The 56,782-nt window shown below is 61.1% G+C and carries 55 protein-coding genes, 1 tRNA gene and 1 riboswitch (2 of these 57 cut by a window edge); of the genes, 35 read left to right on the forward strand and 21 right to left on the reverse strand.

All coding sequences use genetic code 11. The annotated features are described in order from the left end of the window. Together BUC08_RS05225 and preA are read left to right on the forward strand one after the other, a co-directional pair. Window positions 1-914, forward strand: the 3' portion of a protein-coding gene (locus BUC08_RS05225; RefSeq protein WP_037926661.1) for an NAD(P)-dependent oxidoreductase. 409 nt of this gene lie to the left of the window's left edge; 914 of the gene's 1,323 nt are visible here — the last part of the coding sequence; its start codon lies beyond the left edge, outside the window; it ends in the stop codon at window positions 912-914. A gap of 35 nt (window positions 915-949) precedes the next feature. Next, window positions 950-2,254, forward strand: a complete 1,305-nt coding sequence (gene preA / locus BUC08_RS05230; protein ID WP_037926658.1) for an NAD-dependent dihydropyrimidine dehydrogenase subunit PreA — start codon at window positions 950-952, stop codon at window positions 2,252-2,254. A 349-nt stretch (window positions 2,255-2,603) separates the two neighbouring features. Here the strand turns inward: preA and BUC08_RS05235 are convergent, their stop codons facing one another. Continuing rightward, on the reverse strand, window positions 2,604-3,239 hold the full coding sequence (locus BUC08_RS05235) for a TetR family transcriptional regulator C-terminal domain-containing protein (protein WP_037926655.1): 636 nt from the start codon (window positions 3,237-3,239) through the stop codon (window positions 2,604-2,606). A gap of 152 nt (window positions 3,240-3,391) precedes the next feature. Here BUC08_RS05235 and BUC08_RS05240 point away from each other — a divergent pair, with 152 nt between their 5' ends. From BUC08_RS05240 to BUC08_RS05270, 7 genes are all read left to right on the forward strand, one after another. After that, window positions 3,392-4,642 (forward strand): Zn-dependent hydrolase, encoded by a 1,251-nt coding sequence (locus BUC08_RS05240; protein ID WP_037926653.1) that lies wholly within the window; start codon window positions 3,392-3,394, stop codon window positions 4,640-4,642. A 228-nt stretch (window positions 4,643-4,870) separates the two neighbouring features. After that, window positions 4,871-5,191 carry a hypothetical protein gene (locus BUC08_RS05245; protein ID WP_037926650.1) on the forward strand — a complete coding sequence of 107 codons (321 nt, stop codon included), beginning with the start codon at window positions 4,871-4,873 and terminating at the stop codon, window positions 5,189-5,191. Between the two features lie 80 nt (window positions 5,192-5,271). After that, a complete protein-coding gene (hydA, locus tag BUC08_RS05250) occupies window positions 5,272-6,732 on the forward strand; it encodes a dihydropyrimidinase (protein WP_037926648.1) in 1,461 nt (486 codons plus the stop codon). 3 nt (window positions 6,733-6,735) lie between these two features. Next, entirely contained in the window at window positions 6,736-7,557 is an 822-nt protein-coding gene (locus BUC08_RS05255; RefSeq protein ID WP_234973743.1) for an ABC transporter ATP-binding protein, read from the forward strand. A gap of 24 nt (window positions 7,558-7,581) precedes the next feature. Further along, a complete protein-coding gene (locus BUC08_RS05260) occupies window positions 7,582-8,445 on the forward strand; it encodes an ABC transporter permease (RefSeq protein WP_037926644.1) in 864 nt (287 codons plus the stop codon). 74 nt (window positions 8,446-8,519) lie between these two features. Then, window positions 8,520-9,368, forward strand: coding sequence for an ABC transporter permease (locus BUC08_RS05265; RefSeq protein ID WP_037927026.1), 849 nt, complete (start codon window positions 8,520-8,522; stop codon window positions 9,366-9,368). A gap of 40 nt (window positions 9,369-9,408) precedes the next feature. Next, complete coding sequence (locus BUC08_RS05270) at window positions 9,409-10,389, forward strand: ABC transporter substrate-binding protein (protein WP_037926643.1); 981 nt, start codon at window positions 9,409-9,411, stop codon at window positions 10,387-10,389. 161 nt (window positions 10,390-10,550) lie between these two features. Here the strand turns inward: BUC08_RS05270 and BUC08_RS05275 are convergent, their stop codons facing one another. The 5 genes from BUC08_RS05275 to BUC08_RS05295 form a co-directional block, all read right to left on the reverse strand. Then, complete coding sequence (locus BUC08_RS05275) at window positions 10,551-11,396, reverse strand: acyl-homoserine-lactone synthase (protein ID WP_037926640.1); 846 nt, start codon at window positions 11,394-11,396, stop codon at window positions 10,551-10,553. 84 nt (window positions 11,397-11,480) lie between these two features. Then, complete coding sequence (locus tag BUC08_RS05280; protein WP_037926637.1) at window positions 11,481-12,182, reverse strand: autoinducer binding domain-containing protein; 702 nt, start codon at window positions 12,180-12,182, stop codon at window positions 11,481-11,483. A 228-nt stretch (window positions 12,183-12,410) separates the two neighbouring features. Then, on the reverse strand, window positions 12,411-12,971 hold the full coding sequence (locus BUC08_RS05285; RefSeq protein WP_037927022.1) for a L,D-transpeptidase: 561 nt from the start codon (window positions 12,969-12,971) through the stop codon (window positions 12,411-12,413). Between the two features lie 130 nt (window positions 12,972-13,101). After that, window positions 13,102-14,757: an energy-dependent translational throttle protein EttA gene (ettA, locus tag BUC08_RS05290; protein ID WP_037926634.1), complete on the reverse strand. Its 1,656-nt coding sequence runs from the start codon at window positions 14,755-14,757 to the stop codon at window positions 13,102-13,104. Window positions 14,758-14,847: 90 nt separating this feature from the next. After that, complete coding sequence (locus tag BUC08_RS05295) at window positions 14,848-15,663, reverse strand: hypothetical protein (protein WP_037926631.1); 816 nt, start codon at window positions 15,661-15,663, stop codon at window positions 14,848-14,850. 93 nt (window positions 15,664-15,756) lie between these two features. Here BUC08_RS05295 and BUC08_RS05300 point away from each other — a divergent pair, with 93 nt between their 5' ends. Together BUC08_RS05300 and BUC08_RS05305 are read left to right on the forward strand one after the other, a co-directional pair. Beyond that, window positions 15,757-16,227: an MOSC domain-containing protein gene (locus BUC08_RS05300; RefSeq protein WP_037926628.1), complete on the forward strand. Its 471-nt coding sequence runs from the start codon at window positions 15,757-15,759 to the stop codon at window positions 16,225-16,227. A gap of 27 nt (window positions 16,228-16,254) precedes the next feature. Further along, window positions 16,255-16,860, forward strand: a complete 606-nt coding sequence (locus tag BUC08_RS05305; protein WP_037926625.1) for a nicotinate-nucleotide adenylyltransferase — start codon at window positions 16,255-16,257, stop codon at window positions 16,858-16,860. Here BUC08_RS05305 and BUC08_RS05310 read toward each other — a convergent pair. Further along, entirely contained in the window at window positions 16,849-17,676 is an 828-nt protein-coding gene (locus BUC08_RS05310; RefSeq protein WP_037926622.1) for a DMT family transporter, read from the reverse strand. The genes BUC08_RS05305 and BUC08_RS05310 overlap by 12 nt on opposite strands. A 113-nt stretch (window positions 17,677-17,789) precedes the next feature. Here BUC08_RS05310 and dacB point away from each other — a divergent pair, with 113 nt between their 5' ends. After that, window positions 17,790-19,280, forward strand: a complete 1,491-nt coding sequence (gene dacB, locus BUC08_RS05315; protein WP_037927019.1) for a D-alanyl-D-alanine carboxypeptidase/D-alanyl-D-alanine endopeptidase — start codon at window positions 17,790-17,792, stop codon at window positions 19,278-19,280. Window position 19,281: 1 nt separating this feature from the next. On the opposite strand, the gene BUC08_RS05320 is transcribed toward dacB, so the two are convergent. Further along, the gene (locus tag BUC08_RS05320; RefSeq protein ID WP_037926618.1) at window positions 19,282-19,683 is read right to left on the reverse strand and encodes a tellurite resistance TerB family protein; all 402 of its coding nucleotides are present in this window, start codon (window positions 19,681-19,683) and stop codon (window positions 19,282-19,284) included. A gap of 141 nt (window positions 19,684-19,824) precedes the next feature. Between BUC08_RS05320 and BUC08_RS05325 the strand changes: the two genes are divergently transcribed. The 3 genes from BUC08_RS05325 (at window position 19,825) to BUC08_RS05335 (ending at window position 24,358) form a co-directional block, all read left to right on the forward strand. Further along, window positions 19,825-21,408 (forward strand): lysine--tRNA ligase, encoded by a 1,584-nt coding sequence (locus BUC08_RS05325; RefSeq protein WP_037926615.1) that lies wholly within the window; start codon window positions 19,825-19,827, stop codon window positions 21,406-21,408. Between the two features lie 96 nt (window positions 21,409-21,504). After that, entirely contained in the window at window positions 21,505-21,918 is a 414-nt protein-coding gene (locus BUC08_RS05330) for a DUF4864 domain-containing protein (protein WP_037926612.1), read from the forward strand. A gap of 154 nt (window positions 21,919-22,072) precedes the next feature. Beyond that, window positions 22,073-24,358, forward strand: coding sequence for a glycosyl hydrolase family 28-related protein (locus tag BUC08_RS05335; RefSeq protein WP_037926610.1), 2,286 nt, complete (start codon window positions 22,073-22,075; stop codon window positions 24,356-24,358). Between the two features lie 66 nt (window positions 24,359-24,424). Here the strand turns inward: BUC08_RS05335 and BUC08_RS05340 are convergent, their stop codons facing one another. Together BUC08_RS05340 and BUC08_RS05345 are read right to left on the reverse strand one after the other, a co-directional pair. After that, window positions 24,425-25,090 (reverse strand): hypothetical protein, encoded by a 666-nt coding sequence (locus BUC08_RS05340; RefSeq protein WP_037926608.1) that lies wholly within the window; start codon window positions 25,088-25,090, stop codon window positions 24,425-24,427. A gap of 163 nt (window positions 25,091-25,253) precedes the next feature. Then, a complete protein-coding gene (locus BUC08_RS05345; RefSeq protein ID WP_037926606.1) occupies window positions 25,254-25,439 on the reverse strand; it encodes a PLD nuclease N-terminal domain-containing protein in 186 nt (61 codons plus the stop codon). Window positions 25,440-25,602: 163 nt separating this feature from the next. On the opposite strand from BUC08_RS05345, the gene BUC08_RS05350 reads away from it, so the two are divergent. Further along, window positions 25,603-25,893: a hypothetical protein gene (locus tag BUC08_RS05350; protein ID WP_037926605.1), complete on the forward strand. Its 291-nt coding sequence runs from the start codon at window positions 25,603-25,605 to the stop codon at window positions 25,891-25,893. 151 nt (window positions 25,894-26,044) lie between these two features. Continuing rightward, entirely contained in the window at window positions 26,045-26,596 is a 552-nt protein-coding gene (locus BUC08_RS05355; protein WP_037926603.1) for a hemerythrin domain-containing protein, read from the forward strand. A 9-nt stretch (window positions 26,597-26,605) separates the two neighbouring features. On the opposite strand, the gene uvrB is transcribed toward BUC08_RS05355, so the two are convergent. Next, a complete protein-coding gene (uvrB, locus tag BUC08_RS05360) occupies window positions 26,606-28,807 on the reverse strand; it encodes an excinuclease ABC subunit UvrB (protein WP_037926601.1) in 2,202 nt (733 codons plus the stop codon). Between the two features lie 191 nt (window positions 28,808-28,998). On the opposite strand from uvrB, the gene BUC08_RS05365 reads away from it, so the two are divergent. The 5 genes from BUC08_RS05365 (at window position 28,999) to BUC08_RS05385 (ending at window position 33,432) form a co-directional block, all read left to right on the forward strand. Then, window positions 28,999-30,867, forward strand: a complete 1,869-nt coding sequence (locus BUC08_RS05365) for a S1C family serine protease (RefSeq protein ID WP_051694377.1) — start codon at window positions 28,999-29,001, stop codon at window positions 30,865-30,867. 79 nt (window positions 30,868-30,946) lie between these two features. After that, window positions 30,947-31,258: an ETC complex I subunit gene (locus tag BUC08_RS05370; protein WP_037926598.1), complete on the forward strand. Its 312-nt coding sequence runs from the start codon at window positions 30,947-30,949 to the stop codon at window positions 31,256-31,258. 99 nt (window positions 31,259-31,357) lie between these two features. Then, a complete protein-coding gene (locus BUC08_RS25170; protein ID WP_073194160.1) occupies window positions 31,358-31,540 on the forward strand; it encodes a DUF6880 family protein in 183 nt (60 codons plus the stop codon). Window positions 31,541-31,826: 286 nt separating this feature from the next. Continuing rightward, window positions 31,827-32,327, forward strand: coding sequence for a hypothetical protein (locus BUC08_RS24560; RefSeq protein ID WP_159436677.1), 501 nt, complete (start codon window positions 31,827-31,829; stop codon window positions 32,325-32,327). A 10-nt stretch (window positions 32,328-32,337) separates the two neighbouring features. Beyond that, on the forward strand, window positions 32,338-33,432 hold the full coding sequence (locus BUC08_RS05385) for a cache domain-containing protein (protein ID WP_037926594.1): 1,095 nt from the start codon (window positions 32,338-32,340) through the stop codon (window positions 33,430-33,432). Between the two features lie 37 nt (window positions 33,433-33,469). Here BUC08_RS05385 and BUC08_RS05390 read toward each other — a convergent pair whose 3' ends face one another. The 5 genes from BUC08_RS05390 to BUC08_RS05410 form a co-directional block, all read right to left on the reverse strand. Further along, window positions 33,470-35,449: a glycosyltransferase gene (locus BUC08_RS05390; protein ID WP_037926591.1), complete on the reverse strand. Its 1,980-nt coding sequence runs from the start codon at window positions 35,447-35,449 to the stop codon at window positions 33,470-33,472. A 4-nt stretch (window positions 35,450-35,453) separates the two neighbouring features. Further along, window positions 35,454-36,620: an HlyD family secretion protein gene (locus tag BUC08_RS05395; protein ID WP_037926588.1), complete on the reverse strand. Its 1,167-nt coding sequence runs from the start codon at window positions 36,618-36,620 to the stop codon at window positions 35,454-35,456. Window positions 36,621-36,725: 105 nt separating this feature from the next. Next, window positions 36,726-37,763 (reverse strand): glycosyl hydrolase family 8, encoded by a 1,038-nt coding sequence (locus BUC08_RS05400; RefSeq protein WP_037926585.1) that lies wholly within the window; start codon window positions 37,761-37,763, stop codon window positions 36,726-36,728. A 257-nt stretch (window positions 37,764-38,020) separates the two neighbouring features. Next, window positions 38,021-38,635, reverse strand: a complete 615-nt coding sequence (locus BUC08_RS05405) for a TetR/AcrR family transcriptional regulator (RefSeq protein WP_051694373.1) — start codon at window positions 38,633-38,635, stop codon at window positions 38,021-38,023. Window positions 38,636-38,671: 36 nt separating this feature from the next. Further along, window positions 38,672-39,502 carry a metallophosphoesterase family protein gene (locus BUC08_RS05410; RefSeq protein ID WP_051694371.1) on the reverse strand — a complete coding sequence of 277 codons (831 nt, stop codon included), beginning with the start codon at window positions 39,500-39,502 and terminating at the stop codon, window positions 38,672-38,674. A gap of 183 nt (window positions 39,503-39,685) precedes the next feature. Here BUC08_RS05410 and BUC08_RS05415 point away from each other — a divergent pair, with 183 nt between their 5' ends. From BUC08_RS05415 to BUC08_RS05430, 4 genes are read left to right on the forward strand one after another with little or no spacing between them, the layout of a single operon-like run. Continuing rightward, window positions 39,686-40,960: an ABC transporter substrate-binding protein gene (locus BUC08_RS05415; RefSeq protein WP_037926582.1), complete on the forward strand. Its 1,275-nt coding sequence runs from the start codon at window positions 39,686-39,688 to the stop codon at window positions 40,958-40,960. Beyond that, window positions 40,957-41,916, forward strand: coding sequence for a carbohydrate ABC transporter permease (locus BUC08_RS05420; RefSeq protein ID WP_037926579.1), 960 nt, complete (start codon window positions 40,957-40,959; stop codon window positions 41,914-41,916). The genes BUC08_RS05415 and BUC08_RS05420 overlap by 4 nt, the downstream gene beginning before the upstream one ends. 6 nt (window positions 41,917-41,922) lie before the next feature. Then, window positions 41,923-42,741, forward strand: a complete 819-nt coding sequence (locus tag BUC08_RS05425; protein WP_037926576.1) for a carbohydrate ABC transporter permease — start codon at window positions 41,923-41,925, stop codon at window positions 42,739-42,741. A gap of 3 nt (window positions 42,742-42,744) precedes the next feature. Beyond that, window positions 42,745-43,839, forward strand: a complete 1,095-nt coding sequence (locus BUC08_RS05430) for an ABC transporter ATP-binding protein (RefSeq protein WP_037926573.1) — start codon at window positions 42,745-42,747, stop codon at window positions 43,837-43,839. Window positions 43,840-44,087: 248 nt separating this feature from the next. On the opposite strand, the gene nrdF is transcribed toward BUC08_RS05430, so the two are convergent. The 4 genes from nrdF to nrdH are packed head-to-tail and all read right to left on the reverse strand — an operon-like array spanning window position 44,088 to window position 47,818. Then, window positions 44,088-45,059, reverse strand: a complete 972-nt coding sequence (gene nrdF / locus BUC08_RS05435) for a class 1b ribonucleoside-diphosphate reductase subunit beta (RefSeq protein WP_037926570.1) — start codon at window positions 45,057-45,059, stop codon at window positions 44,088-44,090. An 11-nt stretch (window positions 45,060-45,070) separates the two neighbouring features. Further along, complete coding sequence (gene nrdE / locus BUC08_RS05440; RefSeq protein ID WP_037926566.1) at window positions 45,071-47,194, reverse strand: class 1b ribonucleoside-diphosphate reductase subunit alpha; 2,124 nt, start codon at window positions 47,192-47,194, stop codon at window positions 45,071-45,073. Next, window positions 47,179-47,592: a class Ib ribonucleoside-diphosphate reductase assembly flavoprotein NrdI gene (nrdI, locus tag BUC08_RS05445; protein WP_037927003.1), complete on the reverse strand. Its 414-nt coding sequence runs from the start codon at window positions 47,590-47,592 to the stop codon at window positions 47,179-47,181. The genes nrdE and nrdI overlap by 16 nt, the downstream gene beginning before the upstream one ends. A 4-nt stretch (window positions 47,593-47,596) precedes the next feature. Continuing rightward, a complete protein-coding gene (nrdH, locus tag BUC08_RS05450) occupies window positions 47,597-47,818 on the reverse strand; it encodes a glutaredoxin-like protein NrdH (protein ID WP_028955060.1) in 222 nt (73 codons plus the stop codon). A gap of 94 nt (window positions 47,819-47,912) precedes the next feature. After that, a riboswitch (cobalamin riboswitch) is annotated at window positions 47,913-48,112 on the reverse strand. A gap of 427 nt (window positions 48,113-48,539) precedes the next feature. Here nrdH and BUC08_RS05455 point away from each other — a divergent pair. Then, window positions 48,540-49,457 carry an MYG1 family protein gene (locus BUC08_RS05455; RefSeq protein WP_037926564.1) on the forward strand — a complete coding sequence of 306 codons (918 nt, stop codon included), beginning with the start codon at window positions 48,540-48,542 and terminating at the stop codon, window positions 49,455-49,457. Between the two features lie 31 nt (window positions 49,458-49,488). Beyond that, entirely contained in the window at window positions 49,489-49,950 is a 462-nt protein-coding gene (locus BUC08_RS05460) for a GNAT family N-acetyltransferase (protein WP_037926561.1), read from the forward strand. 2 nt (window positions 49,951-49,952) lie between these two features. Here BUC08_RS05460 and BUC08_RS05465 read toward each other — a convergent pair whose 3' ends face one another. Then, entirely contained in the window at window positions 49,953-50,477 is a 525-nt protein-coding gene (locus BUC08_RS05465; protein ID WP_051694368.1) for a superoxide dismutase family protein, read from the reverse strand. Between the two features lie 164 nt (window positions 50,478-50,641). On the opposite strand from BUC08_RS05465, the gene BUC08_RS05470 reads away from it, so the two are divergent. The 7 genes from BUC08_RS05470 to BUC08_RS05500 form a co-directional block, all read left to right on the forward strand. Beyond that, window positions 50,642-50,719 (forward strand) — tRNA-Arg (locus BUC08_RS05470). A gap of 222 nt (window positions 50,720-50,941) precedes the next feature. Next, window positions 50,942-52,570, forward strand: coding sequence for an ABC transporter substrate-binding protein (locus tag BUC08_RS05475; protein WP_037926558.1), 1,629 nt, complete (start codon window positions 50,942-50,944; stop codon window positions 52,568-52,570). A gap of 62 nt (window positions 52,571-52,632) precedes the next feature. Beyond that, window positions 52,633-53,625 (forward strand): ABC transporter ATP-binding protein, encoded by a 993-nt coding sequence (locus BUC08_RS05480; protein WP_037926555.1) that lies wholly within the window; start codon window positions 52,633-52,635, stop codon window positions 53,623-53,625. Next, on the forward strand, window positions 53,622-54,605 hold the full coding sequence (locus BUC08_RS05485) for an ABC transporter ATP-binding protein (protein ID WP_037926552.1): 984 nt from the start codon (window positions 53,622-53,624) through the stop codon (window positions 54,603-54,605). The genes BUC08_RS05480 and BUC08_RS05485 overlap by 4 nt, the downstream gene beginning before the upstream one ends. Window positions 54,606-54,636: 31 nt before the next feature. Next, a complete protein-coding gene (locus tag BUC08_RS05490; protein ID WP_037926549.1) occupies window positions 54,637-55,566 on the forward strand; it encodes an ABC transporter permease in 930 nt (309 codons plus the stop codon). 11 nt (window positions 55,567-55,577) lie between these two features. After that, entirely contained in the window at window positions 55,578-56,444 is an 867-nt protein-coding gene (locus tag BUC08_RS05495; RefSeq protein ID WP_037926546.1) for an ABC transporter permease, read from the forward strand. A 15-nt stretch (window positions 56,445-56,459) separates the two neighbouring features. Beyond that, window positions 56,460-56,782, forward strand: partial view of a glycerophosphodiester phosphodiesterase family protein gene (locus tag BUC08_RS05500; protein ID WP_037926543.1) — the 5' end (the start) only. The gene runs 436 nt beyond the window's last position; only the first 323 of its 759 coding nucleotides appear in the window; its start codon is at window positions 56,460-56,462; its stop codon lies beyond the right edge, outside the window.

Here is a 56,782-nt window from a genome sequence, read left to right on the forward strand (position 1 = left end):
GCGCCGAGGCGACGGGCAAGACCGTGGCGGTCGTGGGGGCTGGCCCTGCGGGTCTGTCCTGTGCGCACCGTCTGGCGATGCTAGGCCACGATGTTGTGGTCTATGACGCGCGGCCCAAGCCGGGCGGGCTGAACGAATTTGGCATTGCCGCCTACAAGACCCCGAACGGCTTTGCGCAGGACGAAGTCGACTGGTTGCTGAAAATCGGGGGCATCCGCATCGAAACGGGCAAGGCGCTGGGCGACGGGCTGACGCTGGCCGCATTAAAGGCGGAATTTGACGCGGTGTTTCTGGGCATCGGCTTGGGCGGTGTGAACGCATTGGGCGCGGACGGTGAGGGCAAGGATGGCGTCACGGATGCCGTCGATTTCATTTCCGAGCTGCGCCAGTCCATCGACCTGACCACGCTGCCGATTGGCCGCGACGTGGTGGTGATCGGGGGCGGCATGACCGCGATTGACGCCGCTGTGCAGGCCAAGCTGCTGGGCGCGCTGAACGTCACGCTGGTCTATCGCCGTGGCCGCGACCGGATGAACGCCAGCCCGTTCGAACAGGACCTGGCCGCCAGCAAGGGCGTGCGGATCGTCACCCATGCTGTGCCCGTGGCCGTGCATGGCAACGGCGCGGTCCGCGAGATCGAGTTTGAATATGTCGATGGCGCGATGAAAGGCACCGGGGAAATGCTGCGTCTGCCCGCCGATCAGGTGTTCAAGGCCATCGGCCAGACCCTGCAAGGCGACGGGCTGCCGGAACTGGACGGGCGCAAGATCGCGGTCACTGGCGCGGGCCGCACCAGCGTCAAGGGCGTCTGGGCCGGGGGTGATTGTGCCTCGGGCGGGGACGATCTGACGGTGACGGCTGTTGCCGAAGGCCGCGACGCGGCGATGGACATTCATTCGGCTTTGATGGGCTGACGGCGGGCTGCGGCCCCCTATGAGGAGAACTTACAATGGCAAATCTGCAAAGCGAATTCGTCGGCATCAAATCCCCCAACCCCTTCTGGTTGGCTTCGGCCCCGCCAACGGACAAGGAATACAACGTCCGCCGCGCCTTTGATGCGGGCTGGGGTGGTGTGGTGTGGAAGACATTGGGCATGGAAGGTCCGCCTGTCGTCAACGTCAACGGCCCGCGCTACGGCGCGATCTGGGGCGCGGACCGCCGACTGCTGGGGCTGAACAACATCGAGCTGATCACCGACCGCCCGCTGGAGGTGAACCTGCGCGAGATGAAGGCGGTCAAACGCGACTATCCCGACCGGGCGCTGATCGCGTCGATCATGGTGCCTTGCGAGGAAGAGGCGTGGAAGGCGATCCTTCCCCATGTCGAGGAAACCGGCGCGGACGGGATCGAGTTGAACTTTGGCTGCCCGCACGGCATGGCCGAACGCGGCATGGGCAGCGCCGTGGGGCAGGTGCCGGAATACATCGAAATGGTCACCCGCTGGTGCAAGATGTACACGCGGATGCCGGTGATCGTGAAGCTGACGCCGAACATCACCAACGTGCTGTACCCCGCCGAAGCGGCCAAGCGGGGCGGGGCCGACGCGGTGTCGCTGATCAACACGATCAACTCGATCACATCCGTGGATCTGGACAATTTCGCACCCGAGCCGATGATCGATGGCAAAGGCACGCATGGCGGCTATTGCGGACCTGCGGTGAAACCCATCGCGCTGAACATGGTGGCCGAGATCGCCCGCAACCCCGCCACCGCCGACCTGCCGATCAGCGGCATCGGCGGCGTCACCACTTGGCGGGATGCGGCCGAGTTCCTGGCGCTGGGTGCCGGCAACGTGCAGGTCTGCACGGCCGTGATGACCTATGGGTTCAAGATCGTGCAGGAAATGATTTCGGGCCTGTCCGAATACATGGACAGCAAGGACATGACCTCGGTGGACCAGCTGGTGCGCAAGGCGGTGCCGAATGTGACCGACTGGAACCAGCTGAACCTGAACTATGTCGCCAAGGCCAGGATTGATCAGGACGCCTGTATTTCCTGTGGCCGCTGTTTTGCCGCTTGCGAGGACACCTCGCATCAGGCGATTGCCATGTCCGAGGACCGAACATTCACGGTGATCGACGAGGAATGCGTGGCTTGCAACCTGTGCGTCAACGTCTGTCCGGTCGAGGATTGCATCAGCATGGTCCCGATGGAGCCAGGCACCACCGATCCGCGCACGGGCAAGGTGGTTGATCCGGCTTATGCCAACTGGACGACACACCCCAACAACCCGTCGGCGACGGCAGCGGAGTAAGCGATACAGTTGCTGTTATAGGTCAGGCGAGATTGACGTTTGCGTCAAAAGCTGTCCCGGAAAGGAAAACCGGACCTATCCGCAGATGGCGGCGAAGGTCCGGTTTGAGGCCCCTCAGACTGTCCCTCGCGCGGGACAAGGCCGCAGGCCGCCGCGCATCATGCCTTAGGCATGTCTTCGACATGACGGGCCGCCCCACGGCACGGCGATTTGGTTTCTGTTGCGCGGGACAGTTCGGTCGGATGTGCTTGGCTGCCATAAAGTGCCAGACACTAAGGTCGGATCGCCGTACCTCGGCCCGTCGATGCGCGGCTTTGCGTTCTGTTTCGAACGGCGGCTTCGTCAACCCTTACGCCGGGGTGGTGTTCGGCCCCGGTGTCAGCAGATTGCGAAACATCGTTTGCAAGAACTGCGCCGCGGCGTCGGTGGGTTCCTGTCCTTCCAGCAATACATCGATTTGTGCCTGAAAGTCCGCATAGTGCTGTGTGGTGGCCCAGATCGAGAAAATCAGGTGGCGCGGGTCGACCTGTGCCAGTTTGCCCGCGTCCATCCACGCCTGAATCACTGCACAGCGCGCATCGAACAGCGGCTTGAGGTCGGCGCGCAAATGCGGGTCCATGCGCGGCGCACCTTGCAGGATTTCATTGGCAAACAAGCGGCTTTCACGGGGCAGGTCGCGCGACATTTCCAGCTTGCGTTGCACATAGGTCAGGATCTCGGTCAACGGGTCGCCTTCGGGGTCCAGCCCGGCCAGCGGGTCCAGCCATGTTTCCATCAACTGGCTGAGCACGGTGACGTGAATTTCCTCTTTTCCATCAAAGTAATAAAGGATGTTCGGCTTGCTCAGCCCCGCCTGTTCCGCGATCTGGTCCAGCGTGGCACCGCGAAAGCCGTGGGCCGAAAAAACGTCGAGCGCGGCATCCAGAATCTTGCGCCGGTTACGCTGTTGGATGCGGCTGGGTTTCTTCTGGGTTTGTTCGGCCAAAATACCCGCCCTTCGGTTGCTTCAATTTCGGGCAAATGCGCAAACCCTGCGCAAAGCCCCTCAGTCAGTTCTTGACTCAAAAGGGGCAGAGCGCAATCGTGTATTTACCAAATGGTCAAAAACAAGCGCCGCAGAGCGCGAGGGGGAGAGTTATGGCAGCACCTGGGGAAAACCTGCGGATCGACGGACAACGGTTGTGGGACAGCCTGATGGACATGGCCAAGATCGGCCCCGGCGTGGCGGGCGGCAACAACCGCCAGACGCTGACCGATGCGGATGCCGAGGGGCGCGCGTTGTTCCAGTCGTGGTGCGAGGCCGCGGGCTGCACGATGGGGCTGGACCAGATGGGCAACATGTTTGCGCAGCGTGCGGGCACGGACCCTGACGCGCTGCCGGTCTATGTCGGCTCGCACCTGGACACACAGCCCACGGGCGGCAAATACGACGGTGTTCTGGGCGTGTTGGGCGGTTTGGAAATCCTGCGCACGCTGAACGATCTGGACGTGAAGACCAAGCACCCCATCGTGGTCACCAACTTTACCAACGAAGAGGGCACACGCTTTGCCCCCGCGATGCTGTCGTCGGGTGTCTTTGCGGGCATTCACACGCAGGACTGGGCCTATGCCAAGACCGACGCCGAGGGCAAAACCTTTGGCGACGAACTGGCACGGATCGGTTGGCGGGGGGACGAAGAAGTGGGCGCGCGCCAGATGCACGCGTTCTTCGAGCTGCACATCGAACAGGGCCCGATCCTGGAAGCCGAAGGCAAGGACATTGGCGTGGTCACCCACGGTCAGGGGCTGTCGTGGACGCAGATCACGGTGACGGGCAAGGATGCGCACACCGGATCGACGCCGATGCCGATGCGCAAGAATGCGGGTCTGGGGATGGCGCGGATTTTGGAAAAGGTGGACGAGATTGCATGGAGCCATGCGCCGCATGCGGTGGGTGCTGCGGGCCATATCGATGTCTATCCGAACTCGCGCAACGTGATCCCCGGGCAGGTGGTCTTTACCGTCGATTTCCGGTCGCCGGACCTGTCGGTGATCGAGGATATGGAAGCGCGGCTGAAAGTCGAGGCGCAGAAGATCTGCGACGACATGGGGCTGGAGGTCGAATTCGAAAAGGTGGGCGGGTTTGATCCCGTGGCCTTTGACGAGGGCTGTGTGACGGCGGTGCGCAATGCGGCCGAGCGGCTGGGCTATTCGCATATGGACCTGATTTCCGGTGCGGGGCACGATGCCTGCTGGGTCAACCGTGTGGCACCCACGGCGATGGTGATGTGTCCCTGTGTCGACGGGCTGAGCCACAACGAGGCCGAGGAAATAACCAAGGAATGGGCCGCCGCAGGGGCGGATGTGCTGTTGCACGCGGTGGTCGAGACGGCGGAGATTGTCGGGTGAGGATATACTCTTCTGAAACGGATCAAGAAGCCTATGCGGTGCGGGACCAAAAGCATGATACAGAACAATTTGATTGCTATCTGCAAGATCGACCTTCGAATGAGAAAAAGTATGCTCATTCGTTCGACGACATTAGGGATGCCGCTAGATTCTTATTAGATCATCCTGGTTCCGGTATAAGAATGAAGCCAGGCTCTGCGATTGTAAGCGAAAATTTGGTGATCGCACTTGATCGACCCTGACCTGAGCATTGCGGACCGGATCGGGCTGCTGATTCGGGCCGAGGTGGCAGAAGCGCCGGTGCAGACGGCCAAGGACCGCGCCTACCTGGCGGCCTTTCGCGCGGCGCTGGTACGGCCCTTTGCGACCACGGTGAACTTTTCCGGCGGGCTGACGCAAACCTGCTGGACCGTGACGCGCACCGATGGAGATTACCGCGTGATCTACATGCCGCGTGCAGGGTATTTCGCGCTGTGTGTGGAGAGCGATTTCGGGCCGCTGGACATTGGCGTGCATGGGCCGGCGATGGGGTGCTTTGCCAGCGTGTGACGCGGGGCGCTGCCCCGGACCCCGGGATATTCAAGGCCAAAAGAAACAGGCCAGACAAACGAGACGACAGGAGATACGAGATGAGCAAGGTGATCAAGGGCGGCATGGTCTGCACGGCGGACCGGACATGGAAAGCGGATGTTCTGATCGAGGGCGAAAAGATCGTGCGCATTGGCGAGGATCTGGTGGGCGACGAATACATTGATGCGGAAGGGGCCTATGTGATCCCCGGCGGGATCGACCCGCACACGCATCTGGAAATGCCGTTCATGGGCACCACCGCCGCCGAGACATTCGAGACCGGCACATGGGCCGCCGCCGTGGGCGGGACCACGATGATCGTGGATTTCTGCCTGCCGGGCGAAGATGGCAGCATCAAGAACGCGATCAACGAATGGCACCGCAAGAGCGCGCCGCAGATCTGTTCGGACATCGGCTATCACATGGCGATCACCGGCTGGAACGAGAATGTATTCAACGAGATGAAAGACGCCGTGGATATGGGCGTGAACTCGTTCAAGCATTTCATGGCCTACAAGGGCGCGTTGATGATCGAGGACGACGAGATGTTCGCGTCGTTCAAACGCTGTGCCGAGCTGGGTGCGCTGCCGATGGTCCATGCCGAGAATGGCGATCTGGTGGCGGAGTTGCAGCAGAAATATTTCGATCAGGGGATCACCGGCCCCGAGGGTCACGCCTATTCCCGTCCGCCCGAGCTGGAGGGCGAGGCCGCAAATCGGGCGATCACCATTGCCGACACGGCAGGCGTGCCGCTGTACATCGTGCACGTGTCCTGCGAGCAGACCCACGAGGCAATCCGCCGTGCGCGGCAAAAGGGGATGCGGGTTTACGGCGAGCCGTTGATCCAGTTCCTGACGCTGGACGAGGGCGAGTATTTCAACAAGGACTGGGATCACGCTGCGCGCCGCGTGATGTCGCCGCCGTTTCGCAACAAGCAGCATCAGGACAGCCTGTGGGCTGGCTTGCAGGCCGGATCGTTGCAGGTGGTGGCCACCGACCACGCCGCGTTCTCGACCGAGCAGAAGCGCGCGGGGCGCAATGATTTCCGCATCATCCCCAACGGGTCGAACGGGCTGGAGGAACGTCTGGCGGTGCTGTGGACCGAAGGGGTTGAAACGGGCCGCCTGACGCCGAACGAATTTGTCGCCGCGACCTCGACCAATGTGGCGAAGATCCTGAACATCTACCCGCAGAAGGGTGCGATTGTTGAGGGTGCGGATGCCGACATTGTGGTGTGGGACCCGAAGATCACCAAGACGATCAGCCCTGCCAACCACCATTCCATTCTGGATTACAACGTGTTCGAAGGCTTCGAGGTGACGGCCCAAAGCCGCTATACCCTGAGCCGGGGCGAGGTGATCTGGGCCTGGGGGCAGAACAGTCAGCCGCAGCCCGGACGGGGCAAGTTCGTCCCGCGCCCTGCCTTTGCCGCGCCCAACGTGGCGCTGTCGAAATGGAAAGAGCTGACCAGCCCGAAGATGATCAAGCGCGATCCGATGAACATTCCGGCGGGGATCTAATTTGTGGAAGTGAATAACCTGAAAGACGCGGGCACTCCTGCTGCAAATGGCGGGGCCGTTATCTCGGCCAAGGATCTCGACCTGACGTTTCAGACAAACGACGGCCCCGTGCAAGCGCTGAAATCCGTGTCGCTGGACATCGAAAAGGGTGATTTCGTCAGCTTTATCGGCCCCTCGGGCTGCGGCAAGACGACGTTCCTGCGCTGTATGGCCGATCTTGAGCAGCCCACGGGCGGCAGCATCACCGTCAACGGGGTGAGTGCAGCCGAAGCGCGGGCGGCGCGGGCCTATGGCTATGTGTTTCAGGCGGCGGGCCTGTATCCGTGGCGCACCATCGGGGGCAACATCAGCCTGCCGCTGGAGATCATGGGCTATTCCAAATCCGACCAGCGTGACCGTGTGGCGCGGGTGCTGGAGCTGGTGGAGCTGGCCGGGTTCGAGAAGAAGTTCCCCTGGCAACTGTCGGGCGGGATGCAGCAGCGGGCGTCGATTGCCCGTGCGCTGGCCTTTGACGCGGATATTCTGCTGATGGACGAACCCTTTGGCGCGCTGGACGAGATTGTGCGCGACCACCTGAACGAGCAGTTGTTGAAGCTGTGGGCGCGGACGGAAAAGACGATTGCCTTTGTTACCCATTCGATCCCCGAGGCGGTGTATCTGAGCACCAAGATCGTGGTGATGAGCCCGCGGCCGGGGCGGATCACCGATGTAATCGACAGCCCGCTGCCCAAGGAGCGCCCCTTGGACATCCGCGAGACGCCGGAGTTTCTGGAAGTTGCGCATCGGGTGCGCGAAGGTTTGCGGGCGGGGCATAACGATGTTTAAGGCTGTGACAGCGGGGCTGAGCCTATGACGCGTTCGATCCCCGTCCTCACGGTCGTCGCCGCCATTCTGGCGCTGTGGTATGTGGCTGCCGTTCCGATGAACGCGCAATGGGCCTATGACCGCGCCGCGCGGGCCGACGTGGAACTGACGTTCAGCGATCTGGTCGCCGATACCTGGAGCCAGGAAAAACCCAGGCTGCCCGCACCGCATCAGGTGGCGGTCGAGGTCTGGCAGACCACGGTCGATAAGAAGATCACCTCGAAACGCTCGTTGATCTATCATTCGTGGATCACGCTGAGTGCCACGCTGGTGGGTTTTGCGCTGGGCACGACGCTGGGCATTCTGCTGGCGGTGGGCATTGTTTATAACCGTGTGATGGACATGAGCGTGATGCCCTGGGTTATCGCGTCACAGACCATACCGATTCTGGCGCTGGCGCCGATGATCATCGTGGTGCTGAACGCGGTGGGTGTGTCTGGCCTGCTGCCCAAGGCGGTGATCAGCATGTACCTGTCGTTTTTCCCCGTCGCCGTCGGCATGGTCAAAGGGCTGCGCAGCCCCGAGGTAATGCAGCTGGACCAGATGCACACATGGCACGCCAGCGCGTCACAGACGTTCTGGAAGCTGCGCCTGCCTGCGTCGATGCCCTATCTGTTCACCTCGCTGAAGGTGGCGATGGCGGCATCCTTGGTGGGGGCCATCGTGGGCGAACTGCCGACGGGCGCGATAGCCGGACTGGGCGCGCGTTTGCTGGCGGGCAGCTATTACGGCCAGACCATCCAGATCTGGAGCGCGCTGATCATGGCGGCGGCACTGGCGGCGGTCATTGTGTCGCTGATCGGGCTGATCCAGCGCATCGTGCTGAAACGCATGGGGATGGCGACATGAGCGCGGTTGTTCAGAAACGCCCCGCGTGGCTGGGCTGGGCGCTGCTGGCGTTGGTCTTTGTGCTGGCGGCTGTGGTGGACTGGCGGCTGGTGCCGGTTCTGGCGATCTGGGTCGCAGGCTGGATGCTGAACGCGCTGATTGCGCGGCACGGCGCATGGCGCTGGGGCGGCTATGTCATCCCGATCCTCTTTGGCGTCACGCTGCTGGCGATGTGGGAAACCGGCGAGCGGTTGTTCGAAATCTCGGACGTGCTGCTGCCGGCGCCATCCGAGATTGCCGCGCGGTTCTGGCTGTCGCGGGACATCCTGTGGGTGGATTTTGTGCAAACGGTGATCAAGGGCGCGCTGTCCGGTTTCGTCATGGGTTGCGGGGCGGCGTTCCTGTTGGCGGTGGTCATCGACCGGTTTCCGTTCCTGCAAAAGGGGCTGCTGCCGGTGGGCAACTTTGTCGCTGCATTGCCCATTGTGGGCATGGCGCCCATTCTGGTGATGTGGTTCGGGTTCGACTGGCAGTCCAAGGCCGCCGTGGTCGTGGTCATGGTGTTCTTTCCGATGCTGGTGAACACCGTGCAGGGGCTGCAATCGACCGATAATATGCAGCGTGACCTGATGCGCACCTATGCGGCGTCCTATTGGCAGACCTTGCTGAAACTGCGCCTGCCTGCGGCGATGCCGTTCATTTTCAACGGGCTCAAGATCGCCTCGACGCTGGCGCTGATCGGGGCGATTGTGGCCGAATTCTTCGGCTCGCCCATTCACGGCATGGGCTTTCGCATCTCGACATCGGTGGGGCAACTGGCGCTGGATCTGGTCTGGGCCGAAATCGTTGTGGCGGCCATCGTCGGTTCTGCCTTTTATGGCGGCATCGCTCTGCTGGAACGGCTCGTGACATTCTGGCACCCTTCACAGAGGGGCCGGACATGAGAATAATAAACCAAGAAGAAGACCAACAAGGAGTATCAAAATGAAAACGTTTACTTACGCGGTCACAACCGCTGCACTGGGCCTGATGGGCACCGGTGCGATGGCGGCGGACGATGTGACGCTGCAACTGAAATGGGTCACGCAGGCCCAGTTCGCAGGCTACTACGTGGCGCTGGACAAAGGGTTCTACGAAGAAGAAGACCTGAACGTGACGATCAAGCCGGGCGGCCCGGACATCGCCCCGGTGCAGGTTCTGCTGGGGGGTGGTGCCGACGTGATGGTCGACTGGCTGCCGTCCGCGCTGGCCGCACGGGAAAAGGGCGCGCCGATCGTGAACATCGCGCAGCCTTTTGCCAAATCGGGCCTGATGCTGACCTGTTTGAAAGAGCACGGGATCACCTCGCCCGCCGACTTCCCCGGTCACACGCTGGGCACATGGTTCTTTGGCAACGAGATCCCGTTGCTGAGCTGGATGGGCAAGCTGGGCTATTCCACCGATGGCTCTGACGGTGGGGTGACCATCCAGAAGATCAACTTTAACGTCGATCCGCTGCTGCAAAAGCAGGTCGAATGCGCCACCACCATGACCTACAACGAATACTGGCAGGTCATTGATGCGGGCCTGACACCCGAGGATCTGGTGGTTTTCAAATACGAGGACGAGGGCATTTCGACGCTTGAGGATGGTCTTTACACCACCGAAGAGAAACTGGCCGATCCCGAGATGAAGGATAAGCTGGTCCGTTTCGTGCGCGCGTCGATGAAGGGGTGGAAATACGCTGAAGAGAACCCCGATGAGGCCGCCGAGATCGTTCTGGAGAACGACCAGACCGGTGCCCAGACCGAAAAGCACCAGAAGCGGATGATGGGCGAGATTGCCAAGCTGACCGAGGGCAGCAACGGCGCGCTGGACGAGGCGGCTTTTGACCGCAGTGCCGCGATCACCATGGAAGGCGGCATGATCACCAAGGCGCCCGAAGGTGCATGGACGCACGAGATCACTGACGAAGCGCTGAAATAAACCGCTTTGCGGGATGGATCATAAAAGGGCCAGCGCGATGCGCTGGCCCTTTTTCCGTCTGGTGGAACGAGCGGGAAAGTACCGCGCAACCCGTAGGGGACGGGTCGTGCAGGGCTATGAGGGCCTCATCAAATCGAGGGGGAAATGGGCCCTCTCATCCGTCATCCGTGAGTGCCAGACGAATTTCGTGCGTCGATCATGTTCGCGTCTTCCAGCATCCGCGCCAGATCCTTGGCCGCATCCAGATCCTCGAGGGTGGCGGCATCGGCGATCTGGTCGTCGCAGTATTCCTGCAAAAGCTGCCGCATCCGGGCGTCGTCGGTAACCTTTGCGATATTGGGCGCGGCGACGGTCGGCCTGTGGTCGTCGGACAGCTCATAGGCGCGCTGGTCGGATACGAACATGTCGCCCTCGATCCCGGCAAAGGCCCTGATCTTGGCGATGCGCTCGTCCGAACAATCCAGCAGGGCGGCCATGGCCGATACCTTGCCCATCGGCTTGGTCGATCCGACATAGCCATAGGGGGCGCAGTCCGACCGTTTCAGCACACGGTTCATCACCGGATCAATCACGGTCACGATGTCAGAAATGCCTGAATTCTTGGCATATTCAAGTGATGCTGCCATCAGCTCGCAAGTCGCATAGCTCACCGAATTGCGCGAATTGCCGCGATCCAGAATGTCGGTATCGACACAGAACCGCGTCGATTCCCACAAGGTGGCGCTGCGCAATGGCGGTTCGCCGTCCAGAATGTCGTGGAACACGTCGGACAGCATGTGCGGCCCCGTTGTTTGCAACGCGCGCACACAGGACACCACGTGTCCCTCGTCGTTCAGGCCAATAACATAGGCCGGGTCAAGGGCGTCGAACTGGTCGATTTCCTTGCCGTTTACAATATCTACCTCCCACCCCAGTCGCTGTCCGAAAACACGTGCGCGCAAGGCGAACATTTCGTCGAGAAGGCGGCTGTAGCGCTGCCGGTTAAGGCCGTCGATTACAATGATCATGTTATTCTCCGCTACTAGATCGCTGAGAATACCATCAAGGTTTTGGGAAATAGCGGCTATACGGGAAATCCCGTAGGACGCAGGTTACTCGGGGTGAATGAGACCCAGGCCAATTGCGCGGCCCACGGCTTGGGGCGTGGTCAGCGCACCCAGTTTCGAGCGGCCTGACCGCAAATGCACTTCGACCGTGCGGTTCGAGATCGACAGGATGTCTGCCACGTCCTGCTGGCTTTTGCCCGCTGCAATCCATTGCAGGATTTCAACTTCGCGTGCGGACAGGCTGGGATGGTGCAGTTTTCGGGTCAGGGCGTGAGAGTGTATGACGTTGTCATGCAGGTGAACGGCCGCTGTTTGCAGCTCGCCGAGGATCTTGGCCTTGAGCAGGTCCCACTCTCGGTCGGAACAGTTGCGGGTGACGCTGAACAGGCCGACATCGCCATAAGGTCCGCGCACCGGCACGGTCAGCCCCTGTTCCGAGATGCCGTGATCGCGGGCGGCGCGGAAAATATCCCTGAACGTGCGTTCGCCGCGCAGGCGTTGCCAGTCGACGGGGGCAATGCTGCGGCTGGCAAGAAGCAGGGCGGGATCGCGGTACTGAAAACCTTCCTTGACGTAGCGGGTCTGCCATTCGTCTGGATAGTTTACGAACCCGTGCACCGTCTGGGCAATCGGGTCCATGCCGGCGTAGGCCGCAAAATCCAGTTCATGTGTCTCACAAACTGAATCCAGAAAGGATCTCAGGTTGTTCCCTGGAAACGGCAGGTTGCTGAGATCGATGACGGACAAATAGCACCCCTTTTGGGACAGCACTGAGTATATTTTACGCAAGAGTTCACGTACAAGTTTCCTTCCGCGCGCACGATAACGCAACTGGAATTATTAATATTGGCGGATCGGCTGAGAAAGTCCGGTCCAAGCCTCTGGCTGGAAACTTTGGTTTGCGCGTCGTGCCACGGTGCAACGTCGTGTCGTTCGGGGGGCTGCCAGAGGATGCCCGGCAGCGCCGTCAGCCGTTTACAGGACGGTCACGACCGTACCGATGGGCACACGTCCATAAAGGTCGATCACGTGTTCGTTCAGCATCCGGATGCAGCCGTTGCTGACCGATTTGCCGATGCTGTCCGGTTCGGTTGTGCCGTGGATGCGGAAATAGGTATCTTTGCCGTTCTGGAACAAATACAGCGCCCGCGCGCCCAGCGGGTTCGAGGGGCCGCCGGGTTGGACATAGTCGTTGTCCTTGAACTTGCCATAGGTTGTCGGGCTGCGCTCGATCATCTCGTCGGTGGGGCGCCAGGTGGGCCATTCCTTTTTGACGTCGATGGTGGCGGTGCCGGTAAACTCAAGGCCTGCGCGTCCTACGCCGACGCCATAGCGGATGGCGGTGCGCGGTTCGGTCACCCAGTACAGGTAATAGCTGCGCGGCAGGATCAGAAGCTGACCAGGCAGGAATTCTTTCTTGATGTTGACGATCTGAGGGGTCGGATCGAACACGACCTGCTGGGCCACAGCCGGTGCCGCAAGTTGGGCCGCAACGGGGGCGGCAAGGGCAGAGGCAATGAAGGTACGGCGGTGCATGGCAGGCTCCTGAAATTTCACATAGAGAATTGTACCACTTTTGTCGGTTTTGGTACGGATTTCAAGAGGTCGCAAGGCGGCCGCGCCTTGAGTGATGTCGGGGTGCACCACGATGCACCCCGACATTGGCTTAACGCATGAACTTCTTGTGCTTCAGACGCTTGGGTTCCAGCGCGTCGGCACCCAAGCGGCGTTTCTTGTCTTCTTCGTAGTCTTCGAAGTTGCCCTCGAACCATTCCACGTGCGCTTCGCCCTCAAAGGCCAGGATGTGCGTACAGATCCGGTCAAGGAAGAAACGGTCGTGCGAGATGACCACGGCGCAGCCGCCGAAATCCACCAGCGCGTCTTCGAGCGCGCGCAGGGTTTCCACGTCCAGGTCGTTGGTCGGTTCGTCGAGCAGGAGGACGTTGCCGCCCTCTTTCAGCAGGCGCGCCATGTGGACGCGGTTGCGTTCACCGCCCGACAGAAGGCCGACCTTTTTCTGTTGGTCGCCGCCCTTGAAGTTGAACGACGAGCAATAGGCGCGGCTGTTCACTTCGGCGTTGCCCAGCGAAATCAGTTCGGCCCCGCCCGAGATCGCCTGCCAGACGTTGTCGTCGGCATTCAGGTCGTCGCGGGACTGGTCAACATAGGACAGTTGGACCGTGTCGCCGAATTCAATCGTGCCCTCGTCGGGTTTTTCCTGACCTGTCAGCATCTTGAACAGCGTGGATTTACCCGCGCCGTTGGGACCGATCACGCCGACGATGCCGCCCGGGGGCAGGGAAAAGTCCAGCCCGTCGATCAGCTGCTTGTCACCCATGTGTTTTTTCAGACCGCTGACGTCGATCACCTTGTTGCCCAGACGGGGGCCGTTGGGGATGACGATCTGGGCATAGGCCAGTTTTTCGCGCTCGGTTGTTTCCAGCAGGTCGTTGTAGGAATTGATCCGTGCCTTGGATTTGGCCTGACGCGCCTTGGCGCCCTGCCGCATCCATTGCAATTCGCGCTCCAGCGTCTTTTGCTTGGATTTGTCTTCGCGCGATTCCTGCTCAAGCCGTTTGGCTTTCTGTTCCAGCCATGCGGAATAGTTGCCCTCGTAGGGAATGCCGCGGCCACGGTCCAGTTCCAGAATCCAGCTGGTGATGTCGTCCAAGAAATACCGGTCGTGGGTGACGATCAGGATCGTGCCCTTGTAGTTGACCAGGTGCTGTTGCAGCCAGGCGATGGTTTCCGCGTCCAGGTGGTTGGTCGGTTCGTCCAGCAGCAGCATGTCGGGCGCTTCGAGCAGCAGTTTGCACAGGGCCACGCGGCGGGCTTCACCGCCCGACAGGTCCTGAATGCGTGCGTCGTCGGGGGGGCAGCGCAGTGCCTCCATCGATACGTCGATCTGGCTGTCGAGGTCCCACAGGTTCTCGGCGTCGATCTGGTCCTGGAGCGCGGCCATCTCGTCGGCGGTTTCGTCCGAGTAGTTCATCGCCAGTTCGTTGTAGCGGTCCAGTTTCGCCTTTTTGCCGGCGACGCCCAGCATGACGTTTTCACGCACGCTGAGGTTTTCGTCCAGCTTGGGTTCCTGTGGCAGGTAACCCACGCGCGCGCCCTCGGCGGCCCAGGCTTCGCCGGTGAAATCCTTGTCCATGCCTGCCATGATCTTCAGCAGGGTGGATTTACCCGCGCCGTTGACCCCGACAACGCCGATCTTGACGCCCGGAAGAAAGTTCAGGTGGATGTTCTCGAATGTCTTCTTGCCGCCCGGATAGGTCTTGGAGACCCCGGACATGTGGTAAACGTACTGATAGGCCGCCATGGGACCCTCCTTGCCGATGCGTGGAATTGTCTGGTGTCTTAGGCTGCGGCGCGCGACTTGGCAAACAGGTTTGATGTATGGGTGCGCAATCTAGTTGGTCTGCGGGGCCAGCCAGATTTCCAGCAGGTTGGGCTGAGCGATCAGCCCCGCCTGTGAAAAGTCGTTCACCAGGATTTCAGCGCCGTCCAGCCGCGCGGACAGATCGCGGGCCAGCCAGCGTGCGTTTTCCGCGTAGTCGGCGCTGTAGTATCTGATCTGGGTTCTGGAGGGGCCGCGCGTCACCTCTTCGCCGCCCTGACTGCCGCCCGCGATATCCCAGCCGTTGTCGGCAAGGTCGCGGGCAATCTCGCGCGATGTGGTGCGGGTGATGGGCGGGGTGAATTGCAAATGGATCACCGGCGGGGCGGGGGCGGGACCAGCGACGATGACGGGCGCGTCCGTGATCGGCGTGCCGCTGATCTCGCTGGTGTTCCCTGCGGGTTGGGCAGGCAGGTCGGGTGCGTCCGAGGACACGGCAAAGCTGTTGCCTTGCTGGCCGTTCTCGAAACGTGCCTCGCAGATCCGTGGCGGTTCTTCCAGGATGGTGCGCCAGCAGGGCGGCGACGGGGTGCGCCCGGTGATTTGGATCACGCTGTCGAAGGCGCAGAACAGGATCACCCCGAAGACCACGACAAACATCCACCCCAGCACTGTTTTCATCAGCGGGTTGGAGACGACAAAGGTCAGTATTGCCGCGATCACTCCAAAGCCGAGGATGTAGAGCGCCAGCGTGATCACGTTCTGCCCGCCGCCCATCCAGCTGACCGCGATGGCCGCCGCTGCGAGCACGCCAAGGCCGGTCATGATCAGGATTGTGCCGCCGCGATTGAGCTTGAGAAGGGATTGCAGGAATTCTATCGGGGTCACGGAAAAGTCCTTGGGTCAAATATGTTGCCGGAAGGTAAAGCACTTTATACGGGAGGCGTTAGTGGTTTTTACACATGACGGCAGGGTGCTGAAATGCAGGTGATGGCCGATTTGCTGGCGCGTCATGCGCAGATGGGGCGTGTTGACTGGATCGGTCTGCGACCCGCGCGGCGGGCAGAGGTGCAGGCCGTGCCACAGGTGCAGGTCGGGTTGTCTGGGTTGGACGGCGACCGCGCACGGGCAGGCAAGCGGGCGGTGACGCTGATACAGGCCGAGCATCTGCCGGTGATCGCGGGGGTGCTGGGCGTGGATGTGGTGACGCCGGATGCCTTGCGGCGCAACCTGTTGATTTCAGGCATCAATCTGGGTGCACTCAAGGGGCGCGAAATTGCCGTGGGCGCGGCAGTGCTGCGGCTGACGGTGATCTGTGCGCCGTGCAGCCGGATGGAGGAAACCTTTGGGTTCGGGGGATATAATGCGGTGCGTGGGCATGGCGGTTGGTGTGCCGAAGTGGTCACGCCCGGTCTGGTGACGCGCGGGGACGTTGTAGGTGTGGTTGATTGACCCCGCACAGTCGGGCAACAAGCGATGATGAACAGCGCACGCCCCTTTGTCAGGCCCGGCCAGACCATTGGCCTGTTGGGCGGATCCTTTGATCCGGCCCACGCGGGGCATGTGCATATCACCCGTGAGGCGCTGAAGCGGTTTGATCTGGACTGTGTCTGGTGGCTGGTCAGCCCGGGCAATCCGCTCAAGTCACACGGGCCTGCGCCGCTGGAGAAGCGCATGGCGCAGGCGCGGCGGGTCATGCAGCACCCGCGTGTCACGGTGACCGACATCGAGGCGCGGCTGGGGACGCGATATACGGCGCAGACGCTGAAGGCGTTGAAGGCGCAGTATCGGGGGGTGCGGTTTGTCTGGCTGATGGGAGCGGACAACCTGGCGCAGTTTCATCTCTGGCAGGACTGGCAATGGATCATGGCCAATGTGCCGGTCGGTGTGCTGGCCCGTCCGGGTGACCGGATTTCGGCGCGGATGAGCCCGGCGGCGCGGTTGTTTGCGCCTTACCGGATTGCCGGGCGGCATTCGCATCTTTTAGGCTGGTCCGATCCGCCTGCGTGGTGCTTTGTCAACGTGCCGATGGTGGCGCAATCGTCCAGTGCGATCCGTGCGGCGGGAGGCTGGTCAGCCACGTAGGCGGGCCGAGGCCAGACCCGCGCCCACGATCAGCGCCAGACCAAGCCACGTCAGCGCATCGGGCAGGGCCCCGAAGATGGCCCATCCCAGGGCGACCGCTGCGATGAGCTGGAAATAGACGAGCGGGGCCAGTTGCGTGGCGGGCGCGATCCGGTTGGCATAGAGCAACAACAGGTTGCCCAGCAGGGAGCCTGCCGCGCTGAGCACGGTCAGCCCCGCCACGGCGGTTGTTGCAGGCGGCAGGTTGGCCAGCCCGAAAGGCAATAGGGCAAGGGCGGCGATCCCGAACTGGGTAAAGGCCAGCGCGACCGGCGATCCGGCGCCCGCCAGCCAGCGTGTCGCAGTCAGGAACAGTCCGTAAAAGCTGCCTGCGGCCACGGCCCACAGCAACCCCGCACCGCCGCCAAAGCCGGGGCGGACCACGACCAGAACCCCCGCAAATCCGCAGGCGATCAACACCGCGCGCAGTCCTGTTATCGGCTCGCGCAGGACCAGCGCGCCCAGGGTGAAGCTGATCAGCGGGCCGATGAAGAATGCTGCGAACACATTCGCTATGTCCTCTGTGCGCAGGGCCATCTGGATGCAGGTGATGCCCATCGCCAGAATCAATCCCCGCAGCCAGATCCGCCAGTTGCGCAGCAGCGCAAAGGTGCCGTGTGGCACAAAGGGTGCAATCATCGCGGTGGCCAGAAAAAACCGGGAGGATGCGACCCACAAGGGGGATACGCCATGGGCCGAGGTCAGCAGTTTGCCAGCGCTGTCTCCCAATGGGATCAACGACATGGCGACAAACATGATCAGGGCGGCGCGTTCCATCCGCGGGCTGCTAGCACGCAGGGCGCGCATATGGAATGCACCACGTTTCTGTGACCGAAAACGAACTAATTGCGGCTTGTCCATTTCTTTGCGGCAAGGTTATTCTGCGCCCCATGTCATACCCTGTTTCCAGACGTTTCTTTTTGTCCGCCACGGCGGCCACCCTTGCCTCCGGTGCATTTGCCGATGCGCCCGACGGGTCGCTGCGTCCGCGTTTGCGCGGCGAGGGCATTGCCAAGAAGGCCGTCGCAGGCCCCGAGGTCATCGTGGCCAACGCCAAGCTGGGCGGGCAGGTGTGCTATTCGGTGGCGGATGCCAAGACCGGCCTGCGGCTTGAGGGGATGAACCCGCAAACCGGAACGCCGCCGGCCAGCACGGCCAAGGCAATTACGGCGCTATATGCGCTGAAGGTGCTGGGCAGTGCGCACCGGTTCGAAACGCAAGTGGTGGTAACCGGTGCCGTCACGGATGGCATCGTGTCGGGTGATCTGGTGCTGTCGGGGGGCGGTGATCCCAGTCTGGACACCAATGCGCTGGCCACGCTGGCGGCCAACGTCAAGGCGGCGGGCATCCGCGAAGTGCACGGGGGGCTGGTGATCTATGATGGCGGGTTCCCGCATGTCCGTACCATCGATCCCGACCAGCCTGCGCATCTGGGGTACAGCCCTGCCGTTTCGGGGATCGCGCTGAACTACAACCGGGTCCATTTCGAGTGGAAGCGCGAGGGCGCCAATTATGCGGTGACCATGGACGCACGGTCGGACAAATACCGTCCCGACGTGGTCATGGCGCAGATGCGTGTCGAGGACCGCACGGCCCCCGTTTACACCTATGCCGAAAGCGGCGGGCGCGACGACTGGACCGTGGCGCGGGGTGCGCTGGGCACGGGCGGCGCACGCTGGTTGCCGGTGCGCAATCCTGCGCTGTATGCGGGCGACGTGTTCCGCACCATGCTGCGGTCGCAAGGCATTGACGTCCCTGCGGCCAAGGTGACGATGGCCCGTCCATCGGGTCAGGTGGTGGCGCGGCAGTTCAGCGACGAGCTGCATGTTCTGCTGAAGGATATGTTGAAGTATTCCACAAACCTGACGGCTGAAATGGTGGGGCTGGCGGCCACGGTCAAACGCGGTGGCACGCCGCAGACGTTGAAAGAGTCGGCCAGCGCCATGAACGATTGGGTGCGTGCAGATCTGGGCGCGCAGGGCATCGAGCTTGTGGACCACTCGGGTCTGAGCGAGGACAGCCGGGTGACGGCGGACGGGATGGTCGGTGCGCTGGTCAAGGTTTACGGCGACAACGAGCTGCGTCCGCTGTTGAAGGAAATCCCGCTGCGCGATGCCAAGGGGCGGCCGATCAAATCCGGTCCGATCACGGTGCACGCCAAGACCGGCACGCTGAACTTTGTCTCGGGTCTTGCGGGGTACATGACGGCACATGATGGCACGGTCATGGCCTTTTCGATCTTTGCAGCCGACGAAGACCGCCGCGCCAAGCTGACGCGGGCACAACGCGAAAGCCCCGAAGGCGCGCGTTGGTACAACGGACGCGCCAAGAACATGCAGCAGGAACTGATCGAACGCTGGGCTGCGCAGTACGGAAGCTGAGTTACAGCGTGAGGTGCCGCGCCCGTGCGCCCCGTTCGATGGCGGCGGCGTGCAAGCGGTCAAGGTTCAGCTCATAGCGGATTTCTTCAAGCAGGCGCAGTTCGCCATCGCTGAGGTGCCCGTTTGAGGCCGCCACATCGCAGGCCAGCGCATAGGCGGTTTCGAACAGACGTTCGGGCAGTGCCTCGCGCACCAAGCCAAAGAGCGCGTCCAGCCCGTCCTCTTCGTCGAACAGGTCGAGCACGACTTGGCTGACGGTCGACAGACGGTCAACGTCATAGTCTGCAAAGACGGGCAGATTGTTGATGGCTGAGTTGATCTTGATCAGTTCGGCGGTGTCCATTTTCGAATCCGATGCGGACACGGCGATCATCACGGCGACCAACGCGTCCTGTTCGGTCATTGAATGCTGGGTGTCTTGGGGCACGGGCACCGTCCTTTGGTCTGCGTGTTGCAGGTGCAGAATATTGACGCGCTTGCCTTTGCACAATAGGTAGCGGCGGGATTGCGCGGTTATGCGCGACCGATGTTAAGGATATATGACATGGCGAAAATGACGGAAGCTGGCATGACCAGCAAAGCGTGGCCTTTCGAAGAAGCACGCCGCATCCTCAAACGCTATGAAAAGGCGCCGCCTGAAAAGGGTTATGTGCTGTTTGAAACCGGCTATGGCCCCAGCGGCCTGCCGCATATCGGCACCTTTGGCGAGGTGGCGCGGACCACGATGATCCGCCGTGCCTTTCAGGAAATCAGCGACATCCCGACACGGTTGATCTGTTTCTCGGACGATCTGGACGGGATGCGCAAGGTGCCGGGCAACGTGCCGAACCCTGACGCATTGCAGGAGCATCTGCAAAAGCCGCTGACCTCGGTGCCGGACCCTTTCGAGAAATTCGAAAGCTTTGGCCACCACAACAACGCGATGCTGCGCCGGTTCCTTGATACCTTCGGGTTTGAATACGAGTTCATCTCGGCCACAGAATTCTATGCCTCGGGCAAGTTCGACGAGGTGCTGTTGCGCGCCGCCGAGAAGTACGACGAGATCATGGCGGTGATGCTGAAAAGCCTGCGCGAAGAGCGTCAGCAGACCTATTCGATCTTTCTGCCGATCCATCCCGAAACGGGCCGTGTTCTGTATGTGCCGATGAAAAAGGTGGATGCAGCCGAGGGCACGATCACCTTTGACGACCCCGAAACCGGCACCGAGATGACGCTGCCGCTGACCGGTGGCAATGTGAAGTTGCAGTGGAAGCCCGATTTTGGCGCACGCTGGGCCGCACTTGAGGTCGATTTCGAGATGTACGGCAAGGACCACAGCACCAACACGCCGATTTATGACAGCATCTGCCGCATCCTGGGATGGAAAGCGCCCGAGCATTTCACTTACGAGCTGTTTCTGGATGAGAACGGTCAGAAGATTTCCAAATCTTCCGGCAATGGCGTCAGCATCGACGAATGGCTGACCTATGCCAGCGCGGAAAGCCTGTCCTATTTCATGTACCAAAAGCCGAAGACGGCCAAGCGGATGCATTTCGATGTGATCCCCAAGGCGGTGGACGAATACCACCAGCAACTGCGGGCCTATGTGGATCAGGACGACAAGGCGCGGCTGAACAATCCGGTGTGGCACATCCACGGCGGTGACGTGCCCGAGTCCAAGATGCTGGTGCCGTTCTCGATGTTGCTGAACCTTGCGTCGGTGTCGCAGGCCGAGGACAAGGACCGGCTGTGGGGCTTTATCCAGCGGTACGCGCCCGATGCGACACCGCAAAGCAACCCGGACATGGATCAGGCGGCAGGCTTTGCCGTGCGCTATTTCAACGACTTCGTGAAGCCCAAGCGCACCTTCCGTCTGCCCACCGACCTTGAGCGCGAGGCGCTGGAGGCTTTGCGGGACGAGTTGAAGGCCTATGATGGCGCGCTGGACGATGAGGCGTTGCAATCCATCGTCTATTCCGTCGGGCGCGACCGGTTCGATCCGCTGCGCGCGTGGTTCACGGCACTGTACGAAGTGTTGCTGGGCGCAAGTCAGGGGCCGCGGTTCGGCGGGTTTATCGCGCTGTATGGTGTCGATGAAACCATCGCGTTGATCGACCGGGCCCTGGCGGGCGAGTTGGTCAAAGGCTGAGCATTGCAGGGATGCGGGCTGGGGCAACCCTGTCCGCATTTTGTTGTTTTAGAAATCTACGCTAGTTTACTCCGTGTGTTCATAACGAGGTAAGCCATGTTCAGATTTATCCTGCCTGCCCTGATTGCCCTGACACTGTCCCTGACCGTGCCTGTGTCCGTCCAGGCCCAAGAGACCGCGATCACCGACACGATCGGTCGACAGATCGAAGCCTTTCAGGCTGATGATTTCGATCAGGCATTCGGTTTTGCCAGCCCGTCGCTGCAAAGCATGTTCCGCACGCCAGAGAATTTCCGACAGATGGTCACCCAAGGCTATCCGATGGTCTGGCGCCCCGCGCAGGTCGAGTATCTGGACCAGCGGACCGAGGACGGGACGGTTGGGCAAAAGGTCATGATCACCGACCAGAAGGGCGGTGTGCATGTGCTGGACTACCGGATGCTGCAAACCGAAGAGGGTTGGAAAATCAACGGTGTGACCCTGTTGGACAGCAGCGCGGTCGCTGTCTGAGACGGACCCACCGTGACGGTGCTGTGAGGCGCTGTTAACCCGGTGTTGATACACCCTGCCGCCGGAACGGGTGGCATAGCCCCTGTCAGGTCAACACCGGCGCAGGCACGGGGTCATTCGGACCTTTTGCCGCGCTGCGGGAAAGGGTGAGTTTATGAACAAGGCAATTACCGATGGCGTGCTGTTAATGCCGCCGCCGTTCGCGAATGGTTTGGATGTCTATTCCAGCGGCGACGGCACACCGGGGTCGGACACCTATGCCAATGCGGCCAATGCGGCCTTTGTCCCTGCCGATCAGGACTTTGCCGGCTGCCTTGAGGTTCAGAAGAACGCATCCACGACCAAGGTGCGGTACATGGGTGAAACGCCCCTGCTGCCGGGGTGCTATTTGCGGGTGACGGTGCGGGTGAAGGCCGTCAGCGGCAACCTACCCTCGGTTCGGGTGGCGGGCTATGCGGCGGCTGCGGGGGGCGGCAACGTGTCGGGCGTGGATCAGACCAGCGACAGTGTGGCGCTGACCGCTTATGGCGAGGTGGTCGAGGTCAGCGCGATCATCGGCACAGGCGACCGCAACGGCGTTGATCTGGTCTGGGGGAGAGAGGCCATCTATGGCCACTTCGGGCTGGACCTGACGGGGCCGAACGGTGGCGTGGTGCGTATTGATGACATCGTGATCGAGGACGTCACTTCGGTCTTTCTGCGCGATATGCTGGCGCAGGTGGATGTGCGCGACTATGGCGCGATTGGCGATGGGACGACCGACGACAGCGCCGCATTTGATGCCGCCAATGCCGCTGCCAACGGGCGCGTGGTGCTGGTGCCTGCGGGCACCTATCGGCTGAACAGCGATGTGACCTTTGACACCCATGTGAAGTTCGAGGGCAAGGTCACAATGCCGGTGGATGCGGTCCTGTTGCTGCGCCGTGATTTCCATTTGCCAGCCTACATCGACGCATTCGAGAACGAGGAAGAGGCATTCAAGAAAGCGTTCCAGGCGCTGCTGAACAATGCCGATCATGAATCGCTGGACATGGGCGGGCGCAAGGTGGCGGTGACGGCCCCCATCGACATGGTTGCGACCGTGCCCAGCAAGACCAGCTATGCCACCCGCCGGATCATCCGCAACGGGCAGTTCGAGGCATCGGGCACCGCTGCCTGGGCGACCGAAACCACCACGTCGCAGGCCACTTATGACCCCGGCAATGCAACCCGGTTGGACAATGTGGTGAACGTGGCCAACATCCCGGTTGGCAGTCTGGTTCAGGGCAACGGCGTGGGGCGCGAGGTGTATGTCCGCTCCAAGAACGTGGCACAACAGCGGATTACCCTGTCGGCGCCGCTGTTTGATGCGGATGGCACGCAGAACTTTACCTTCAAGCGGTTCAAATACCTGCTGGATTTCAGCGGCTTTTCCAACCTGGCCAAATTCGGTCTGGATGGCATCGAGTTCCAGTGCAACAACGTCTGCTCGGGCATTCTGCTGGCGGAATCCGGGCTGACGTTCACGGTGCAGGACTGTTTCATCTCGCGGCCCAAGGATCGCGGGATCACCTCGCACGGCGGCGGTTGTCAGGGCATGATCATCGACCGTTGCCAGTTCCTGTCATCCGAGGATGGGGCGGACGTGTCTGACCGCGTTTCCATCGGGTTCAACACCAACGCCAACGACGTGAAGATCCGCAACAACCGGGCCACCAAGTTCCGCCACTGGGCGGTGATCGGCGGCGGGTCGTCGATCATTATCGGCAACCATTTCTTTCAGGGCGACACGGTCAACGGTGGTGTCCGCAGCGCGGGCATCGTGATGGCCAAGCCGCACAGCTCGGGGGTGATTTCGGGCAATTACATCGACAACTGCTTTATCGAATGGACCAACGAACACGATCCGGCACCTGACTTCAGCTCGGAGTTTTCGTTCAGTGCCCTGTCGATCACCGGCAACACATTCCTGTCGGGCAGCGTGGCGCCGTGGTTCAGCTATATCGTGGTCAAGCCGCATGGCGCGGGGCATTTCCTGTCGGGCGTGTCGATTACGGGCAACAAATTCCGGTCGATCAGCGGGAACATTGATCGGGTGGAACGGGTCGACACATCCTTTGCCGACCTGGATCGGGGACGGTTCAAGGATGTTGAGTTTCATGGCAATTCGTTCCACGGGATCAACACGCCGGTGTCGAACCCGCTGCGGGTCCGTCATGGCGAGACGACAACAGCGCAAACATGGGTGATCGACACCAATGGAGAGCTGCCGTTTGAAGGGTGGGCCACGCAGGTGGTTGCCGTCACGGCCCATGGCCGGTTGCGCAATGACAACAACGTCACAAAGTTCGATTTCCCCTATACCGACCCCGAAGAAGGCCCGAACCGCGATCAGGTCCATCTGGGGTGGGACCAGCCGATGAAAGGGACGGTGAACCTGATTGTGCGTATGGACAATTAGACCCGCCGCCCGTTTCATGGTCCAAGGCCCGCGCCCCCTCCGGTGCGGGTCTTGTGCCGTTTGGAGTCAGAAGCTGTGCCACAGCCCCAGCTTGATGCCATAGCCGGTGCGGTGGCTTTGGGTGGCTTCGACCCCGACCAGATAGCTGAATTTGCCGCGTTTCGGGGTGTAGACATAGGATGAGGACAGGGTGGCGGCGCTGTAGCCCGTGTTTGTACCCGTCCAGAACATCTGGACCATTGCCTTGCTGCGGTTGTTGAATTTCAGGCCCGCGATCGTGTCCACCTTGGCCGTGCGCAGAGCGGTGCCAAAGTTCCATTGCAGCGCGGTGTCAACGCCCAGCCACCCGTCGTATCGCCCCAGCTTGATCCCGCGTCCGTAGCTAAGTCCCAGCCGTGCCAATGGTGTCACCGCGATCCCGTCGAAATCCGCGCCCAAGCCGATCTGATAGGCCCAGACGGACCGGTCATTGCCAAAGGGCAGGGCGCGGCGGGCAAAGACGCGACCGCTGCCAATCTGGCCCCATCCGGTTGCGATCATATCAACGTCCAGCCCGATGGTGGTTTTGGTCGTCAGGCCATATTCGAAATAAATGCTGTTCTTCGTGACCAGCTGATCAGTCAGCGTCGTCGTGGTTGCGGAGAACCCGGCGCCCTTGTCGCGCAGCCAGGCACCGGCTGTGGCGGACGTGGCTGCAAGACTGCTGCATAATATGGCGACCCACAGACGCACGGCATCCCCTTTGACTGTGGCAACAGACTGCGGGGCGTGTGGTTAACAATTGGTTACGACGTGATGGCGGGTCTCCATGGCAAAAGCCGGACACCCCTTTCGGGCTGCCCGGCTTTTATCGGCTGTCGGCTTAACGCTGTGGTCTTAGCTTAACGCTGTGGTCTTAGATGTTGACCGAGCTGCCGCGCGGTCCTGCGATGAGCCAGGCGATGAAGCCCAGAACCGGCAGAAGGACGATAACGATGGTCCAGATCAGTTTTGCACCGGTCGAGGCCGACGAAGTCAAAACCTGATAGATCGCGTAGATATCGGCGATCAGAACCAGCAGTCCGACTAATGAATATCCCATGACGTATTCCTTCATTGCTTAACATAATTTCTGGTCAACCAACCGCAGACCCAGCGCAAAGGTTCCGTCAGAGCCTCAAACTAATTCTTGGAACAAACCGCGACAAAGGCGTGTTGTCTGGGTGCAAACACAGAAAATTGAAGATGAATTGAAGGAGACCATAATGAAAACCGGAGCCACAATCGCCATTGCCGTCGTCGCTGTTGCCGCCATTGCTGCAGGTATTTACATGATCGACGTGGATCAGACCGAAGAGGCGCGGCTTCCCGACGTTGAGCTGAACGTCGAAGGTGGCAACCTGCCGAAATTCGACGCCGAGGTCGGCTCGGTTGAAGTGACCGAAGAAGACGCCACCGTGAAAGTGCCCGATGTGGACGTGTCGATGGAAGAGACCACCGTCACAGTTCCCGGCATTTCGGTGACGCCGCCGGAAGAAGAAACAGCGTCGAACTAAGTCACGCATTTCAGCCGCGTGTTCACGCGTGCAACGGGGGCCTCTTGCAGCCATGCAAGGGGCCTTTTGCATTCGCTGGCTTGCATTTGTGCAGGGCAGGGGTGCACCGGCGCACGTTGAGAGACAACACGCGCTGTGTTAGGCAAACGCCATGATAAAGCCTGCACATCCTCTGGCGCTGGACCAGCGCGACGGCCTGCCCGACAGCCTGCGCGTGCTGGCCGATGCCTATCCGCGTGGCACGTGGGAAAAGCACGACAATTTCAACCAGATGATCCAGTTCTGGATGCAGCGGCACATGATGTTCCGGCAGTTGATGGAGCTGTTGAACAAGGACGCCGAACACCTGATGGACCGCAAGATCGGGTTTAAGGATTACGCCCCGCGCCTGTCGCATTATGCGGGGTCGCTGCTGAACGAATTGCACGGTCACCACCACATCGAAGACGCCCATTATTTTCCGCAACTGATCCAACTGGACGGGCGTATCGAAAAGGCGTTCGACCTGCTGGAAAGCGATCACCTGGCCATGGACGGGCTGCTGCACGGCATGGCCAATGGCGCCAACGCGGTGCTGCAAGGCGGAGAGATCGGCACGTTCCGTGATACGCTGACAGAGTTCGGCACGCTACTGGAACGGCACCTGACCGACGAGGAAGACATCGTCGTGCCGGTGGTGCTGGAGACGGGGTTTCAGGGGTAGGGCGCGCCCCTACCGCTTCCCCCCGTACCGCGATTTGCCGCCGCGCATGCCGCCACGTCCGCCGGTGCTGCGACCCGATGCTTTTTGTGCGTCGCCCACGGCCTTTTCCACCGCGTATTGCCGCGCCATCGGATCGTCGGCCACCACAAGATCCACCGCTTCCAGGCGTTTGACTTCGTCGCGCAGGCGGGCGGCCTCTTCGAATTCCAGGTTTTCGGCGGCCTTGCGCATGTCGGTGCGCAGGCCGTCCAGAACCGCCTGAAGGTTGCCGCCGGCCAGCGATTTGTCGATCTTGGCGGTGACGCGGGATTGGTCGGTGTCGCCCTTGTAAAGACCGGCCAGGATATCCTCGACGTTCTTTTTGACCGTCGCGGGGGTGATCCCGTGTTCCTTGTTATAGGCCAACTGCTTGTTGCGGCGGCGTTCGGTTTCGCCCATAGCGCGTTCCATGCTGCCGGTGATACGGTCGGCGTACATGATCACGCGCCCGTCGGCGTTGCGCGCGGCGCGTCCGATGGTCTGGATCAGCGAGGTTTCCGAGCGCAAAAAGCCCTCTTTGTCCGCGTCCAGAATGGCGACCAGCCCGCATTCGGGGATGTCCAGGCCCTCGCGCAGCAGGTTGATCCCGATCAGCACGTCAAAGGCGCCCAGCCTTAAATCTCGCAGGATTTCAATGCGTTCGATGGTATCGATGTCGCTGTGCATATAGCGCACGCGAATGCCCTGTTCGTGCATGTATTCGGTCAGGTCTTCGGCCATGCGCTTGGTCAGCGTGGTGCACAGGGTGCGCATACCGTTGGCAGCCACTTTGCGCACCTCGTCCAGAAGGTCATCGACCTGCATGTCCACGGGGCGGATTTCGATCACCGGATCGACAAGGCCGGTGGGGCGGATCACCTGTTCAGTGAAGACGCCGCCGGTTTGCTCGATTTCCCATGCGGCGGGGGTGGCGCTGACGAAGACCGATTGCGGGCGCATGGCGTCCCATTCCTCGAACTTCAGCGGGCGGTTGTCCATGCAGGACGGCAACCGGAACCCGTGTTCGGCCAGCGTGAACTTGCGCCGGTAGTCGCCTTTGTACATGCCGCCGATCTGCGGCACGCTGACGTGGCTTTCGTCGGCAAAGACGATGGCATTGTCGGGGATGAACTCGAACAGGGTGGGGGGCGGCTCGCCCGGCGCGCGGCCTGTCAGATAGCGCGAGTAGTTTTCGATCCCGTTGCACACACCGGTCGCTTCCAGCATTTCCAGATCAAAGTTGGTGCGCTGTTCCAGCCGTTGCGCCTCCAGCAACTTGCCGTCGCCGACCAGTTGGTCCAGCCGCATCCGCAGCTCTTTCTTGATGCCGATGATGGCCTGCGACATCGTCGGTTTCGGCGTCACGTAGTGGCTGTTGGCGTAGACGCGGATCTGGTCCATCGTCGCGGTTTTCTCGCCGGTCAGCGGGTCGAATTCCGTGATGCTTTCCAGTTCCTCGCCAAAGAAAGACAGCCGCCATGCGCGGTCATCAAGGTGGGCGGGAAAGATTTCCAGCGCATCGCCGCGCACGCGGAAGGCCCCGCGAAAGAACGCCTGATCGTTGCGTTTGTATTGCTGGGCCACCAGGTCGGCGATCACCTGACGCTGGTCGTACATCTGTCCGACCTTCAGATCCTGTGTCATCGCACCATAGGTTTCGACCGAGCCGATGCCGTAGATGCACGACACCGAGGCCACGATAATCACATCGTCACGCTCCAACAGCGCCCGCGTGGCCGAGTGGCGCATGCGGTCGATCTGTTCGTTGATCTGGCTTTCCTTCTCGATATAGGTGTCCGACCGCGCCACATAGGCTTCGGGCTGGTAGTAGTCGTAGTAGCTGACGAAATATTCGACCGCGTTGTCGGGAAAGAAGCCCTTGAATTCGCCATAGAGCTGCGCCGCCAGCGTCTTGTTCGGGGCCAGGATGATCGCGGGACGCTGCGTTTCCTCGATCACGCGCGCCATGGTGAACGTCTTGCCTGTGCCGGTCGCGCCCAACAACACCTGATTGTGCTCTCCCGCCAGAACGCCCTCGGTCAGTTCCTTGATCGCAGTGGGTTGGTCGCCTGCGGCTTCGAATTCAGTGTGCAGCCGGAAACGTTGTCCGCCCTCAAGCTTGGGGCGGTTCTTTACGTCCGGCGCAGGGTTCGACAGCACCGGCGCGGAGGAGTCGGAGTGGGCGTAGGGCATGGCAGTCTCGCTTTCACCTCCCAACTTGGTCCGTTTGACGCCAGACGCAAGGGGGGCGGCGGGCGATGCTGTCAGAAATTGTCAGCAAATGGCGAGGCTGCGTTGCCGCAAGTGACGCAATCCGTTCAGGGAAATGTGGAAATTCCAAAATGTCTGCATTAACCTGTGCGAGATTTTACCGGAAGATTGTCATGCGCCTGATTTCACTGACCCTTGTCGCCCTGTCCCTTGTCACCAGTGCCGTTGCACAGATCCCCGACGGCTATTGCACTGTCGTGCTCTCCTCACGCCCGACCCTGGCGCAGGCTGCGGATGACGTGCGCGCCCGTTGGTCTGACCGCGACACCACGGTCTATCTGTCGCAAAACGGCTGGTATGCGATCACGGCCCAAGTGGTGCGCAAGGACCGCGCCGACACCGTTCTGGCACAAGGCAAGGCGGCGGGGCGGCTGCCCAATGACGCGCTGTGTTCGGCCGGCAAAAGCTATACCCGTGTCGCGGCGCGATTCGATGCGGCGGCAACGGGTGAGAACATCATCTGGCAGGCGGTGGACGCGTCGCGCATGGGCAAGCAGGACAAGCGTTTCATCCAGCTCGCATTGGCCTTTCAGGGCGATTACAATGGTTTGCTGGACGGCGACTGGGGCAAGCGCAGCCAGCAAGCGTTGGAAGCCTATGCCTTTCGCGAAAGCGGGCAGGCCCCGGCCAACTGGCACCTGTCGGGGCTGGCATTCGATCTGGTCGAGGAAATGGACCGCGGCGGCTGGCAGATGTATTACAATGCACTGCTGGGCATGAGCTATCTGTTCCCGCAGGCACAGTCTGAAGAGGCGGGGTCGGATTCCAATTTCAACAATTGGGAACACACCGCCAGCAGCCTGCGCTATTCCTTCACCACCAGCGATCAGGACCGCGCCCAGGGTATCCACGATTTTGTCTATGGCGAAGCGGCGCCCGGTTCTGACCCCTATTCACTGCGCAAGGACGATTTCGCGATCACGGCGGTGCAAAAGGCAAATGGCCGGCACCTCTATGCCCGTTCGCATTTCCTGCGTGGCCAGTGGTCCACCGTCATCCTGTCGGCAGAGGATCGTGACGTGCATCTGGTGCGTGCGGTCACGGCCTCGATGCAGCAGGGGCAGGCGACACCGATCCGCTTTCAGGAAGGCGGTTTCCTTGATCGCAACATTCAGGCAACGCTTGATTTCATCGACCGGCAGGAGGAGGAAAATCCGCCCGTCGCAGCACCCTCGGCGCCCGTCGCGGCGGCCAGCGGTGGCGACAGTGTGAACCGTCCCCGCACATCGCAGCCGCAACAGGTTGCCGTGGCCCCGCCGCAGGCACGCCCACAGCCGCCCACCAGCACGGGCGACAGCGTCAACCGCCCGCGTCGCACGGCGGAGCCTGCGCCAACTCCTGCACCCGTCACCCGCCTCGAACCCAAGCGCAGCGCCAGCAGCTCGGGCACCGGGATTGTCGTGCGTTCGGACGGGCTGGTGCTGACCAACGCCCATGTGGTTGACGGCTGCACCGACCTGCGCATCGATGGCCGCCCCGCGACCCTGCGCAATGTCTCGGACACTTACGATCTGGCGCTGTTGTCGATCGACGCGGCCAAGGCACTGCCCTACGCCGCTTTTGCCCCCGAAGCGGCGGGCTTGAACTCGGACGTGACCGTGCTGGGCTATCCGCTCAGTGGCCTGTTGGGTGGGCTGAACGTGACGCGCGGCGCGGTGTCGGCGGTGACCGGCCTGAGCGGCGATTCCATCACCATGCAGATCACGGCACCGGTGCAGCCGGGCAATTCGGGCGGTCCCGTCGTGGATGACAAGGGGCAGGTGGTCGGCGTCGTGGTGTCCAAGCTGGACGCGCAGCGGCTGGCCGAGCGCATCGGCGACATTCCCCAGAACGTCAACTTTGCCATTCGCGGGGGCGTCGCCAAACGCTATCTGCGGATGAACGGCGTGCGGCACACCGAACGGTCGGGTGCGCCGGTGCTGTCGCCCGTGTCGCTGGCTGAAACCGCCAAGGCCTTTACCACGTTCATTGAATGCGACTAGCGCGGCCCGCGTCAAAACGCATCTTGCCCCACGGGGCGAAATTGCCGATATATCAACCCGTAATCTCAGGAGCCTGTCCATGCGCGCACGAATCTACCAACCCGCAAAAACCGCCATGTCGTCGGGCACGGCGCGCACCAAGGGCTGGGTGCTGGAGTTCATCCCTGCCACCGCACGCACTGTTGATCCGCTGATGGGCTGGACGTCCTCCGACGACACCCAGGCCCAGGTGCGCCTTCGCTTTGACACCCGTGAGCAGGCCGAAGATTACGCCCGTGAAAACGGCATCGACGCAGTGGTCCAGGACCCCAACAAGCGCAAAGCCAACATCCGCCCCGGCGGCTACGGCGACAACTTTGCCACCAACCGGCGCGGTGTGTGGACGCACTGAGGTTTGTAAATCGGGTTAAAGATCCCGCGAAGCATTGGACTGAGCTAAATGCGGGGCGCCCACCGGGCACCTTTTCCATATGTTGATTGACCTGTGCGGATGGCCGGAAAGGCGCCGAAAAAGGTCAATTTGGTGGCGCTGGACCCAGAAGTTCTGGCCGCACTGCTGCTAGAGGTGGTAAGGGGCGATACTGCGCGGCAACGTCGGGTGCGCATGGTCCGGCCGGGGACACTTCGGGTAGCACAGTCGTGCAGGGCAAGCAGGGCGTTTGACGCAACATAGTCAAAAGCACCTCATTTGCAGAGCTTTAGGGCATCTATCAAATTCTGGATGTGGCAGAAACACGACGGCTACGTTTGAAAAACGCTTCGCGCGCTTTTCAGACCCATGAATTGCAATCAATAGTTATGATTAATATTGTGCCGTACAAACTGGAGTTGCATTGATGTTCAAGCGCGATCTCAAGCCCCAACCGCTTTTGGGTAGGTTGCGGCGCATCGCAGCAGTAACAATGGTCTGTGGGATATGCCCTCTTTGGGCATCCACCGCCCATGCGGACGGGGAGTTCTTGCAACTCGACCTTTCGGAATCAACGTCCACCGGCACGCTCAGCATTGCGCGCGGACCTTTGACCTATGGCGCAAGTGCGGTCTCCTACGAAGGCGGAAGCACTTACGGGTTAAGCGCGACGTATCAATTGCCTGTCGCCCAGCAATTCGTCACCCTGCGGTTTGGCCCCGCGCTTGGCTATGTCAACGAAGACGGCGCGGACGGGTCCTTCGAGGCGGGGGTCAAGTTGGTGGCAGAACGCTATATCCCGACCGATTTCGGGAACGTTTTCCTGCTGGCCGATCTGAACAGCATCGAAAATTCCTGGTTCGTTCTGGCGCAACTTGGGCTGTCCAGACCCGGCGTCTCGTTCGAGCTGTCCCATGGGGAAAGCGAGACCTATTCCGAAACATCCCTCGCCATTGCAAAACGGTTCGGCGACAGTCCGACAAGTCTGCGTGCAGGTTACAGGTTCGATGCCAAGGAAGTGTTCGTCGGACTGTCGGTCAACACCTTCTGAGAGGAACACCATGTCAGATCAGGCCGCGATCTACCCCCGCTTGACACTCGCACGCGCGATGTACGGGTTCGTATTGCTTGGCGTGCTCGCCGTCGGGCTGATGGGGGCCGTCATCCTGAACACACGCGCCTCTACGCTGGTGGACGCGTCTCTGGACCGTGCGGTGCGTCTCAGGACCGAATCTGCGGGCGAGACCCTCGCCCGAAGTCTTCACGCGGATTGGCAGGACCTCAAGTTTCTTGTGAGCAAGGTCGCGGACAGCGATGCCGAGGTGCTGACGGGGCTTATGGACGGGATGCGTGGCGACGGGCAGCGGATCAGTTGGATCGGCTATGCCGACATTAACGGTGAAGTTTTGCAGGCCTCGGACGATCTGCTGGTGGGCCAGGACGTGAGCGAGCGCCCCTGGTTCCGGAACGGCCTGCGGGGGCCCTATGCCGGTGATGTGCACGAAGCGGTTCTGCTGGCGAAACTGATTGCGTCCGACCAGCCGGGCGGTTTGCGCTTTGTCGATCTGGCCATGCCGGTGAAACGCGCAGACGGACAGGTGATCGGCGTGGTCGGGGTCCACATCAACTTTGCCTGGGCCGAACAGTTCCTGAAAGAACTAGCGGCGGCGCTGGCGGTCAACCTGTACCTGTCCGGGCCGGACGGGCAGATCATTGTTACCACGGCCTCGACGGTTCCGACTGCGCAAGAGGTGCGCATCCTGCGCGCAGCCCAACCCGCCAGCGAAGCCGCAACACGCGAAATCTGGCCGGACGGGAAAACCTATTTTTCGTCACTGGTGCCCCAGGTCAGCTATCAGGATCTGCCCAGTTTCGGGTGGCGGCTGATTGGTCGTCTGGACGGCGACAGCTATTCAGATGGCCTTGTCTGGCTTCGCGCGACGTGGATCATCGGGCTGATCGCGATGCTGGCGGTGATCGGTGCATTGACCTCCGTTTTTGTTCTTGCCTTCATCCGTCCGTTTGAAAAACTGGGCAATGCGGCCGAACAGATTGCTGCCGGGCAGGATGTCTATCCGCCCGACGAGAGACGCACACGCGAGATGGCACAACTGTCGGCTGCCCTTGCGCGGCTGGAGACCGACCAAAAAGACTGAAGCCAGCGGCGTCGAGCGCCTTCACAAAGCGCGAGGTTCAGGACGAGTCCGAACTGAAAGACAGCCTGCGCGCGATGTCCCGCAGCATGGCCGCTGTCCGCACCCGCGCAATACCAGGCATATTGTCCTCGGCATAGAATCGCAGCAGCAGCGCCTCGCGTTGTTCATCGGTCGGCAAAAGATGCAGGCGCGCGCCATCGGCCAGCGTTGCGATGACATAGGCCTCGACCTCGCCCACGTCGCGGATGGCCAAACGCCCCCGCGTGCCCTCTGCATAAGGATGCCCGCGCAGGCGCACGGTGTCGGATTTCAGCGATGCAATCCACAGGTCGCGCTGTTTCTCTCCCGTGTCGAAACGCGCCTTTTCCGGCGCGTCCGCCACATGCCGCTCGCGGCGCGGCAATTCGATACAGGCGATGATTGCGACACTCAGCACGAACAGATTGTAGATCGTCCAGAACAGCACCACCCATTTCCCGTCGCCCGCGTCGCTAAAGGCGAAACGGTCCCAGAAGATGCCGATGACAAGCCCCAGAAGCGTCAGGCCCAACAGCACCGCAAAGGGTGCCATCATACTCCATTGCACGACGATGCGGGTACGATCGCCGCCCTTGGCCGTCACGCTGAAGGGATAGCCCTTGGGCTTGATCAACCCGACAATCGCGGCCCGGCTGATCGGGATGGCACCGATCAACTGGCTGACATCGTTCAGGATCGGGATAACCATGCCGCGGCTGAGTGTATTCAGAACGATCAGAATCCACAGATAGTAGGCCCCGAAATAGCTGATCACATCCGGAAGGCGCGCGTCGACCACAGTGACGTTTCCGAACCAGTAGAGCAGCGGATAGACGATGGCAGCCAGACGGAAGGGAAAGGTGGTCAGCCAATAGAAAACGGAATCTGCCACGCTCCAGCGATCCCGCAGGCGCAGCTTGTTCTTGCCCAGCGGACCAAGGTCAGACCGCGCGATCTGCATCAGCCCCAGGCACCACCGCGCGCGCTGGGTCACGTATTCCTTCAGACCTTCCGGGGCCAGCCCTTCGGTCAGCGGTTCGGCCAGATAGACCGATTTCCAGCCCGCGTTTTGCAGGGTCAGCGTCAGCATAAAGTCTTCGGTGATGCTTTCGGTGGGCAGGCCCCCGATCTCCTGAAGCGCCGACCAGCGCACCATCGACGAGGTTCCGCAGCAAAACGCAATGCCCCACCCATCCCGGCAGGGCTGCATATGATCGAAGAAAAACCGCTGCTCGTCCGGATATGACCGGCTGAGACCCAGATTATGCTGGATAGGATCGGCGTTGAAAAAATGCTGTGGTGTCTGCACCAGCCCCACGGTGGGGTCATGAAACAGTGCCATTGACCGCGAGATGAACCCGCGGTGCGGGACAAAATCCGCATCAAGGACGGCAACGAAATCCGGCGGCACGGGATCGGCGGCCAACAGGGCCAGCGTGTGGTTGATATTGCCCGCCTTGGACCCTTTGTTGTCGGGACGGCGCACATAGCGCACCTGCTGGCTTTCGCAATAGTCGCGCAGCCAGTCGCGGCGGCCGTCGTCCAGCACGATGACCTCCTTGTTGTCGTGGCGCAGGGATTTTGCGCCAACCACCGTGCGTTCCAAAACGTCCAGAGTCTCGTTGTAGGTGGCGATCAGGATGGCGACCCTGGGGCTTTTTTCGCCCCACCACCCGGCATGTTCCGTCGCCTCGTCGCTGCGCCCGCGTTGTCGGGACATGATCAGAAAGGCGCTCATCGAGCCGACCAGCGCCAGCATCTCCAGCGCCAGCAGCGACCAGCTTGCCAGCATGTCCATCGTCAGCCCAAAGGGGGCAACCGTTTCCGTGATCCGCCAGAACGCATATCGTCCTGCCAGCAGTGCCGCCAGGCCAAGGACCAATGACCGTTGAAATGTACTGTTTCGGTCGATCACCGTGGGCAAGATCAATCCAACACCCGCCAGCAGCATCAATAGGGTAACGCTGGACTGGACCTCGCTGAGATGCGGAAAGACCATTGTGTCAGAACAACCGGCGCAGCCAGTCAAGCGGGCGCCGTTCAAAGAAAACCCGACCGGTACGCCCGACGGCGCAGGCCAGCTCCGGGTCGTCCTTCAGCCCGCTGACCAGCAAGGTCACATCGTAGCGTTCCAGATGTTTGCTGCTGGGGGCAACTGCGAGATTGCGGTAGACCGTCGCGGCCCCCGCACCGGCCAGCCGCAGCACGGTCGCGTCAAAGACCTGCGAACCGCCCTGGGGGCGGAACTCGGCGCTTTGGCCTGGCGACAGGGAGTTATACACACCTTCGCTTACGGACAGAGACACCATGACGGACCCACAATCGACCAACTTCAGAACCGGATCGCCACGTTCCAAATGCTCGCCGTCTGCCGCCAACACTTCCCAGACCAGCCCGTTGACGGGTGCGGCCAAATCACCACCACTCAACCCGTTCACACGTTCACGCTCCCGCCCTATACGTTTTGTAAGGGCAGCCTGCCGTGCCTGGGCGTCTGCAAGCGAGGACTGGATCGCCGCGATTTCACTGCGCAATTCGACGGCACGCTGTTCGGCGTTCGGCGCGTCGTTGTACCCGTCCCCCAGGAACACGCCAGCCTTCGCCGCGTTCACGGCGACTTCCAATACCTCAACCCGCTCACGCGCATGATCCAGCGCCAGCGCCGGAAACCGATCCGCGCCGGGCAGTTCTTCGGTAGCCGTCCCCACGGCGTCCACAGCCGCGTTTTCATCACCAACATCTCCGCGGCCCTCGATCAGCGCAAGCCGCGCGCGGGCATGTTGCAGACGTATTTCCAGTTCGGCGACGCGATGCTGGGAATAGGTCGCTGCACGCTCTTCCAGACCGGACAGGATCTGGCGCGTGGCATCTGCGTCGCTGCTCAGGCGGATGATTTCCGACGCTAGAAAATCCTGCTCAAGAAGAAGGTCATTCAATCGAACTGAATCGGCCAGAGAGTCCGTAACAGACGCCACCACCTCGCCCTTGCCGACACGCGCACCCAAGGCCCGTGCAGGCATCTCGATCTCTCCAGCGACATCGCTGCGCAGGGTGACAAGCCGGGCATTGATAAAGGCGTTTGCACTTGCGCTGGACATCTGCTCACCGACGATAATCCAAAGTGCGACAACAATCGCCAGAAAGCCGATGAAAAGGCGGGAATACTTCACAACAAAGCCTCACTCGTATAGGTGGCGGTCACTCAATCTTGATGCGCTGTTGTCCGCCTTCAAGTCAAGGCAGCGACCCTTTGGCGGGTATTCAAATGTTTGCAACTATTGCATGCAAGCACCGCCTTCGCGGGCTGCCAGTGCTGCTAAAAGTTCCAGCGTTGCAGGGTAATACGGCTGAACCGACAACACGCCCGTTGTTTTTCCTGATTCCTTGCAAGATGCGAGTTCGGCCAATGCGGCGTAGCCCGCAAAATTACTCTGCTCAAGAAGGACACCGCCCAGCGTCGTTACGACCGCAACATGATCGGGCAGGTCGGCCTGTGCGAGCATATCAAAGCCGCGTTTCACTGCCCCATGTCCGGCATTCCCTGACCAGGTAAGGTAAAGCGGCACCCGCAAGGCGTCATATCCTGACAGATAATCGTGCTCGACCGGCGCTGCATAACCTTCGGGCGTCACATCGACCCAATCAGGTACCGCACCCAATGCAGCCAGTTCGGCAAGGACGGTCTCCCCATGATCCGCTGCGGCGATCAGTTCGGGGCGTGCGGCGGCGTGTCCAAGCTCCCGCAGGGCGCGCGGCATGATATAGGAGGGATTGATCAGAACCCGTTCTGCATCGGCACGCGACGCGCTGCCCGGTATCAACAATGGTGACCCAGCCACACGCGGATCAGGGCGCAGGCAACAGTCGGCGATGTCACGCGCTATATCTTCCGATTGTCCTGCCCATTCCGACCAACCTGAATCTCGCGCGGCCCGCAACAACGCCCATGCTCGAAACAGGTCTCCGTCGGTCGCTGTGACCTGATCTTCGGGTGCCACGCCCATGTCTTCATGCCAACGCCAGCCCATCAGATGATCACGTCGAACAAGCAGGTTTGCCCGTGTCCATGCCTCGATCTGTTGAAAGGCCGTCCGGTCTCCTTGGGCTTGTGCCAACAATGCGCCAAATCCTTGACCCTCGGAATGGCTGATCCCGCCATTGCCGTCGTCAATGACCCGACCGTCAGCGGAAAGAAACCGGCGCTTCCAGGCTGACCAAGCACGCGCATCGAATTCCGCGCCGCGTCCTGCCGCCGCTGCTGCGAAGGCGATGAGATAGAGGGCAGATGCCTGCAGCGCAGCGCGACGATTCATGAAAACCTTTGCATGTCATTGGCTTTTGTTTTTTGGAAAATAACACGTCAGGTGCTGTCAACCAAAGGCCGTTTGCCGAACCTTGCAAGTTGTACTTCCGTCAATGGCAGGTCTGGGCCGTTTGCATTGCCGGGAAGTGCCGACGGGAAGGGGAGGCAGCAGCCTTTTCCCCTTTCGGACTGTCTGCACCCCAACAGAAGCGGACGGACCCGCGACCCGTGTGCTGGTTGGCCTCTGTTTCACAGGTCCGCGCCTGCTCAGGCCGCAATAGCCGCCCAGCTCATCTGGGCGATGTTGTCTCTTTGCGCATCGGTCAGCTGGCTTTGGGTTGCACGGTGCCATTTCAACGCGTTGCGAATGCCGCCGCCGACAAAACCGGCCATTGACCTTGGTGCAAAGGATTTCAAAACGCCCTGCTCTTGGGCATCGGCGAAAATCGCACGGTTGTAGTCGCGCAGGGGTTTGAACACTTCGGCAATTTCGGGTGTCTCGATCACCGGAACATTGGTCAGATATTCAAACAAGACGGCGCGATCCGGGTCGGCCCAGAAGAATTCGATATAGGCGTGAATATAGGCCATGACGCGCGCCTTTGGATCGCGCGTGTCTGCGTCATCATCTGCGACAAGGGCTTCGTTTATCTGGCTGGCAAGTTGCTGATAGACGCCCAGCACCAGCGCGCTCTTGGACGGGAAATAGTTATAGATCGACCCCACCGCCACGCCGGATTCGCGGGATATGCGCGACATCGGGAATTCCAGTCCGTAGCGCACAAGCAACCTTTCGGTTGCCTCGAGTATACGCGCGCGCTTGTCGTTTTGCGGCGTAGAGGTGGTGTCCTCGGCCGCGATTTCCTGGTCTTGAAGGGTCATATGTGGTTCGCCTGATCGCATGAGCAGAGAGTGAATTTAGATGGCATATACTTTTCTCAACACGTCGGCCTCTGGATGGTGCATGGCGGCTGGAAACTGCATGTCGACCTCAACGCCCCTGGGCGAGAACCGGTAGGACACCAGCCCACAGCGTTTGTCCCCCACGCGTGGCTGGACGTCATCGGGCAGGGTAAAGGCGGTGGCGGGGCACCACACATGGCGGGTATTGCCACGCCAATGGTCGCGCGCCTGATGCACATGACCGCAGGCAAACAGCCGTACGTCAGCAGCATCCATCGCCGCCACCAGCGGGCCGCGGTTGACCAGCGGCACATAGCGGTAAGGCACGTCCACGGGTTCGTGAATCGCGTCGCGCAACAGCGGTTTGTGGCAGAAAACTGCGACCGGCCTGGCGTCGGCCGACGCCAATGTTTCCACCAGCCAGTCCAATTGTTGCTGTTCACGCGCAAGGCCTGAACTGAACAGTTGCGCGTTCAACCCGATCAGCCGCCAACCGGCCTGGTCGATCACCCAATGATCAGGTCCAAAATGGTCCTCGTAGGTCTGCACCAGCGCGTCTGTCACGGGCTTTGGTGGCATATAGCCATGATCCGAAGGATTATCGCCCACATCATGGTTGCCGGGGATCGCGTAATAGGGCGCGTCCAGGCTGTCCATCGCCTCTTTGCCGAACAACAAATCATCACTTCGCGCGGTTGCCTCAACGGCGATATCGCCGGTGTGGACAACCACATCAGGCTTAACCTTTCCTATGAGTTTTGAAGCGATTTCAAAGTTGCCCGAAAACTCGGGGCGTTCGCGTGACAGGTGGGTGTCGGTGATTTGTATCAGGGTGAATGTGTTCAAAACTGTCCTCGCAATAGCCCCCTCGGGACCTGTTTCCTGAGAGGGTCGTAGCGGGGTTTCGTGGCAGTTTTATTACAGAATGAATAATCATTCATTTCACAGAACTGTCACGGTCCTGTTGGAAAAGCGCAATCTAACACTGCTGTAACGCCGGGTGTCACGTCCTTCCAACCGGAGAACCCCATGCTGTCCTTTTCGCTCAAGTCCCTCACCCTTGGTGTCGGCCTGGCCGTCGCTGCGTCACTTGGCGCTGCCCCCCATGCCTTTGCCGAGACCGAGATCACCTTTTATCACTACCAGTCGGGCGGTAACTACGACGCCTTCCGCGCCATTCTGGACGATTTCGAGGCCCAGAACGAAGACATCAAAGTCAAAGACATCTTCGCGCAATCACAGCAGATAACGGCCGAAGTGCAGGCGGCTCTGGCCGCCGGGCGCCCTGTGGATGTGGCCACGGTGATCGGCAAGAACATCGTCTATTTCCTGAACAATACCGACGCTGTCGATCTGGTCGAAGCGTCGAAAGGCGACACCGAATGGCTGGATGGCTATCTGCCGAACTTTCTCGACCTGGGCCGTGTGGGTGACGCGGTATACGCCATCCCCCACGCCTATGGCACACCAATGCTGTATTATAACCGCGATATTTTTGCCGAGGCCGGTCTGGACCCCGAAACGCCACCCGCCACATGGGCAGAGTTTCTGGCCGCAGGTAAAACCATCACCGAGAAAACCGGCAAGCCGGGCGGCGCGCACCTGCACGCATCAATGGGCGATTATGGCACCATGGTCATGGTGACCAACGCCGGCGCAACCTATCTGAACGCTGACGGCACCGAAGCGGAGTTCGATAGTCCCGAAGGCATCGCCGCGCTGCAAAACTGGCAGGACATGGCCAAAAACGGGATGATGCCCATCGCAACAGACAGCGAGTGGAGCGGGGCGTTCATGGGTGGCCAGATGGGGATGTATATCACCTCGTCCGCAGGCCTGCGCGCGGCTGTGGATGCATCCGAGGGCAAGTTCGCGCTGGGTGTTGCGAATTATCCGCTATTCAAAGACGCCCCGCGTCGCGTGAACAACTCGGGCGCTGCCTTGATGCTGTATTCCAAAGATGCCGAAAAACAGGCGGCTGCTATGGCCTTGCTGCGGTTCATCTCGCAAAAGGAAATCGCCAACCGCTGGTCACGCGAGTCTGGCTACATGCCTGTTGTCCAGGACCCGCTGAGCGATCCGGCGATGCAGGAGTATGTAACCTCGTTCCCTTACGTGAAGGCGGTCATCGAGCAGATGTCGCAGACAGTGCCCACCAATGTCTGGCCCGCCAAAGGTACACTTGAGGCGCAAACCGTGATCCGCGCCATGCTGGACGAACTGTGGGCGGCAAAGCGCCCCGCGTCCGAAATCGTGCCCGAAGCGGTGGCCAAGGTGAATGCAGCACTGGCGGTTAACCGGTGAGCCTGCACCAGCCGCAAAAACAGGTTGTTGCCGGAGCGGTCCCTGCGGGGGCCGTTTCCGGACAACCGTCGGCACGCAGGCAGCGCAGGGACCTGGCTCCGTGGCTGTACCTTGCGCCGACGGTCCTGTTGCTGGCGGTGTTCACCTACTGGCCGCTTCTGCAAACTGCATATCTCAGTCTGGTCGACTGGAACCTGAACCCTGGGCAGTCGGCTGATTTCGTTGGGTTGAACAATTATGGACGTGTTGCGGGATCAACTCTGTTTCAGGCCGCGTTCCTCAACACGCTGATCTATATCGGCGCATCGATCCCGCTAAAGGTGCTCTTGCCAATTCCCGTCGCCGTGTTCCTTTGGAGTGTCGGGCAAAAGGGCCATTTCTACCGTGCCATCCTGTTTCTGCCGACGCTGATCAGCTTTGTCGTGGTCGGCATCGCGTTCTTGTGGATTCTCAATCCGATCTTCGGCTACGCCAAGGTGATCTTTGCGGAACTTGGCCTGCGCTTCCCCAACCTGCTGGCCGATCCCGATACGGCGATTTGGGTTATCATCGGTATCTCGACCTGGAAGGTTCTGGGCTTCAACGTGTTGATCTATCTGGCGGGCCTGGCCAGCATCAACAAGGAGCTGATCGAAGCCATGCGGATGGACGGTGCGGGGGACATTACCATCTTTCGCCGCCTGATCTGGCCACTGTTGACACCAACGCTGACCTTCGTCGCGATCTCGACCGTGATCTTTACCATGCAACAGGTTTTTACCCCCATTGACCTGATGACCGAAGGCGGGCCGTCAAATTCGACGACCAACCTGTTTTACATGATCTACCAATACAGCTTTGTCACCTTCGACGTTGGCGGCGGTGCCGCCGGGACAATGATGCTGTTCGGCTTTCTGATGATCATGGCCTTTGTGCAATTCCGCGTGCTCGACCGGCGCGCGCACTATCAACAGTAGGGTCCGATGCAGCTTTCCCGTCCAATGATGATTGTCGGGCACATCCTGGTGCTGGCGATATGCCTGTCCATCCTCTTTCCGATGGCGATCGTGCTGAGCACCGCGTTCAAGCCAATGAACGAAATCTACGCAGGCGGGCTGTTGCCGCAGGCGCCCACGTTCGAGAACTTCGCGCGATTGTTCGAGAAGACCGCCTTTGGCTGGTATATCTGGAATTCGTCCGGGACGACCCTGCTGCGGGTGATCGGACAACTGATCATCGGCGTGCTGGCTGCCTATGCGTTTGCCCGATTCCGTTTTCCCTACCGCGATGTGTTGTTCGCGCTGGTGCTGGGGGCGATGATGATCCCGCAGGTGCTGACGATGCTGCCGATCTATATCATGATGGCGCAGCTGGGATGGTTCGACACATGGTGGGCGTTGATCGTGCCCAATCTGGCGACGCCCATCGCGGTGTTTTTGTTGCGCCAGCACATGATGTCCTTTCCAAACGAACTGATCGATGCGGCGCAGATGGACGGGGCCGGACATTGGACAACGCTGTGGCGGGTCATCGTGCCCAACCTCGGACCCGCGATGGCAGCCCTGACAATCATCATTTTTATCGACAGCTGGAACGAGTACTTTTGGCCGCTTCTGGTCACCGAAAGCGCCCACTCGCGCACCATCCAGATCGGTCTGCGCGAGTTTCTGCAAGAAGACATGAACGATTACGGTGCGCTGATGGCCGGCATCATCGTCGCCAGCATACCCGCAATTGCCGTCTTTTTGTTCTTTCAACGACGGGTGATGGACACCTTCGTGTCCTCTGGTCTCAAAGGATAACCCATGGCTTCGATCTCTTTTCAAAACATCGAGAAACACTTTGACACGGCACAGGCTGTGGCTGACTTCAATCTTGATATTGCAGACGGTGAATTCGTGGTTCTTGTCGGGCCCTCAGGCTGCGGCAAGACCACGTCCTTGCGTATGCTTGCGGGACTGGAACAGCCGACCGGCGGCAAAATCCATCTCGACGGTCAGGACATCACCCATGTCCCGTCCAAGTCACGTGCCCTTGCGATGGTGTTCCAGTCCTACGCGCTGTATCCGCATATGACCGTGGCCGAGAATATCTCCTTCGCGCTTTCGTTGCAAAAGATGCCCAAGGCGCAGATCGCGCCGCGGGTCCAGGAGGCCGCGGCACTTCTGGGCATCGAACATCTGTTGGACCGCAAGCCCCGCGCCCTGTCCGGCGGCCAGCGGCAGCGCGCCGCCGTGGCGCGGGCCATCATCCGCAATCCCAAGGCGTTTCTGTTCGACGAACCGTTGAGCAACCTTGACGCCAAACTGCGCCATTCGGCACGGGTCGAAATCCGCAAGCTCCAGCAAAAACTGGGGACCACCACGGTCTACGTGACACATGATCAGATCGAAGCCATGACCATGGCGGATCGTATTGTCGTTATGGAAGGCGGGTGCATTCGCCAGGTCGGAACTCCGATGGAGCTTTACCGCAGGCCCAACAGCACTTTCGTGGCCGCATTCCTTGGCTCGCCCCCCACCAATTTTATCACGGGCCAGTGCATCCACGAAAACGGCCGCGCACAGTTTGTGAACGGCCGCATGACCATCCCGCTGAACCCCGGCATCGCCAGCGGCGCGGTCACCTTGGGAATTCGCCCCGAACATGTCAGCCCAAAGCACGCGGCCCCGGACCAGATCCGAATGACCGGCGGGGTGCGTTTCGTCGAAGCCCTGGGCGCAGAGACGCTGATTGATATCGACCTGGGCCAAGCTCAGAATGCCAGCCAAACCTTGACCGCGCGGCTGGCGGGGCAACACGATCTGGCCCCCGGCTCAAGGCTTGAAATCGGGTTCTCACCACGCGATTCCATGTTGTTCGATGCCAAGGGAGACGCAGTGCCGAATGCTTTCGCCTGACGATTGTTTCCCTGTTTCCAACGGGAGAAACACCGGAGGCGATATTCGGGGAGGCCCCGGTTGTGTGCCAAATGCCTTGGCTGGTGACCTTGTGCCGTTCCGAGTTTTCCGGCGACCTTCCACCTAATCGAAAATGTTGATTGTGATCGAAAACAGCCAATCAACTGGCGCCGGGCGGACCCCAACAAGAATCCGCCCGGATCTCACGGCTCGGTTTGTAGAAGTCGGCGTAAAATCCGCCAAGTGTTTCAGAAATCCCAATCCTCGTCTTCCGTCATCACAGCCTTGCCGATGACATAGCTGGACCCCGAGCCGGAAAAGAAATCGTGGTTCTCACTGTCGGGGGACAGTGCGGCCAGGATCGCCGGGTTGACCTCGCAGGCGGCGGGCGGGAAAAGCGATTCATAGCCCAGGTTCTGCAGCGCCTTGTTGGCATTGTAATGCAGAAAGGCCTTCACGTCCTCGGTCAGCCCGATCCCATCATACAACTCGGCGGTATAGCGCGCCTCGATCTCGTAGAGGTCGAACATCAACGCGAAAGCGTAATCCTTCAGCTCTTGCTGCCGCGCTTCGGATTCGCGTTCCAGCGCGCGCTGGAACTTGTAGCCGATGTAATAGCCGTGCACCGCTTCGTCGCGGATGATCAGGCGGATCAGGTCGGCGGTGTTGGTCAGCTTGGCGCGGCTGGACCAGTACATCGGCAGATAAAAGCCCGAATAGAACAGGAAGCTTTCCAGGAAAACCGATGCGATCTTGCGCTTCAGCGGGTCCGCGCCGGGGGCGTAGGTTTCGATGATCAGCCGCGCCTTGGCTTGCAGGTGCGGATTGTCTTCGGACCAGCGGAACGCTTCGTCCACCTCTTTCGTCATGCACAGCGTCGAGAAAATCGACGAATAGCTGCGCGCGTGAACCGCCTCCATAAAGGCGATGTTGGTCAGCACCGCCTCTTCATGCGGGGTCTGCGCATCGGGCAACAGCGCGGGCGCGCCCAAGCTGTTCTGCACTGTGTCCAGCAACGTCAGGCCGGTGAACACCCGGATCGTCAGTGCGCGTTCCTCCGGGCGCAATGTCGCCCAGGATTGCACGTCATTGGACAGCGGCACCTTTTCCGGCAGCCAGAAATTCACCGTCAGCCGGTTCCAGACCTCCAGGTCCTTGTCATCTTCCAGCCGGTTCCAGTTGATTGCACGCGGCACGCTCAGCAGGGGCATATCTTTCATGGTCACTCTCCTCAAAGCGCGCAGGACACGCAGCCTTGCACCTCGGTCCCCTCAAGGGCCGTTTGACGCAGGCGGATGTAATAGATGGTCTTGATGCCCTTTTTCCAGGCGTAGATCTGGGCACGGTTGATGTCGCGGGTCGTCGCCTCGGCGGGAAAGAACAGCGTCAGCGACAGGCCCTGATCGACGTGCCGCGTTGCGGCGGCATAGGTATCGATGATCGCCTCGGGGCCGATCTCATAGGCATCGCGGTAGTATTCCAGATTGTCGTTGGTCATGAACGCCGCCGGGTAATAGACGCGCCCGATCTTGCCCTCCTTTCGGATTTCCACCTTGGACACGATCGGATGGATCGACGAGGTCGAGTTGTTGATATAGCTGATCGACCCGGTTGGCGGCACCGCCTGCAGGTTGCGATTGTACAGCCCGTGCGCCATCACATCAGCCTTGAGCGCGGCCCAGTCGTCGCGCGTCGGAAGCGTGATGCCCTCGAACACCCGCACGACATCGGGCAGGGTGGGCAGCCAGTCCTGCGAAAGATAGGTCTCGAAGAAACTGCCATCCGCGTATTTCGAGTCTGCGAACCCCTTGAAGCTTTCGCCATGCTCGCGCGCCAGCAGGTTCGACGCCCGCAGTGCGTGATAGGCGACAGCGGCGAAATAGACCGACGTGAACTCGACCCCGGCATCGCTTCCGTAATGGATGCGCTCGCGTGCCAGGAACCCGTGCAGGTTCATCTGTCCCAGCCCGACCGCATGGGCCTCGTCATTGCCACGCCGGACCGAGGGGACGGAATCGATTGACGACATCTCGGACACGGCCGTCAGCGCGCGGATCGCGGTCTCAATCGTGTTGCCAAAATCCGGGCCGTCCATCGCGGCGGCAATGTTCAGGCTGCCAAGGTTGCAGGAAATATCGCTGCCCAGATGGGCATAACTCAGGTCGTCGTTGAACTCGGACGCCTCGTTGACCTGCAGGATTTCCGAACACAGATTCGACATGGTGATCCGCCCCGCAATCGGGTTGGCGCGGTTCACCGTGTCCTCGAACATCACGTAAGGATAGCCGCTTTCGAACTGGATTTCGGCAATGGTCTGAAAGAAATCCCGCGCGTTGATCTTGCGCTTGCGGATGCGCTTGTCATCGACCATCTCGGCGTATTTCTCGGTGACGGAAATTTCGGAAAACGGAACCCCGTAGACCTTTGCCACGTCATGCGGCGAAAACAGGTACATGTCCTCGTTCCGCTTGGCCAATTCAAAGGTGACATCGGGGATCACCACCCCAAGGCTTAGGGTCTTGATCCTGATCTTCTCGTCCGCATTCTCGCGTTTGGTGTCCAGAAACTGCAAAATATCCGGGTGATGCGCGTTCAGATACACCGCGCCCGCGCCCTGCCGCGCGCCCAGCTGGTTGGCATAGCTAAAGCTGTCCTCCAGCAGTTTCATCACCGGAATGACGCCCGACGACTGGTTTTCGATCCCCTTGATGGGGGCGCCCGACTCGCGCAGGTTGGTCAGCATCAACGCCACACCGCCACCGCGCTTTGAGAGTTGCAGGGCGGAATTGATCCCGCGCCCGATGCTCTCCATGTTGTCCTCCAGCCGCAGCAGGAAACACGAAATCAGCTCGCCGCGCGACGCCTTGCCGGCATTGAGAAAGGTCGGCGTCGCAGGCTGGAACCGGCCCGACAGCATTTCTTCCATGAACCGCATCGCCAGCGCCTCGTCCCCGCGCGCCAGCGTCAGGGCGACCATCACCACCCGGTCTTCGTACCGCTCAAGGTATCGCTGCCCGTCGCGGGTTTTCAGCGTGTAGCTGGTGTAATATTTGAACGCCCCGAGGAAAGTCTGAAACCGGAACTTGCGCGCAAAGGCCGCCTCCCAGATCGCACGGTGGAAATTGCGGGAATACTGATCCAGCACCGCAGCTTCGTAATAGCCTTCCTCGACGAGGTAGCCCAACTTTTCGTCAAGGCTGTGAAAGAAAACAGTGTTCTGGTTTACGTGTTGCAGGAAATACTGCCGCGCGGCCATCCGGTCCGCGTCAAACCGGATGTTTCCGTCCCCGTCATAAAGGTTCAGCATCGCGTTCAGGGCGTGGTAGTCCAGCGCGGGGTTTACAGTGTCAAGCATTCGGAACTCCAAAGGGTGTCAAGACCCGCACGGACGCGGGCAATATCGGTCGGCGTTCCCGCCAGCTCGAATTTATACAGCACGGGCACACCGCATTTCGCGGCGATCACATCGGCGGCGCGGGCATAGGTCTGGCCAAAGTTGCGGTTGCCCGCACCGATCACGCCCCGCAGCCGCGCGCGTCGGGCGGGGGCGTTGAGGAAACGGATCACCTGCTTGGGCACCGCACCACGCCCTGCGCCATCGGCATAGGTCGGACAGATCAGGACGTAAGGACCTTCGCAGTCGGGGAAGGGGGCCGCGTCGTTGATCGGAATGCGGTCCGCCGCCAGCCCCAGCCCCGCGACGAACCGTGCAGTATTGCCCGAGGCCGAGGAATAATAGATCAGCCCGCCCACCGGATCAGGCCAGTTGACCGATCATATCGGGCCGGAATCCGGCCCAATGGGTGTCGTCCGCGATCACCACCGGGGCCTGCCGATAGCCAAGCGCGGTCACATGCGCCATTGCCGCGGAATCCTGCGTCAGGTCGATCACGGCATAGGACAGCCCCTTTGCGTCCAATGCGCGGGTCGTGGCGGTGCATTGCACGCATGCGGGTTTAGAATAAACGGTGATGGTCATGCCTGTTGTTCCTCTGGCTTTGCGTGGGAACAGGCACGGGGTATGGGGCAGGGCATTCCTGTCCACACCACGCCCCCGTGCCCGCCGCACGGTTTCGTCTTGTCGTTGTCAGGCAGGTCTCCTGGCTTGCGGGTCGAAACTTGGCTGGCCTTCCCGGAACGTTTCCCAGTGGCATCTCAGCGTCGCTCGCCGCTTACAGTTGCGGGGGCAGCGCCGGATTTGGTACATGCACCGCACCGGCTTCCCTTTTCACTTCCGACTCGCATCGGAAGAACCATGACACAACAGTTAGTGGTTGAATGCGGAATTTCTGTCAAGATGTTGATGTTCGGGTTTTTGATCCAAAGAAATTTTGGCCGGATATGCCAGCGGTTTCCGCTCATCCGGCAGGCGCCATTCCGACCTGTCCGCAAGCGGCGTCACCGGTGTTTCGTGCCGGAAAAGGCCTGTGCAATCCGCATTTGAACAGGGCCGCGTTTGGCTCAACCCGGTAGAAATACAGCCGGGACCCGCGCGTCAAAAATGCAACTTATGCGATTTTTTGGCGCGCGGACCTCTCATTTTGCGATGCGCTGCATCTCCATGCCTTGGCCCGTCTCACGCCGTCGTGATAGGGCGGTCAAGCTGTCCACGAAACGCCCGCAGCACGCAGCGGACCGCACGTCCAATCCGGTACCCAAAGCGCGGCCACAAGGTCACGAGTCTCCAGTAAGGCATTGCCATGACGATTAACCACCTTGTTACCCATTCCGGCGGCTTCCATGCCGACGAACTTCTGTCCTCAGTCATCTTGACGCGGCTGTTTCCGAACGCACAGCTTGTGCGCAGCCGGGACAAGGCGTGGATCACGCCGGACACGGACCGTATCATCTATGACGTGGGTGGCCAGTTTGATGCGGCAGCACAGATTTTTGACCATCACCAGCGTCCCAACCCGCTGCGCGAGGATGGCCAGCCTTACAGCTCGTTCGGTTTGATCTGGGCGCACTATGGCCGCGACTACCTGACGGCGATGGATGTGCCACATCAGGACGTCGACACGATCCATGCCAGTTTCGACCGCAGTTTCGTGCTGCCGATTGACCTGTTGGACAATGGCACGGTGAACGCCTCGGAGGCGGGTCCATTCGTGGGGCTGACGCTGCCGGTGCTTTTGGAAAGCCTCAAACCTCAGTTCGACGACCACACCAAGGGGGCCGACGACCGCGCATTTCTCGATGCCCTGTCGGTTGCGCGTGCGCTGGTCGAGGCACAGGTGCACCGCCGGGCCGCCAAACTCCGCGCCGAGGCGATCGTGATGGCCGCCATCGAGCAGGCTGCCGAGGGGCGTATTCTGGAACTGCCGATGGGCATGCCGTTCCGCGCAGGGATCGAGAAAGCAGGCGCCGACCACCTGTTGTTCGTGGTGCACCCGCGCGGCGAGGACTGGACGCTGACCACCATCCGCACCGGAGATGATACATTCGAGGCGCGCGCCGACCTTCCCGCCGCATGGGCCGGATTGACCGATGCGGCGCTGGAAGCGGCTTCGGGCGTCAAAGGCGCCAAATTTTGTCACAACGGACGCTTTATTGCCGTGGCCGACAGCCGTGATGCGATTTTGGAACTGGCGCACCTGGCCGTGGCCGAGGCAGAGTAGGGCACAACACCCACAACGTCAGAGCTGTCTCATGCCTCTTACCATCACCACCGCAACCGCAGATGATGTCCAGGTCAGTGCGCTCTTGCTGCGCCACATGCAGACGATGCAGGCGGATACGCCGCCCGAAAGCTGCCACGTGATGGACCCGGAAACGCTTTTCGGCGCGGGCGCGGTGCTGTTGGCGGCAAGGGACGGGAACGCGGTGCTGGGTGTCGGCGCGCTGAAACCGCTTGATGCGCAGCATGGCGAATTGAAATCCATGCACACCGCCGCCGAGGCCCGCGGGCGCGGTATCGGAAAGGCGATCTTGTGCGGCCTGATGGATCTGGCCCGCGCCAAGGATATGCAGCGGCTCAGCCTGGAAACCGGTACGAGCGAGCTTTTCGCGCCGGCGCGCGCAATGTACCGCGCCCAGGGGTTCGAGGTATGCCCGCCCTTCGGAAGCTACCACCTTGATCCCCTGAGTGTCTTTATGACGCGAACGCTTTAGCGTCAGCTCGCGGGTTCGAACACGCCACAGGCAATGCGCGATCCCGCGTCACCCGCAGGTTGCGATGTGTAATCATCCGCACCCGAGTGGACGACAAACGCAGCGCCATCCTCATCCATGATCATGCTGTCCAGATCCAGCGTACTCAGGAACACATCCGCTTTCAGGATGCCGTCGGCGCCCACGGTCATGTTCGGCATGTCACCGGGATGCGGCCCGCCCTCGCTCAGGATACCGTGGTTCTGGTCGCCCGAAATATGGCCACCTGCCGATTTGAAATCAGCCGCAGAACAATCGCCTGTCTCATGCAGGTGCACGCCATGTTCCCCTTCGGGCACGCCGGTCAGGTCGATCTGAACCAGCGTCATGCCCGACGCGGTCTGGTTCAGCGTCACCGTCCCGGACAGGCCGTCCTCGGCGCCTTTGACATCTGCCGTGGCAGCCGGGGTCATGTGCCCTTCGGCAAATGCAGGCAGCGCCAGCGGCAGGCAAATCGCGGAGGCGAGCAGGGTTTTACTGAGTTTCATGATGGATCTCCTTCTATCACATGGTCTCAACACGCCCTTGTTCGGATGGTTCCTTTTGCGGCGGTCGAAACTGCCTGCGCTACCGCGGCCCGTCTTTCCGGTCGCCCGATTGGCGACCAAGTTGACAAAGCGGGGGAATTGGCTAACACAGCCGCAATAAACGCGGGCCGTTAGCTCAGCTGGATTAGAGCAGGGAACTTCTAATTCTCAGGTCGGGGGTTCGAGTCCTCCACGGCTCGCCATTTTCCCCTCCAAACCGCCACCGGACATAAGCAGGTGCTGTTCCGGCAGCATTTGCGCAGCAGCGTTTGCCCCTCACACGCCCGATACAACCGTGGGTTTGGTCGTCCGCAGAGTTGAGACAAATTGTTCAAGAAACCATCACGGAACTGTCGCACAGCACACCGATAAAGCGCCGAAACCAGCCCCGACCTGTGGGGCTGATATCTGCAAAGGTTTGCCTCATGCTTATTCATCGCCGCCACGCTCTTGGACTTATGGGGGCCGCTGCCGGCTCTTTGGCTCTGCCGGGGCTGTCGTTCGCACAATCCCAGCGCCGCACCGTCACCATCGCCGTCCAAAAGATCACCAACAACAACACGATGGATGTCTGGAACGAACAGTCCAACGTCGGTGAACGCGTGTTTTTCCCCAACCTGTGGGAAGGTCTGATCAACCGCAACTGGATGGGCGATCAGGGTGGTGTGCCCGGTCTTGCGACAAGCTGGAAGCGTCTGGATGACAAGACCATCGAACTGAAGCTGCGCGAAGGCGTGAGATTCCACAACGGCGACGAAATGACCGCCGACGACGTGGTGTTTTCGTTCTCGGACGAACGTGTGTTTGCGGGGACCCAGCCCGACGGCGGCGAAACGCTGTATGCGGACAATTTCAAGCCCAAGACAGACAAGGAACTGCCCGCCGGTGTGCCCGGTGTGGGCCGTCGTCTGTGGCCCGCCCTGCGCGGTGTCGAAGCGGTGGATAAGTACACCGTGCGGTTCCACAACGCATCGCCTGATGTGACGCTTGAAGGGCGCCTGATCGCCTTTGGCTCGCAGATCGCCAGCCGCCGTGCGTGGGACGAAGCTGCGACATATGCCGACTGGGCCAACGCGCCCGTGACGACCGGCGCCTATAAGGTGCAGGAATACCGCCCCGACGTGTCGCTGACACTGGTCGCACACGATGACTATTGGGGCGGCCGCCCGCCGCTGGCGGAAATCCGGTTCCTGGAAGTGCCCGAAGTGGCCAGCCGCGTGAACGGTCTGCTGTCCGGCGAATACGATTTTGCCTGCGACCTGCCGCCCGACCAACTGGACGCCGTGCGCAACACCGCCGGGCTTGAGGTGCAGGGCTCGACCATTCTGAACCACCGCATTCAGGTCTTTGACAAGGTGCACCCGGTCCTGTCCGACCCGCTGATCCGCCGCGCCATGACCCATTCGATCGACCGCCAGCTGATCGTCAACGCCTTGTGGGACGGCCAGACCAAAGTGCCCGCAGGTCTGCAATTTGAATTCTACGATGACATGTTCATCAAGGGCTGGACCGCCCCCGAGTTCAACCTGGAAATGGCGCGCGATCTGGTGAAACAGTCCGGCTATCAGGGCGATGCGATCCCGTTCCGCGTGCTGAACAACTATTACATCAACCAGGTTTCGAACGCGCAGATCATGGTCGAGATGTGGAAGCAGGCGGGCCTGAACGTCGAAATCCAGATGGTCGAAAACTGGGGCCAGGTGCTGGAAGACAACGACACACGCGGCATCCGCGACTGGTCGAACTCGGCCACGTTCAACGATCCGGTGTCGTCGATTGTGGCGCAGCATGGGCCGAACGGTTTGCAGCAACAGCAGCACGAATGGACCAACGTCGAAATGAACGAGCTGTCGAACTTCATGCAGAAGTCGACGGATCGCGGCGCGCGCAAAAAAGCGTTCGCGCGGATGCTGGAAATCACCGAGCGTGAAGATCCCGCATTCCAGGTCCTGCACCAGAACTGCGTGTTCACCGGCATGAAATCGGACCTGAACTGGAAGGCCGCACCGGCCTTTGCGATGGATTTCCGCGCCGACAACTGGAACGCGTCCTGACCCAAACCCGATACCTGTGGCGCAGCGATCCTGCTGCGCCACAGGCTATTTGAAAGCCTGAAATGTCTTATGTTTCCATACGTGACCTGAAAGTTTCCTTTGATGGGGTTCAGGTTCTGCACGGCATCAATCTTGATGTCGCCAAGGGCGAGGCGCTGGGGCTGGTGGGTGAATCCGGCTGCGGCAAGTCGGTGACCTGGCTGGCCGCACTGGGCCTGTTGCCGGGCAAGGCGACGGTCAGCGGATCGGTGACCGTCGAAGGCCAGCAGTTGATCGGCACCGGACGCGCCGCCGTCGAGGGGGTGCGCGGTGGCAAGGTCGCGATGATTTTTCAAGACCCGTCGTCGTCGCTGAACCCGGTGCGCACCGTCGGTCACCAGATTGGCGAGAGCCTGCGGTTGCACCGTGGCATGGACCGCCGCGCAGGCCGGATTGAGGCCGTGCGCTTGCTGGATATGGTCGGCATTCCGGGCGCATCCAAACGGGTCGATCTGTACCCGCACGAGTTTTCCGGCGGCCAGTGCCAGCGCGTGATGATCGCCATGGCGCTGGCCGGCGCGCCGGATCTTTTGATCGCCGATGAACCCACGACGGCGCTGGACGCCACGATTCAGGCGCAAATCCTTGACCTTCTGGCGACATTGCGCCGCGAAACGGGGATGGGCATGGTGTTCATCAGCCACGATCTGGGCGCGGTTGGTGCGATCTGTGACCGTGTGCATGTGATGTACGCAGGCCGGATCGTTGAAAGCGGTGCCATCGGCCCGATGTTCGACGCACCGCGCCACCCCTACACCCGTGGCCTGTTCGACGCGATCCCGCGACTGGACGGCACGCGCGACCGGTTGATCCCGATCCACGGCACCGTGCCGGACCCGCGCCATATGCCCCAAGGCTGCGCCTTTGCCCCGCGCTGCGCCAAGGCGCAGGCGTTCTGCAACAGCGACGTACCCGCGCTGAAACCACAGCAGGATGGCCGCCAGTTGGCTTGTTTCTATCCGGTCACGGCGCCCGCCACCGGCACTGCTGCCACCGACGAAAGGCTGCCGGCATGACCGCATTGCTGCAAGCGCGCGGGCTGGTCCGCTGTTACGCGGGCCAGAAATCCCTGTTCACCAAACCGTCCTTGGTGAGGGCGGTCGACGGTGTCGATCTGACCCTGAACCCGGGCGAAACGTTGGGCATCGTTGGGGAAAGCGGTTCGGGCAAGTCGACGCTGGGCCGGATGCTGCTGGGCATTGATGCCCCGACCGAAGGGCAGGTGCTGTTCGACGGCCAGCCCATGCCCGCGCTGCACAGTGCGCCGTGGCGGGCGTTGCGCGCACAGATGCAGTTTGTCTATCAGGACCCGTTGGCCGCATTGGACCGCCGGCTGACCATCGCCCGCCAGATCGGCGAGCCGCTGGAGATCCACGGCCTTGCCACCGGGGCCGAACTGGCCGAACGCGTGGCCGAACTGATGGCGCAGGTGGGCCTGCGGCAGGATCAGGGCGCGCGCTATCCCCACGAGTTGTCGGGCGGCCAGCGCCAGCGGGTGATCATCGCCCGCGCCTTGGCCACATCGCCCCGTCTGCTGGTCTGTGATGAGCCGGTGTCGGCGCTGGATGTGTCGATTCAGGCGCAGGTGGTCAACCTGCTGCGCGATCTTCAGGAACGCCACGGGATCGCCATGGTGTTCATCAGTCACGACCTGAAAGTCGTGCGCAACATCTGTGACCGTGTCGCGGTGATGTACCTTGGCCGGATCGTGGAAGAGGCCAGCTCGGACCAGATTTTCGCGCAGCCCGAACACCCCTATACCCAAGCGTTGGTGTCGTCGGTGCCGGTGCCCGGAAAACGGCTGCAAGGCCGCATCCTGCTGAAGGGCGAGCCGCCAAACCCCGCGCAACGCCCTGCGGGATGTGCGTTCCACCCGCGCTGTGCGGCGGCGCTGCAGATTTGTGCGCAATCCGTTCCGCCCTTGCAACCCACCGCCCCCGCGCGCCGCGCCGCCTGTCACCTGCTGGACGCCAGCCACGCCGGACAGGCCGCCTGATGGCGCGCGCCATGACCCCGAAAGCCACACGATGCTGAACTATTTTGTGACCCGCCTGTTCCGCGCGGTGCTGACGATCCTGTTGGTGATGACCTTTGCCTTTGTGGTGCTGCGCCTGTCGGGCGATCCTGCCTCGATCCTGCTGGGACCGGATGCACCCACCGACAGCATAGCGGCGTTCCGCGCCCGGTGGGGTTTGGACGATCCGCTGTGGAAACAGTATCTTGCCTATCTCAAATCCATCGCCCAACTGGATTTCGGCGTGTCCATGCGCGACCGCTCTCCGGCGATCGATCTGGTGCTGGAACGGGTGCCCGCCACGCTGGCCCTGACCGTGCCGACGCTGTTGATCCAGCTTGGCGTCGGCATTCCCGCAGGCGTCTACGCCGCCTTGCACCGTGAATCCGTGGCGGATCGCGGGGTTATCATGCTGTCTATATTCGGCTTTACCATCCCGTCCTTTGTCATGGGGCTGGTGCTGGTTCTGGTCTTTGCCGTCACGCTGGGCTGGTTGCCATCCGGCGGGCAGGACAGTTGGCAACACGCGATCCTGCCGATTGCCACCATGTCGGTCGGCGGTATCGGCATCCTTGCCCGCTTCTCGCGCTCGGCGATGATCGAAGTCATGGGCCAGCCCTATATCCGCACCGCCATGGCCAAGGGGCTAAGCTGGCGCGACGTGGTGTGGAAACACGCGTTGCCCAATGCCTCGGTCCCGATCGTGACCATCGTCGGCTTCATGGTCGGGTCGCTGATCGCGGGGGCCGTGGTGGTCGAAAGCATTTTCTCATGGCCCGGCATCGGCAGGTTGCTGATCGTGTCGGTGTCGAACCGTGATCTGGCGGTGGTGCAATGCCTGCTGCTGGTGATCGCCTCGGCCATGGTCATCGCCAACCTCTGTGTCGATTTCGCCTATGGCCTGCTGGACCCGCGCCTGCGGGCCAAAGCCGCCGCACATTAAAGGACAGTGATATGACCGCTCAGGCAACAAACATCACCGCGGCCCCCTCGCTGGTACGGCGCTTGCGGATCAGGGTGCCGCTGCTGGTGGCCTTTGGGCTGGCGTGGCTGGGGCTGATGGTGTTCACGGCCGTTTTCGCCGACCTCATCCGTCCCTATGACGTGACGCAGATGGACCTGTCGGCGCGTCTGGTCGGCCCGCTTAGCCCCGGTCACCTGCTGGGCACGGACGAGCTGGGCCGTGATGTGCTCTCGCGGCTGATCCAGTCCATTCGCGTGTCGCTGGCGATCGCCTTTGGCGCGACGCTGCTGTCGGCGTTTTTCGGCACCACGCTTGGCTTTCTCGCGGCACAGTTTCGTGGCGTGGTCGAACACCTGATCCTGGTGCTGGCCGACTTTCAGGCGGCGCTGCCGTTCCTGATCCTGTCGCTGGCGGTCCTGGCGTTCTTCGGCTCGTCCATGGTGCTTCTGGTCGGACTGATGGGGTTCTACGGCTGGGAACGGTACGCCCGCATCTCGCGCGGTCTGGCGATTTCGGCGGGGGCGCAGGGCTATGCCTCGGCTGTGGTGCAACTGGGCGCCAAGCCATCGCGGGTGTACCTGCGGCACATCCTGCCCAACGTCGCCTCTACCCTGATCGTGTCGATGACCCTGACCTTCCCCGAGATCATCCTGATGGAAAGCGGGCTGTCGTTCCTGGGCCTGGGCGTGCAGCCCCCCGAAAGCTCGCTGGGCAATATGGTCGGCTTTGGCCGCGAATATCTGACCCGCGCGCCGTGGATCATGCTGGGGCCTGCCTTTGTGATCATGATGACGACGCTGTCGATCTCGCTGGTCGGGGACTGGCTGCGCGACAAGCTTGACCCGACTATTCGCTGACAAAGGACACCTGACGTGACCCAAATTATCGCCCATCGCGGCGCACGCAATCTGTGGGCGGAAAACTCCCTGTCCGGGTTCCGCAATGTGGTGGAACTGGGCGTCGGCGCGGTGGAATTCGACCTGCATCTGGGCGCAGGCGGCGAGGTTCTGGTGATCCACGACGCCACGCTGGACCGCTCGACAACGGGCACAGGGCCGGTGCGCACGCTGACCGACGCCACCCGCCACGACCTGCGCCTGATCGGCCCCGACGGCGAGATTGCCGAAGGCGTGCCGACCTTGGCCGAAGTGCTGGATATCCTCGCCCACGTGCCGGGCCTGCGGCTGTTCCCCGA

The sequence above is a fragment of the Pseudosulfitobacter pseudonitzschiae genome (assembly GCF_900129395.1).
In the GTDB taxonomy this organism is placed as follows: domain Bacteria; phylum Pseudomonadota; class Alphaproteobacteria; order Rhodobacterales; family Rhodobacteraceae; genus Pseudosulfitobacter; species Pseudosulfitobacter pseudonitzschiae.

What these genes read in the sequence shown, in the direction of transcription:
- preA (WP_037926658.1), top strand. Translation starts at nt 950, where the DNA reads ATGGCAAATCTGCAAAGCGAATTCGTCGGCATCAAATCCCCCAACCCC.
- BUC08_RS05240 (WP_037926653.1), top strand. Translation starts at nt 3,392, where the DNA reads ATGGCAGCACCTGGGGAAAACCTGCGGATCGACGGACAACGGTTGTGG.
- hydA (WP_037926648.1), top strand. Translation starts at nt 5,272, where the DNA reads ATGAGCAAGGTGATCAAGGGCGGCATGGTCTGCACGGCGGACCGGACA.
- BUC08_RS05260 (WP_037926644.1), top strand. Translation starts at nt 7,582, where the DNA reads ATGACGCGTTCGATCCCCGTCCTCACGGTCGTCGCCGCCATTCTGGCG.
- BUC08_RS05270 (WP_037926643.1), top strand. Translation starts at nt 9,409, where the DNA reads ATGAAAACGTTTACTTACGCGGTCACAACCGCTGCACTGGGCCTGATG.
- BUC08_RS05275 (WP_037926640.1), bottom strand. Translation starts at nt 11,396, where the DNA reads ATGATCATTGTAATCGACGGCCTTAACCGGCAGCGCTACAGCCGCCTT.
- BUC08_RS05285 (WP_037927022.1), bottom strand. Translation starts at nt 12,971, where the DNA reads ATGCACCGCCGTACCTTCATTGCCTCTGCCCTTGCCGCCCCCGTTGCG.
- ettA (WP_037926634.1), bottom strand. Translation starts at nt 14,757, where the DNA reads ATGGCGGCCTATCAGTACGTTTACCACATGTCCGGGGTCTCCAAGACC.
- BUC08_RS05300 (WP_037926628.1), top strand. Translation starts at nt 15,757, where the DNA reads ATGCAGGTGATGGCCGATTTGCTGGCGCGTCATGCGCAGATGGGGCGT.
- BUC08_RS05305 (WP_037926625.1), top strand. Translation starts at nt 16,255, where the DNA reads ATGAACAGCGCACGCCCCTTTGTCAGGCCCGGCCAGACCATTGGCCTG.
- BUC08_RS05310 (WP_037926622.1), bottom strand. Translation starts at nt 17,676, where the DNA reads ATGGAACGCGCCGCCCTGATCATGTTTGTCGCCATGTCGTTGATCCCA.
- dacB (WP_037927019.1), top strand. Translation starts at nt 17,790, where the DNA reads ATGTCATACCCTGTTTCCAGACGTTTCTTTTTGTCCGCCACGGCGGCC.
- BUC08_RS05320 (WP_037926618.1), bottom strand. Translation starts at nt 19,683, where the DNA reads ATGACCGAACAGGACGCGTTGGTCGCCGTGATGATCGCCGTGTCCGCA.
- BUC08_RS05325 (WP_037926615.1), top strand. Translation starts at nt 19,825, where the DNA reads ATGGCGAAAATGACGGAAGCTGGCATGACCAGCAAAGCGTGGCCTTTC.
- BUC08_RS05330 (WP_037926612.1), top strand. Translation starts at nt 21,505, where the DNA reads ATGTTCAGATTTATCCTGCCTGCCCTGATTGCCCTGACACTGTCCCTG.
- BUC08_RS05335 (WP_037926610.1), top strand. Translation starts at nt 22,073, where the DNA reads ATGAACAAGGCAATTACCGATGGCGTGCTGTTAATGCCGCCGCCGTTC.
- BUC08_RS05345 (WP_037926606.1), bottom strand. Translation starts at nt 25,439, where the DNA reads ATGGGATATTCATTAGTCGGACTGCTGGTTCTGATCGCCGATATCTAC.
- BUC08_RS05350 (WP_037926605.1), top strand. Translation starts at nt 25,603, where the DNA reads ATGAAAACCGGAGCCACAATCGCCATTGCCGTCGTCGCTGTTGCCGCC.
- BUC08_RS05355 (WP_037926603.1), top strand. Translation starts at nt 26,045, where the DNA reads ATGATAAAGCCTGCACATCCTCTGGCGCTGGACCAGCGCGACGGCCTG.
- uvrB (WP_037926601.1), bottom strand. Translation starts at nt 28,807, where the DNA reads ATGCCCTACGCCCACTCCGACTCCTCCGCGCCGGTGCTGTCGAACCCT.
- BUC08_RS05365 (WP_051694377.1), top strand. Translation starts at nt 28,999, where the DNA reads ATGCGCCTGATTTCACTGACCCTTGTCGCCCTGTCCCTTGTCACCAGT.
- BUC08_RS05370 (WP_037926598.1), top strand. Translation starts at nt 30,947, where the DNA reads ATGCGCGCACGAATCTACCAACCCGCAAAAACCGCCATGTCGTCGGGC.
- BUC08_RS25170 (WP_073194160.1), top strand. Translation starts at nt 31,358, where the DNA reads ATGGCCGGAAAGGCGCCGAAAAAGGTCAATTTGGTGGCGCTGGACCCA.
- BUC08_RS05385 (WP_037926594.1), top strand. Translation starts at nt 32,338, where the DNA reads ATGTCAGATCAGGCCGCGATCTACCCCCGCTTGACACTCGCACGCGCG.
- BUC08_RS05390 (WP_037926591.1), bottom strand. Translation starts at nt 35,449, where the DNA reads ATGGTCTTTCCGCATCTCAGCGAGGTCCAGTCCAGCGTTACCCTATTG.
- BUC08_RS05400 (WP_037926585.1), bottom strand. Translation starts at nt 37,763, where the DNA reads ATGAATCGTCGCGCTGCGCTGCAGGCATCTGCCCTCTATCTCATCGCC.
- BUC08_RS05405 (WP_051694373.1), bottom strand. Translation starts at nt 38,635, where the DNA reads ATGACCCTTCAAGACCAGGAAATCGCGGCCGAGGACACCACCTCTACG.
- BUC08_RS05415 (WP_037926582.1), top strand. Translation starts at nt 39,686, where the DNA reads ATGCTGTCCTTTTCGCTCAAGTCCCTCACCCTTGGTGTCGGCCTGGCC.
- BUC08_RS05425 (WP_037926576.1), top strand. Translation starts at nt 41,923, where the DNA reads ATGCAGCTTTCCCGTCCAATGATGATTGTCGGGCACATCCTGGTGCTG.
- BUC08_RS05430 (WP_037926573.1), top strand. Translation starts at nt 42,745, where the DNA reads ATGGCTTCGATCTCTTTTCAAAACATCGAGAAACACTTTGACACGGCA.
- nrdF (WP_037926570.1), bottom strand. Translation starts at nt 45,059, where the DNA reads ATGAAAGATATGCCCCTGCTGAGCGTGCCGCGTGCAATCAACTGGAAC.
- nrdE (WP_037926566.1), bottom strand. Translation starts at nt 47,194, where the DNA reads ATGCTTGACACTGTAAACCCCGCGCTGGACTACCACGCCCTGAACGCG.
- nrdH (WP_028955060.1), bottom strand. Translation starts at nt 47,818, where the DNA reads ATGACCATCACCGTTTATTCTAAACCCGCATGCGTGCAATGCACCGCC.
- BUC08_RS05455 (WP_037926564.1), top strand. Translation starts at nt 48,540, where the DNA reads ATGACGATTAACCACCTTGTTACCCATTCCGGCGGCTTCCATGCCGAC.
- BUC08_RS05460 (WP_037926561.1), top strand. Translation starts at nt 49,489, where the DNA reads ATGCCTCTTACCATCACCACCGCAACCGCAGATGATGTCCAGGTCAGT.
- BUC08_RS05465 (WP_051694368.1), bottom strand. Translation starts at nt 50,477, where the DNA reads ATGAAACTCAGTAAAACCCTGCTCGCCTCCGCGATTTGCCTGCCGCTG.
- BUC08_RS05475 (WP_037926558.1), top strand. Translation starts at nt 50,942, where the DNA reads ATGCTTATTCATCGCCGCCACGCTCTTGGACTTATGGGGGCCGCTGCC.
- BUC08_RS05480 (WP_037926555.1), top strand. Translation starts at nt 52,633, where the DNA reads ATGTCTTATGTTTCCATACGTGACCTGAAAGTTTCCTTTGATGGGGTT.
- BUC08_RS05485 (WP_037926552.1), top strand. Translation starts at nt 53,622, where the DNA reads ATGACCGCATTGCTGCAAGCGCGCGGGCTGGTCCGCTGTTACGCGGGC.
- BUC08_RS05490 (WP_037926549.1), top strand. Translation starts at nt 54,637, where the DNA reads ATGCTGAACTATTTTGTGACCCGCCTGTTCCGCGCGGTGCTGACGATC.
- BUC08_RS05495 (WP_037926546.1), top strand. Translation starts at nt 55,578, where the DNA reads ATGACCGCTCAGGCAACAAACATCACCGCGGCCCCCTCGCTGGTACGG.